Raw genomic sequence first — 55,436 nt, forward strand, 5'->3', positions numbered from 1 at the left:
ATGCGGTTCCATCTTTGCCCACTGGGCGTCGGTCAGTACGAAGCGTTCCATCCAAAGTGTGAATCACATCTCCCCAAAAATGTGAATCCTAAATCCCCACAACCCCTAGTCCCCCAGCTTCGCTCCATCGAGCAGCTTTTCGGCACGCGCCTTGTCGGCGCGGTCGCGCTCCTTTTCAGCCTTGGTGCGCCCGAACTTTGCGCGATTGGCCTCGGCAGCCGCGCGCTCGGCATCCATTGCCCTCGCTTTGCGCGCCTTGTTCAAATTTACCACGTCGCCCATGGCTCCAACCTGCCGACGCGCCGGAGGTGACGCAATCCCCCATATCGGTTAGGAGCGCGCCAGATGACTGACGACGCTCTCCGAGCCTGGATAGAATCCACCCTTGGGCACGCACCACGCGACGCCGCGCTGTTTCAGCGCGCGCTGACCCATGGCAGCCATGGCCCGGCGCATTACGAGCGGCTCGAATTTCTCGGTGACCGCGTGCTGGGGCTTATCGCCGCCGACTGGCTGTTCGAGCTGTTTCCCGACGAACCCGAGGGCAAGCTCTCGCGCCGCCTCAACGCGATCGTCAGCCGTGAAGCCTGTGCCGAGGTTGGACGCGAGATAGGAGTCGCGACTCATCTCAAGCTCGGCAAGCAGGCCCGCGACGATGGCGCGGTGGACAGCGACAATGTGCTGGGCGACGTGGTCGAGGCGCTGATCGGCGCAGTCTATCTCGAAGCCGGGCTGCTCGCCGCGCAGGCGTTCGTGCGGCGCGCCTGGGCCGAAAAGGTCACGGGCCAGGGCCAGGCGCCCAAGCATCCCAAGTCATCGCTTCAGGAATGGGCGGCCGCCCATCGCTGCAAGCCCCCGCTCTATACCACGGGGGCCCGCACCGGCCCCCATCACGCCCCACGCTTCACCGTCACCGTCGCGATCCCCGGCAAGGCCGAGGCGAGCGCCGAGGGCGCATCGAAGCAGGAAGCCGAAACCGCCGCGGCCAAGGCCCTGCTGGAGAAACTATCATGACCGAACGCTGCGGCTTCGTTGCCGTCGTCGGCGCCCCGAACGCCGGAAAATCCACCCTCGTCAACGCGCTGGTCGGCCAGAAGGTCGCGATCGTCAGCCCCAAGGCGCAGACCACCCGCACCCGGCTGATCGGCGTCGCAATCTCGGGCGAGAGCCAGATATTGCTGGTCGACACCCCGGGCATCTTCGCGCCGCAACGCCGGCTCGACCGGGCGATGGTGGCCGCCGCGTGGAGCGGCGCGCAGGACGCCGACCTGATCGCCTTCGTGATCGACGCGAAGACGGGGATCACCCACAAGATCGCCGACCTGCTCGACACGCTGGCGGCGCGGCGCGAGCCTAAGCTGCTGGTGCTCAACAAGGTCGATATCTGCGCCAAGGAAAAGCTGCTCGAACTCGCCGTCCGGCTGCAGGAGAAGCTCGAGCCAGAAGCGATCTTCATGATCTCGGCCAGCACCGGCGACGGCGTCGGCGATCTGCGCAAGGCTCTTGAGGTGCGGATGCCCGAGGGCCCCTGGCATTTCCCCGAGGAGCAGGTCTCCGACGCGACCGACCGGATGCTGGCCGCCGAAGTGACCCGCGAGCAAATCTTTCTCCAGCTCCACGCCGAGCTGCCCTATGCGTCGGCGGTCGAGACCGAGAAATATGACGAGCGCAAGGACGGGTCGGTCGCAATTCACCAGCAGATCCTCGTCGGCCGCGCCACCCAGAAGGCGATCGTGCTGGGCAAGGGCGGCGCGCGGCTGAAGGAGATCGGCTCGCAGGCCCGCGCGCAACTCGAACGGCTGCTCCAGCGCAAGGTCCACCTCTTCCTGCACGTCAAGGTCGCCGAGAAGTGGGAAGAAGATCGCGGCCTCTATCGCGAGATCGGCCTCGACTGGGTCGATTGAGCCGCCGGGGCTATTGCGCCGCCAGCACCTCGTCCACCCAGGCAGGCACCAGCGCGCTCGCCGGCCCCATCCGACTTTCGTGGAAGAAATAACTTCCTTCCGACGGGTCCAGGTTGAGTTCGAGCGTGTGCGCGCCATGATGCCGCGCGCTGCGCACGAAACCCGCCGCCGGATAGACAGCGCCTGACGTGCCGATCGACAGGAACAGATCGGCGCGGCTCAACACCTGGTCGATCAGCTCCATCTGATAGGGCATCTCGCCGAAGAAGACGATGTCGGGGCGCAGGACGTCCTTCGTTCCGCAGGCCCCGCATTCGGTGCCGTCGCGCATCGATCCGCCATAGCCGGCCCGCGCGCCGCATTGCTCGCACAGCGCTGACATCAGCTCGCCGTGCATATGCAGCAACCGCTTCGTCCCTGCCCGCTCATGCAGATCATCGACATTCTGGGTGACGATCAGCAATTCGCCCCGACATTCGCGATCGAGCCGGGCCAGCGCCTCATGCGCGGCATTCGGCTTCACCGTGCTGAGCGCCGCGCGTCGCTGGTCATAGAAGTCGAGCACCAGATCGCGGTTTCGCGCCAGCGCTTCAGGAGTGCATATGTCCTCGATCCGCTGCCCCTCCCACAGCCCGCCGGGGCCGCGGAAGGTGCCGAGCCCACTCTCCGCCGAGACGCCCGCGCCGGTGAGGACGACGATATTGTGGATGTCGCTCATGCCCGCGATGATAGTGCGGTCGCCCCGCCCGCGCTATCGTTCGATCGGGGGCATTTGGGTAATGCCGTGGTTCGTATCGCGGTCATAGGCGTTCTGGATCGCGTCGATGCGCGCCTGGGTTGCCTTCGCGACCTTGCTTATCGTCTTGCAGCCGGCGTTCACCGCCGCCCGGTTGAAATCATGGCGATGCTCCCAGGCGATACGGGCATGCCCGGCCTCGTGGATTTCCAGCCCGGCGATCGCCGCGCGCCAAAAGGCCAGCCCTTCCTCCGACACCTCGGACTGGTTGATGAGGCGCGGCAGGTGGATTGTGATCGACAGGCTCGCCAGCGGATCGCTGACCTCGCACTGCTTGCCGCGCCGCACCTCGCGCCAGCCGACCTTGATCTGCCAGGCCGTCTTGGCGATGCCGCCCACGTCGGTGACGCCATTCGGCGACCGCGCCCGCATCGATGCATAGATTTCGGCGGAGGTTCGTCCTTCAACGTCATAATATTCGAACTTCAGGCCGGGGATGCCGGCGAAGGGCGATGGCGCCTGTGCTGATGCCGGCGGCATCGGCGCGATTGCCAACGCCGGTGCGACAGCAAGCAGAGCAAGGCTTCGGAAGGATTCGATCACAACTACTTCTTCAGCATGATGAGCCGAGAGAGGCCAGCACCAATCACCATGCTTGCGTCGCCTTTCCAGCACGGCCATGAAGCGCCGCAGTTTCGACGAACGGGGCATGACCATGGTGAAGATCGGCATATTGGGCGCGAACGGACGGATGGGCCGCGCGATCGCCGATGTCGCCGCCGAACTGGGGGCCAGCATCACCGGGGGTGTGGATCTTCAGGGTGCGGTCCATGGGCCTCATGGTGATGCCGGTTCGCTTGCGGCAGCAAGCGACGTGCTGGTCGATTTCTCGGCCCCCGCGGCGCTGGCCGGCCATCTTGAAGCGGCGCTGGCCGCGAAGGTGCCGATCGTCATCGGCACCACCGGCCTGCAGCCCGAACATCACCGGCTGATCGACGATGCCGCCGCACGCGGCCTCACTGTGCTGCAGTCGGCCAACACCTCCATGGGTGTCAACCTGCTCAGCCACCTCGTTCGAGAGGCGGCCGCCCGGCTCGGCGACGACTGGGACATCGAGATCGTCGAGATGCATCATCGCCACAAGGTCGACGCACCGTCGGGCACCGCGCTGCTGCTGGGTGCAGCCGCCGCCGAAGGGCGCGGAGCGACGTTGCAGGAGCTGAGCCGCTACGACCGGATCGGCCATGGCAACGACAAGCCGCGCGAAACCGGCACGATCGGCTACGCCAGTTTGCGCGGCGGATCGGTGGCGGGCGACCATATGGTCGTACTGGCGGCAGAGGGCGAGCGGATCGAGATCGGCCATCGCGCCGAAACCCGCGCCATCTTCGCGCGCGGCGCGGTCAAGGCGTGCCTGTGGATACAGGGCAAGCCCGCCGGACGCTATGCGATGGGCGACGTACTCGGCCTGTGAAGAAAGCCGATGTCTTCGAGTTCTACCGCCGGCTCGCGGAGAATAATCCGGCGCCCGAAACCGAACTCAACTATGTGAACCCCTATACGCTGCTGGTGGCGGTCGCGCTGTCGGCGCAGGCCACCGATATCGGCGTCAACAAGGCGACCGGACCATTGTTCGCGAAGGTCACGACGCCGCAGCAGATGCTCGAGCTGGGCGAGGACGGGCTCAAGCAGCACATCAAGACAATCGGCCTGTTCAACATGAAGGCCAGGAACGTCATCGCCGCCGCGCACATCCTCGTCGAAAAATATGGCGGCGAGGTTCCGCAAAGTCGCGAAGCTCTGGAGGAATTGCCCGGGGTCGGCCGCAAGACCGCCAATGTGGTGATGAACACCGCCTTCGGCGCGGAGACGATTGCGGTAGACACGCATATCTTCCGCGTTTCCAACCGCACCGGCCTCGCCCCCGGCAAGAACGTCCTCCAGGTCGAACTGAAGCTGGAGAAGGTAACGCCCCAACTATTCCTGCAAGGCGCGCATCACTGGCTGATCCTGCACGGCCGCTATATCTGCAAGGCCCGCAAACCGGAATGCTGGCGCTGTCCCGTGATCGATCTATGCGCCTTCAAGCCCAAGACGCCGGCCCCGAAAGAGAAGATCATTTCGGCCTGACAGGAAATCGCTCTAGCCCATCGGGATTCGCTTTGCTAAGCGCAGCCGCGACGCACCCGTAGCTCAGCTGGATAGAGCGCTGCCCTCCGAAGGCAGAGGCCAGGGGTTCGAATCCCTTCGGGTGCGCCAGTTTCCCACATCAACCGGCGATGAAATTGCCGTCACGGCGCTCGGCAACCGCCGCAATGCCTTCCTCGGCGTCCCCGGTTTTACGGAGCCGGACCTGCTCCTCGCGCTCGCGTTGCATGATCTGCGTCGCGGCCTCGTACAGGCCGAGACGCAGCGTCTCGCGCACCGACATGACTGCCAGCGGCGCATTGACCGCGATCTCATTCGCAAAGGCGAACGCGGCGGCGCGAAGCTCCTGCTCGGGCACGAGCCGGTCGATCAGGCCGATCGCCATCGCTTCCTCGCCGCCGATGCGCTTGCCGGTCAGGAGCAGTTCGGCGGCCTTCTGCTGGCCGATCAGCCTGGGCAGAGTGATCGACAGGGCAAATCCCTGATGGATGCCGATCTTGACGAAATTGGCGGCGAAACGACTGGCGGGGCTGGCAATCCGGAAGTCGGCGGCCACGGCCAGACCGAAGCCACCGCCGATCGCGGCCCCTTGCACTGCCGCGACGATCGGCTTCCTCGTGCGCAGGATTTCCGCGCCGGCGGCATAGAGTGCCTCGAAACGAGCGCTGAGATCCTGACCGTCGAACGCGCCGTCATCCCCGAAATGGGCGCCTGCGCAAAAGGATTTTCCCTGCGCCGCCAGCACGACCGCGCGGACCTCCTTATCCGCGTCGAGCTCTTTAAGCGCCCCGGCGATGTCGCGGATTAGCGATACGTCGAAATAATTGTGCGGGGGCCGGCAAATCTCGACCAGTGCGACATGGCGGTGTCGCGAAACTTCGATGTCCTGGCTCATCTCGTCATCCTTTCTGGCGTTCGCAACGCTATCGACTGTCGCGATCGTTCGACAGGCCTCATGGATTGCCTGCTCCTGTTCTCCCGGTATGCGCGTTCGGCGCGCTCGCCAATGTCGGCGTCGCCGAGATCGCGATCCAGCGGGTCGACAACTGGTCGATCGCCGGGCTGTTCGGCGCAATCATCGGCGCGGCGTTCAACTTCTCGGCGGCGAGCAGCCCCCTCTGGCGGCGTCCGCGCAAACGCATCTTGGCCGCCGCAAAATGACCCGTGCCTGCTGTCCAACGTCGCACATCCTGACGAAAACGCCGCGATTTGCTCGAGCATTTCCGCGCGGATTGATCAGGCCTTAGCGCGCAACCGGTTGAGGGCCTCGATGATCTCGGCTCGGCCATAGGGCTTCGAGATCACATGATGATCGGCAAGCTCCCCGGAGAGCTGCGCCTGTTCGCCGTAACCGCTGGCAAAGACGAAGGAGACGCCTTTCGCCTCGAGTTCCTCCGCGACGGGGAGGCTCGATTCGGTACCCAGATTGATGTCGAGGATCGCGAAATCAATCTGCCTCGCCGCAATCGCCTCGCGCGCCTGCCGTATCGACGATGCGGTGGCCACATGCTTCGCACCGAGCGCCGTCAGCGCCTCTTCGACATCGAGCGCGATCAGCATGCTGTCCTCGACGAGCAGGATATTCGCGGGAAAACCGCCGCGTATTTCAGCGACTTCCTCGCTCTTACCCGGCCCGGCCACCACGCCGACACCCATGGTGATATATTTGGCCGGAATGGTGAACTCCGCCTCGAAGCCGCTAAGCTTGTAGCTGGCCCGCGCCCGGCCGCCGAGATCATAAGGAATCGAGCGCTCGATGATCGTCGTGCCAAAGCCCTTCCGTGACGGCGCGCGCACCGGTGGCCCGCCCGTTTCGCGCCATGTGATCAGCAGCGCTCCATCGACATCGACGCCCCAGCGCAGATCGACATGGCCGCTGTCGCTAAGCGCGCCATATTTCGCGCAGTTGGTGATGAGTTCGTGCAGCACCAGCGACAGCGTGTTGAACGCAGTCGGGTCTAGCGCGACATTCGGCCCCGAGAGGCGGACGCGATCGCCATTGTCGGCGAGATAGGCACTCGCTTCGGCGCGAACGAGCGGCTCGATCTCGGCGGGGCCCCAGCGCTTGACGGTAAGCTGGTCGTGCGCCCGGGCCAGCGCCTGGACACGGCCTTCGAGCGTCTCGGCGAACTCCTGGTGGCTCTGCGCGGTGGCGCCGGTGCGCGAGATCAGGCTGCGCACGAGGCTGAGGACATTGCGCACGCGATGATTGAGTTCGGCGATAAGCAGATCCTGCCGCTCGTGCGCGCGGGCTTGGTCGCTTTCGCGGCCCTCCGCCAGCAACAGAACCACCTCGAGCAGCGACGTCCGCACCGCTTCCGCAACACGCCGCTCGGCCGAGGTGAAAGATTCGCTCACCCCCTGGACCAGTTCGCGCCATGCTTCGAAGCTCTTGCGCGGCGACAGGCGGACACCGCTGGCATCCTCCTCCATCGCCTTGTCCGGATCACCCGCCCAGCGCACCGAGCGCACCTTCTCGCTCCGGAACAGGATCACATAATCGCGCGGGCTGCGAGAGATAGGGATCGCGATCATCCCCGCCGCGCGCTCGGCATAGGCGGCAGCCGGCGGATGCAGGCGCGAGAGGCGATCGGTGGTGACGATCTGCGACGCCGCCCCCCGGCTCAGATCAAGCACCAGCGCCCTGAACTGCGCCTCGTCGGGCGCCATACCCGACAGCGACAGCCGCCCGTCGAGATAGACGCCGACACCGTCGCTCGGGATCGCCGCGCCGATCGTCTCACCGATCCATTCGGGGTTGTGGAGCAGGTCAGCGTCCTGGGCGACGACCGCCATCAACCGATCGGTGATCGCGCGGGAGCGTTGCTCATAGGCTGCCGTCTCCTCGCGTTCGCGCGATTCGAGCATCATCGAGAACATGCGCCCGAACAGTTCGGCGGCGGTTCGCTGCTCGAGCGTGGGCCGCAACGGACTATAATGATGACAGGCGATCAGGCCCCATAGCCGTCCCTCGCATACCACGGAGATCGACAGCGAGGCGCGAACACCCATGTTCGACAGATATTCGATATGGACCGGCGAGACCGACCGTAGCACCGACATCGACAGGTCGATCGGCTGTCCGCCTAGATCGCGCTCGGGCAAAACCCGCGCTCCGGGGTCCTGGAGATCGGCTATCACCCGCAACACGTTGCGAACATAGAGCGCGCGCGCCTGCCTGGGGATATCGGTCGCCGGATATCGCAGACCCAGAAATGACTCACGTCGCGACACCACCGACTCGGCCACGACCTCGCCCGCGCCATCTTGGTCGAAGCGGTAGAGCATGACCCTGTCAAAACCGGTGATCGCGCGAATCTGGCGCACCGCGCTCAGCCGGAAATTCTGCATCGATGCAGTCTGGCTCTGCCGCATCAGCATCGACCTGACGGTGATTCCGATATCTTCATGTCCGACGGGCCCGCTCGGCTCGCCTTCGATGATGATCATGCTCTGACTGAAGTGGATCGCCACATCATATTCGGGGAGCTCGGGCTTGAGCCGGATACGCAGCAAGCGCTCGACCGAATCCTCGCCCTGAAGATAGGCGATGCGATTGCGGAGGTCGTGGACCGCCTGTTCGCTCACCAGACGGTCGAACGGCTGTCCGATCGCGTCGGCCCAGTCAGTGCCGAGATGCTCGACGAGATTTTCGGAAGCCCGGCTCACCAGCCAGTCCGCCGAAACGGCAATCAGGAAGCCGAAGCTCTGTATTGCGCCCAACAAATGGATCGGTTCGCGATCGCAGACCGTCAGGTCCGGCTGCTCGGTAGTGTCGTCGGTCAAGGTCAGCCTATTTTCGCCTGGGCGCTGTCGGTGGCCCGCCAGGCCTCCTCGAAAAGGCCAAACACGAACAGAGCGTCATCTATGATGGCTCCGTCGTTATCACAGCCGTCACGATCCTTCTGTAGACCAGTGGACAATTGCTTCCACGGCTCAATTCTCGCGGATTCGGTGAGATAGGCGCTTGCCCTGGCGGAAAGCTCGGGAGAGCTGGCGGCGAGTTCACGCAGCAGCACGGTCGAGCCCAGGCGCGAACCTTCAAGCACGTAACGGTGCCCCAGTGAAGCCTTTGCTGGGAGGGAGACATCCCGCAATGGCTCGGGTTCGGGCAGGTCGAGCGTTTCGAGATCGCGGCGTAGGGCGTCAGCGCGCGCCATCGAGTCGTCATCGAGCAACGGGCGCAACGTTTCCCAGGCTCTCGCCTGGGCCAGAAGGAACACGGTATAGCCCTGCTCGGTGGCGAAGTCGCAGGAACCGAACAGCGCATCCACCCGCGCATGGGCCTGCGCGGTGTCGCGCCGCAGCCATTCCCTCAACGATATGCTATTTCCGACAGACAAATATTTCTCCAAAGGTTCGACAAGAATCTCGTGAAAATCCAATGGCAACGAAACGAGCGGCCGCGCGTTAGGGTCCGTGGTAATAGTTACGGTGCCAGAATCAGGCTGGCGCTAGCTTACTGGGCGGGGAATGTCGGACAAAATCTTTAGGGCCGGATCCAATTGCTGGCAGGTCAAGCGGGGTTCGAGGATCGCGGTGATCGTCGACGCCGCCGATTATTTCCGGGTGGCGCGCGATGCGATGCTCCAGGCCCGAGAACAGATCATGCTGGTCGGGTGGGATGTCGACCCGCGCATCGAACTCGATCCCGAAAATGGAGACGACGACGCGCCCAATTGCCTCGCTGAGTTCATTCCCTGGCTCGCGAAGCGGCGGCCCGATCTGCGGATCAACCTGCTGATCTGGAATATGGGCTTTATCAAGATGCTTGCCCGCGGCCTGTCGGTCCTCACTCTCGCGCGCTGGAAGATGTCGCGCCACGTGCGTATCCACTTCGACAGCAGCCATCCGCTCGGCGCCACGCATCATCAGAAGATCCTCGTGATCGACGACAGCATTGCACTGTGCGGCGGCATCGACATGACGTCGGACCGCTGGGATACCTCCGAGCATCGCGACCCCGATCCGCGCCGCAAGCGGCCCAGCGGCATATCCTATATGCCCTGGCACGACACCGCCGGCATGATCGAAGGCGAAGCCGCCGTCGTGCTGGGGGAGCTTGCACGCGAACGCTGGCGCCGGGCTACGCGTTTCGAATTGCCCGTTCCCACGCCGCATGACGGATGCTGGCCCGATCACGTCGAACCGCAATTCACCAACCGCGACGTCGCCATCGCCCGCACCGTTCCCAAGGCCGAGGGCATCGATGAGGTCCGCGAGATCGAGCAGCTCTATGTCGACATGATCGCCGCCGCACGTCACTTCATCTATGCCGACAATCAATATTTCGCATCGCGGCGGATCGCCGAGGCCATCAGCCAGCGGCTCGCCGAGGAGGACGGCCCGGAGATCGTCATCGTGAACCCGATCAGCGCCGACGGCTGGCTTCAGGAAGCTGCGATGGGCAGCGCGCGCGCCGCCCTGTTCTTCCCGCTTTGCGACATCGACAAGCATGACCGTTTCCAGATTTACACCCCGGTGACGACCGCAGGGAACCCGATCTACGTTCATTCCAAACTGATGATCGTCGACGACCGGATCCTCAGGGTCGGCTCATCTAACATGAACAACCGCTCGATGGGTCTCGACAGCGAATGCGACATCGCGATCACGGTAGAGGGGGATACATCGTCCGACGACGCAATTCGTCAACTTCGTGAGCGGCTCATGGCCGAACATCTTGGCACGACGCCCGATATCGTCGCGCGTGCGTTCGAACAAACCGGATCGCTGATCGGAACGATCGAATGCCTGCGCGGGGAAGGCAAGACGCTGGTGCCATTCGAACCGGGAGGCTGGAGCGACGCGACGCTGGCAATCGGCGCAAGCGAACTGCTCGATCCCGAATCGGTCGATGAACGTTGGGAACCGCTGTCGAACCGCGGGTTGTTCCGTGGCTTCCTTCGACGAGGCACCCGCCAGATATTCGACAAGGTCCGCGCGCGTCGGGCGCGCAACCGGGGCCGCTGGAAAAAGAAGTTTCGCAAGTTCCTTGAGGAGCATCACCTCCACCGGCATCGAGATTGACGCACCCGGCGTCGCGCGTCACTCTCCGGCTTTCACTCCTGTCAGGAAGCCTCCCGATGCGCAGCGCCCCCCGCTCCCTTCTCGCCGCGATCTGCTGCGCCATCGCACTTGCTTCGCCCGCCACCGCAGCCAGGCTCAGCGCCGCGCAGCATGCCGAAACCCTCGCCATCTGGAAGAAGATGGTGTCGATTCCGACCGTTCAGGGCCGGGGCCAGATGCCGGTGATGGCGGATTATGTTGCCGATCTCTTGCGCAAGGGCGGCTTCGCGGTCGAGGACGTGATCGTCGAAGGCAGTGGCGACGCCACCACGGTCGCCGCCCGCTATCGCGGCACGGGAAAGACCGGCAAACCCATCCTGCTGTCGGGCCATATGGACGTCGTGGAAGCGCGCGCATCGGACTGGACCCGCGACCCATTCACGCCGGTCGAGGAAAATGGCTATCTCTACGGGCGTGGCGTGCTCGACATGAAGTTCGGCAACGCAGTGATGGTGTTCACCCTGCTCAAGCTCAAGCAGGAGGGTTTTCGCCCGTCACGCGATATCATCCTGCTGCTGTCGGGCGATGAAGAAACCGAAATGCTGACGACCCAGCGGCTCGCCAAACAATATGGCGTCGCCGAATTGCTGCTCAACGCCGACGGCGGCGGCGGGCTGCTAGACCCGCAGGGCAAGCCCGTCGCTTTCTATGTGCAGGGTGCGGAGAAGACCTATGCCGATTTCGAGGTCACCATCACCAATCCCGGCGGTCATTCGAGCCGGCCGCATGCCGACAATGCGATCTACGACCTCGCTTTGGCCATCGATCGCATCGCCGCCTATCAGTTTCCCGCTCAGACCAACGAACTGACGAAGGCCTATTGGTCGGCGACCGGAAAGCTGGTCGGCGGCAAGCTCGGCAACGCGATGCAGGCCTTTGCCGCCAATCCCGATGACAAGGCCGCGCTGGCGACGCTGCGTGCCGAACCCGAATATGTCGGAATCACCGGCACGACTTGCGTCGCGACGATGCTGTCGGGTGGGCACGCCTTGAACGCCCTGCCGCAAAAGGCGAGCGTTTCAGTCAACTGCCGCATCTTCCCCGGAGTATCGATCGAAAGCGTCAAGGCGAAGCTGACCGAGGTGATCGCCAACCCGAAGGCGACAATCACGACACTAGGCGCGCCAGTGGCGAGCGACGCGTCGCCGCTGCGCCCCGATCTGATGAAGGCGCTTCGCAAGGGCGTGGATCTGAGTTTTCCCGGGCTGCCGATCATTCCGCAAATGTCGGCAGGCGCTACCGACAGCCTTTATTTCCGGGCGCTAGGCATACCCAGCTATGGCGTCATAGGAATGTTCATCAAGCCCGAGGACGACTTCAGCCACGGCCTGAACGAGCGCGCGCCGATCGCCAGCATCGATCCCGCCTTGCTGCTGATGCGGAGCCTGCTGCTCGACCTGGCAAAATAGCCGCCCCTTCACCGGAAGGGGGAGCCGCAGGTCAGCCCAACTTGACGCCCAGGAAGCTGGGAACCGGACCGTTCCAGCCATCATCCGGACCGTCGTCACGCTCGTCGCGGCGCGGGCGGCGATTGTCGTTGCGGTCGTCGCGCGGCGGGCGCGCATCACGCTGCGTCTCGCGGGCCGGATCACGCTGCGGCTCGCGCGGCGCACGAGACTCACGCGGTGCGCGAGGTTCACGGGGTGCCCTTGGCGCGCGGCCGACAGGCGCCTCTTCGGCCTCAGGCGCGACGGGCGCCTCCACCTTGGGTTCCGCACGACGGCCACGGCCGCGCGCCGGCCGGGGCGCCTCATCGGCTTCCTCTTGCGGCACGGCTGCCTTCGATCCGCCGCTGCGGGCGATCTTGTGGCCGGTAAGCTTCTCGATTGCCTCGATTGCCTCGGCATCCTCAGGTGTCACCAGGGTGATCGCCTTACCGGTCGCCCCGCCCCGGCCAGTGCGGCCGATGCGGTGAACATAGTCGTCCGGATGCCAGGGGACATCGAAGTTGAAGACGTGGCTGACGCCCTTGACGTCGAGACCGCGTGCCGCGACGTCGGAGGCGACGAGTATATTGATCTCACCGGCCTTGAAACGCTCGAGCTCGCGTAGCCGCTCGGGCTGCTCCATGTCGCCATGGATTTGACCGGCCTTGAAACCATCGCGGCCCAAGCTCTGCGCCAGATCGCGTACCGTGGTTTTGCGATTGGAAAAAACCAACGCGCTGGTGACGTCCTCGACCCGAAGCAAGGTCCGCAACGTGTCACGCTTGTTGCGGCTCGACGTCTCGACCACGGCCTGCTCGATCGACAGATTGGCGCTCGCCGGGCGCGAGACCTCAATCTGCTTGGGATTGGTCAGGAACTTGTCGGCGAGCTTCTTGATCGGCGCGGGCATCGTTGCCGAGAAGAGCAGCGTCTGCCGCTGGGCGGGCAGCTTGGTGCAGATTTCCTCGATATCGGGAATGAACCCCATGTCGAGCATCCGGTCGGCCTCGTCGATGACCAGCAGGCTGCAACCCGTCAGCAATATCTTGCCGCGCTGGAAAAGATCCATCAGGCGGCCCGGGGTGGCGATGAGCACATCGACGCCCTTTTCGAGCGCCGCGATCTGCTCGCCCATGTTAACACCGCCTATCAGCAATGCCATGCTAAGCTTATGATATTTGCCGTATTTTTCGAAGTTTTCAGCAACTTGCGCAGCAAGCTCGCGAGTGGGTTCGAGGATCAGCGAACGCGGCATGCGCGCGCGGCTGCGGCCATGCGCCAGAATGTCGATCATCGGCAGCACGAAACTGGCCGTCTTGCCCGTACCCGTCTGCGCGATTCCGATAAGATCCTTCATCATCAGGACAGGCGGGATCGCCTGCGACTGGATCGGCGTCGGCTCGTTATAGCCGGACTCCGAAACGGCGCGGAGAAGTTCATCGGAAAGGCCGAGATCGGCAAACGACATAATATATCCGGAAATAGGGCGGCACGGTGCACCGCTCGAAGCGCCGCGATTGGGCGCGGAGCCACGATTTGTCAAGGTAAATGGGGTTTATGCGGTCAGTTTCAGCCGGTCCCAAACCGATGCCGGAACCCGATCGACTCAATCGTCGGCGACCAGCTTCCTGAATCGCCGAATTTCACACTGCCCGCCGGCCCTTGTCCGGATCATGTCGCGATCGGCACAAATTCGGCCATCATTGGTCGGCAGAATGTAGAAGCCCGAATAATAATCGAGCGCCGGACAATTCGAAGAGAAATGAGCGCGCAACCGCTGCCCCCCCTTCATGACAAGATCGATGGCGTCGTCGGCTACCACGGCCGCTCCGGCGATCGACGACATCGCCACGCATTTCGGGCCCTTCTTCGACTTCCATTTGAGCGGCCTGGCCGGAATGCGCCGCGGCACCCGCACGATCAGCGACTGTTCGATCGTCAATTGGGCAAACACCGGCGGACGCCGCGCATCGACGCCGGGCACCGCCGCGCCGACCGCTGCAAACATCGTCAACGGCGCACCGACACATAATAGTCGGGGCAAACGGCCCAGCTTCACGATCGAAGATCCACCCTTTCACAGGCCCCGGCTTTGTGCGCGATCACCCTAACCCTTTCATCCTTCGACGCAAACGCTTGAACAGCGGATTAACTGGCAAATCGCGCGGACCCTATATTATGTTCCCGGCATGACCGGTCTCAACTTCCCGGATAAGGCCCTGCTCGAAAAGCTTTCTGCCCTCCTCGGGCCGCAAGGCTTCATCACCGACCGCGACCTGATATCCCCCTGGCTTACCGATTGGCGCGAGCGCTATCACGGCGAGAGTGTTGCGCTGCTCGCTCCGGCCACCGCCGAGCAGGCCGCTGCGATCGTCCGGCTCGCCGCCGAAGCCCGGGTCGCGCTGGTGCCGCAAGGCGGCAATACCGGCACGGTCGCGGGGGCGACGCCCGCCGCCGACGGATCGGCCTTGCTGCTGTCGATGCGGCGGATGAACCGGATTCGCTCGATCTCGGCGGACGACAATGCGGTGATCGCTGATGCGGGGGTAATCCTGTCCGACCTGCACGACGCGGCCACCGCGATCGGGCGACGCTTCCCTCTGTCGCTCGCGGCCAAGGGATCGGCGACGATCGGCGGCCTTGTCTCGACCAATGCCGGAGGAACCCAGGTGCTGCGCTTCGGCCCGATGCGCGCCCTGGTGCTGGGCATCGAGGCCGTGCTGCCCGACGGATCGCTGTTCAACGGTCTCGCGACGCTGCGGAAGGACAATCGCGGCTATGACCTGCGCCAGCTGCTGACCGGGGCGGAGGGGACGCTCGGCGTCGTCACCGCGGCGGCATTGCGGCTGGTGCCCGCTATCGCCGCGCGGGCTGTCGCCTGGGCCGGGCTCGCCTCGCCGCGCGACGCGCTCACCCTGCTGCGCCGGCTCGAGGACCAAACCGGCGAGGCCGTCGAGACCTTCGAACTCGTGCCGGCCAATGCATTAGCGCTGGTACTTCGTAACATTCCCGGCGCGCGCGCGCCGCTCGACAATCCCTGCGCGTGGAACGTGCTGATCGAGGCCGTCGGCGGTCAGGGCGGCGCGGACCCGACCGACATGCTCCAACAGGGTCTCGCATCGGCAATCGACGACGGGCTCGTCCTCGACGCGACGATCGCTTCGAGCGAGACGCAGGCCAGGGCGCTGTGGGGGCTGCGCGAATCGATATCGGAAGCCGAGAAGATCGACGGCCAGTCGCTCAAGCACGACATATCGGTGCCGGTGCTCGACATGCCCGACTTTCTGGATCGGGAGCGCGACCGCGTCGAATCCCGCTTCCCGGGGTCGCGCATCATCGCCTTCGGCCATCTCGGCGATGGCAATATCCATTTCAACCTGTTGCCGCCGCCGGACACCGATCGGCTGACATGGATCGCGCAATATGGCCCCGATGCCAGTGCCTTGGTCCACGACCTGGTCGCGGCGGCAGGCGGCTCGCTGTCGGCCGAGCACGGCATCGGCCAGGCCAAGATCGCCGAGTTTGCCCGGCTGACCGATCCGGTCCGCCTCCACGCGCTCCGGGCGATCAAGCGGGCGCTCGATCCGCTGGGCATCATGAACCCCGGAAAGCTTGTTCCGCTTGCGTCCGGCGATGAGGGTCAATAGACGGCGGCTGCATCAATTGGGTCATGGCGGCCCGCGATATCCGACCGGCATTTTCAGGAGATTTCCCAATGGCGAGCGCCCCGGCCAACGCCCTGCCCCTTTTCTACAATGACCTGCAGCCGCTCTCGAGCCAGCTTCACGCCGGCTGGAAGGCCCGCACGCTCGAAGCCGCGCCGTTCTTCGGCACGGCCCATGCCGTGCCGCTGACCGTCGAGGAGTTCATCCTCGCGCAGCGTCATTACCCAATCGTCTTCTCCGCGGGCGAGAATCCGGTGCCTCTCGGCCTCTTCGGCCTCAACGAGGGCGTCAACGTCTTCACCGACGAGTCCGGCATCCCGAGCAACAACCTCTACATTCCGGCCTATGTCCGCCGCTATCCCTTCATGCTGGCCAAGCTGCGCCAGGATAGCGACGATCTGTCGCTGTGCTTCGACAGCACCTCGGGCGTGCTCGGCGAGTTCGAGGATGGGATGCCGCTGTTCGAGGGCACCGAGCCCACCGAATCGATCAAGAACACCCTCGCCTTCTGCGAACAGTTCGAACAGGCTGGCATGCGCACCGGCATGTTCATGCAGGAGCTGATCCAGAACAAACTGCTGATCGACGGTGAAGTGACGATCGAGCCCGAAGGCGCCGACCAGCCCTTCGTGTATCGCGGTTTCCAGATCATCTCCGAGGAAAAGCTCAAGGAACTGCGCGGCGACGTTCTGCGCAAGATGGTCCAGACCGGGCTGCTGCCGCTGATCCATGCGCATCTCTTCTCGCTGTCGCTGATTCGCGATGTCTTCGCCATGCAGCTGCAGCAGGGCAAAGCGCCGTCGATGACCCCGCCCGTCGCCGCCTGAGAGGCCGCGTTCGACCCGTAAATACCCGTCCGGATAAGGAATTTCCCCGATACGGACGAACTATCCTTGAAACCCTGAAGCAAGAGTCCTATCTTGCTTGTGTGCGGTGGTCGTGCCCCCCTTTCGCGGCCCCGTACGACGCATCCTCCGGGATGCGTTCCTCCCTGAACCTTGGCCACCTCGTGCGTAAGCACGGGGTGGTTCTTTTTTGGCGCAGGGCCTAGCCGCGGACAGATGGCGGAAACCATCCCGCATCTGGCAGAAATCTCTATAAAATCTAAAGGTTAGAAGTGGCTATTCTGCCGCGATCGGCAGGCCGGGGCTGAACAGGCCCCCAAGCTGGCTCGAAATCATCCCCAGCAGCCGGGCACAAGCCTCCAGATTGCCGGTAGGCGCCTCGAGGCTGGCGTCGAGGTAGAGCGACCGATCATATTCTATCTGGATCGCATGGACCTGCTTGCGCGGACGGCCATGCCGATCGAGCGTATAGCCGCCGGCATAGGGATGATTACGCGCGACCCGCAGGCCGGCGCCCTCGATCACCGCCATCGCGACATCGACCACCGCGGCCGAGGCCCCCGCCCCGAAGCGATCGCCGACCACCACGCGGACCGGGCCGCCGGCCTGCCGCACGGGCAGCGGCGGCATCGAATGGCAATCGATCAATATCGCCACCCCGAAGATCGCCTTGATCCTTTCCAGCCGTTCGGCAATCGCCGCATGATAGGGCGCATGCGCTACGGCGATCCGCCGCTCGGCCTCACCCATCGTTATCCGCCCGCGCCACAGCTCACCACATGCCGGCAGCCGGCGTGGGAACAGGCCCAGCCCCGCACGCACCTTGCCGCTCAGCAGCAGCCCCTCGGCGCTGATCCGCTCCTCGATCATCGCCGGATCGATCTCGCGCGGATCGCGGTTCAGGTCGATCGCGGCCCGCGCCATATGCGCGACGATCGCCGTCGCACCCTGGGCAACGGCAACTTCGACCAGCCGGTCGGCGTAGCGATCCTCCAGCGCGCGCAGCCGCTCGATCGGCACGCGCGCCGCTTCCAATAAAGCGGGAGGATAGACGCGCCCGGCATGTGGGACGGCAAGCAGCACCGGCGAGTGCGGCGTGGCGGGGCCCAGGACCGAAAAGGCGGGTTCGGCGGTCATCAGCCAAGTGCTACGGTCGCCGGGGCCGCCGCGCAACCGCGGCAGCGGGCGGTCTGGCGCGAATTGTGCGTTCCATGCTGGAATTTGTTAAGTGGTTGCCGCATAAACAACCATGCTTCACCGGCATGGCGCCGGGCGAGGGATGCGATCAAGGGCTATGATCCGGATATTACTGGCCGAAGATGACGATTCGATGCGCGAGTATCTTGCTCGCGCGCTGGAACGTAACGGCTATGCGGTGACCAGCGTCGACCGCGGCACCGCGGCCCTGCCCCTGCTCGAAACCGATAGCTTCGATCTCCTCCTGACCGATATCGTCATGCCCGAGATGGACGGCATCGAGCTGGCCCAGCGCGCGAATGTGATCGCGCCGAACATGCGCGTCATGTTCATAACCGGCTTTGCGGCGGTCACGCTCAAGTCCGGCGCGACGCCGCCGGATGCCAAGGTGCTGTCCAAGCCCTTCCATCTGCGCGACTTGGTTCTCGAGGTCGACCGCATGTTCCAGATCGGCAGCGCGACCGGCATCTGACAAAAAGATTTCGCGGGGTTGCGTGGCCGCAAAGGCTCCGCTAGTGAGCCCGGCGTTGGGCGTGTAGCTCAGTGGTAGAGCACTGTGTTGACATCGCAGGGGTCGCAAGTTCAATCCTTGCCACGCCCACCATTAAAAACCCCAGCAAGCCTCTCGGTTTGCTGGGGTTTTTCGTTTCTATCCACCTCGATAAGCAGCCCGGAAATCGTTCGCGAAGCTGGTCAGCCGTCCTTCGCCAATCGCCGCGCGCAGGTCCGCCATCAGCGCCTGGTAGAAGCTCAGATTATGCTCCGTCATCAGCATCGCGCCGAGGATCTCGCCGGCGCGGATCAGGTGATGGATATAGGCGCGGCTGAACTGGCCGCACACCGGGCAAGCGCACCGCTCGTCGAGGGGACGCTGGTGCTCCCCGAATTTGGCGTTGCGCAGGTTGATCGGACCCGCGCGGGTGAAGGCCTGGCCGTTGCGGCCCGAGCGGGTCGGCAGCACGCAGTCGAACATATCGATGCCGCGCTCGACCGCGCCGACTATGTCGTCGGGCTTGCCGACGCCCATCAGATAGCGCGGCTTCTCGGCGTCGAGCTGCCCCGGCGCGAAGTCGAGTGTAGCGAACATCGCCTCCTGCCCCTCGCCCACTGCGAGTCCGCCGACCGCATAGCCGTCAAAGCCGATGTCCAGCAGCGCGTCCGCCGATGCCTTGCGCAGCTTCTCGTCGAGCGCGCCCTGCTGGATACCGAACAGCGCGGCCCGCTCCGCATGTTCGCCGCCGCCGTCGAACGCGGCGCGTGAGCGCTTCGCCCAGCGCATCGATCGCTCCATCGCCTCGGTCTGCTGCTGGACGGTCGAGGTCGTCGGCACGAGTTCGTCAAACGCCATCACGATGTCCGAGCCGAGCAGCCGCTGGATTTCAATCGAGCGTTCGGGGCTCAACATATGCGCCGAGCCGTCGAGATGGCTCTTGAAGGCGACGCCCTCCTCGCTTCGCTTGGTCAGCGCCGACAGGCTCATCACCTGATAGCCACCACTGTCGGTCAGGATCGGGCGGTCCCAGCGCATGAACTGGTGGAGCCCGCCGAGCCGTGCGACTCGCTCGGCGCCGGGGCGCAGCATCAGATGATAGGTATTGCCGAGGATGATGTCGGCCCCCGTCGCGCGGACATCGGCGGGCTTCATCGCCTTGACCGTCGCGGCGGTGCCGACCGGCATGAAAGCCGGCGTGCGGATTTCGCCGCGCAGCATGCTGATCGTACCGGCGCGCGCCTTGCCGTCGGTCGCTGCGATCGAGAAGTGGAAACGGGGAGATGTCATGGCCGCAGGCCATAGAGGCGCGGCTCGGCACTGCCAAGACTTGCGCCCTTGGCGCGGGCAAGACTTGCGCCCGTGGCGCGGGCAAGACTTGCGCCCGCGGCGCGGGCAAGACTTGCACCATGCCGCGCGCTGTTGCACGGCGAACCATGGATTTCGGCCTCGACACCTATGCTATCCTGACGCTGATAGCGTTCATCGCCGGCTTCATCGATGCGATCGCGGGCGGCGGCGGGCTGCTGACGGTGCCGGCGATGCTCTCGGCCGGGATTCCGCCGATCGCGACCCTGGCCACCAACAAGCTGCAGTCGAGCTTTTCTTCAGGCACGGCAACCTGGAGCTTTTCGGCGCAGGGGATGATCGACTGGCGGACCTATTGGCCGCAAGTGGTGGTGATCCTGATCCTGTCCGCGATCGGCGCCTATATCGTCCAGTCGATCGAGACCGACGTTCTCAACCTGATCGTCCCCGTGCTGCTGATCGCGGTGGCTGCTTATGTGCTGCTCAGCCCGCGCATGTCCGATGAAGATGCGCATCACCGGCTGAGCCCAAGGGGCTATTTGCCGGTGGGCGGCGCAATCGGCTTCTATGACGGCTTTTTCGGACCGGGCACCGGCAGCTTTTTCGCGACGACGCTCGTTTCGCTGCGCGGCCTGGGGCTGATTCGGGCGACCGCGCACACCAAGGCGTTCAACTTCGCCAGCAATGTCGGCAGCCTGATCGTCTTCCTGATCGGTGGACATGCGCTGATCCTGCTCGGTCTCTGCATGGCGATCGGATCGGCATCGGGCGCCTATACCGGCTCGCACACGGCGATGCGCTTCGGCGCGAAGGTCATCCGCCCGGTGCTGGTGACGATCTGCCTCGCGCTTACCGCCAAGCTGCTCTGGCAGGCATTGAGCTAGATTGGGATTCCCTTGCCGCGCTGATTGATTATGATGGGGAACCGCACGGGTTGTTCGCCACGACGCCGGAACGGCTCAACGAGGACCCGCTTGCCTTTCCGAGCCGTCAGCGCTTCGATGGTCGCAGCATAACAGGAGAGTCACGCGTTGGACGACAGCAGCACGCCGAAAGCCGAAACGAGCACGAAGAAGCTCCCTTCGGCGCCCAAGATCAGCAAGAAGACGGCGGTCGTCGGCGCGGCGATCGGCATCGGATCGGCGGCGATTGTCGCCGCGCTGCTCTACACCAATCGCGGCAACAACAAGAGTTGACCGGAGGGATGCAATATCGGCATCCCTTCCCCATCTCTGGCCCATGCAGATCTTCACCATCGGCTATGAGGGCACGACCCAGGCTGAGCTTATCGCGCGGCTTAAACAGGCGAGGGTCGAATTGCTCGCGGATGTCCGCGCGGTGCCGCTGTCGCGGCGGCCGGGCTTTTCCAAGAACATCCTTGCAGCAGGGCTGCGTGAGGCCGGGATCGACTATGTCGGCCTCAAGGCGCTAGGCACCCCGCCGGAAGGCCGCGAGGCAGCGCGGAAGCATGACCTCGCCAGGCTCCGCAATATCTACACAGGCCAGCTGGAACTACCCGAGGCGATGGTACAGGCCGCTCAGTTGCTCGACATGGCCAGCGAGCGCCGCACCGCCCTGCTCTGCTTCGAACGTGAACCGGGCTGCTGTCACCGGTCATTGCTGGTCGAAGCGGTGATGCCCGATGCCGAGGTCATCGATCTCTTCATCTGATCCTGCACCAGCGGATGGAGCATAGGTCCGGGCACGGCGTTTTACCGTCATGCCCTCCACCGTCATCCGCAACTTCGACTATGATCCGGCCGAACGCCGTCTCGACATTCAGTTCGTGACCGGGCGGCGCTACAGCTATCATGATGTCCCCGCCCGGATCGTCGCGGCAATGCGCGCGGCGCGATCCAAGGGCCAGTTCTTCAACGCACGCATCCGCGACCATTTCGCGTTCACGCGCACCCATGACTGACCGTGTCTTCGTGGGCACGGCGGGATGGTCGATCGCTTCACATTATCGGGACGATTTTCCCGAGACGGGCTCTCACCTCCAACGTTATGCCGCGCGGTTCAACGCTGTCGAGATCAACAGCAGCTTCCATCGCCCGCACCGCCGCGCCACCTATGAACGCTGGGCATCGAGCGTGCCGGACGGTTTCCGCTTTTCAGTCAAGCTCCCCCGCAGCATCACCCACGAACGGCGGCTGATGGACTTCGCCGCCCCGCTAGCCGCTTTCATCGATCAGGTCGAAGGGCTTGGCGGGAAGCTCGGCGCGATCCTCGTCCAGCTGCCACCCAGCCTTATTTTTGCCGAGGCCGCGGCCGATGCCTTTCTGGCGGAGCTTGGTTCGGCGACCGGCGCGGCGCTGATCTGCGAACCGCGCCATCCGAGCTGGTTCTCGGCGTCCGCGGATGGCCTGCTGCGTGACCATGACGTCGCGCGTGTGGCGGCCGATCCCGCTCCGGTTCCCGATGCCGGAGAGCCGGGCGGTTCGGCGTCCACCTGTTATCTCCGCCTGCATGGCTCTCCGGTCATCTACCGTTCGTCGTACGACGAGGAACGGCAGCGCGGATATGCGGCGATGATAGTGCGCGCCAACGCCAGAGGAGCGGCCTGGTGCATCTTCGACAACACTGCGGGCATGGCGGCCATCGGGGACGCGCTCCGCTTCCGACGGCTCGTCGCTTAGGCCTTGTCCTATGCCGGAACGTCGCCCTCCTTCGATCGTTAGGCGGCAGTTCCGGAGGAGAGAGTTCATGAACAAGATCATTTTGATAGCATCGGCCAGCATCCTGTCGCTGGGTCTGGCAGGCTGTGGTCAGAAGGTGGAGAACACCGCCGACGCCGCAGCCAACAGCGCCATGGAAACCGCAGACGCGGCAGGCGCGATGGCGTCAAATGCGATGGTCGACGTCGAACAGGCCGTCACGCCCACGCCGACCGGTCAGGAATTCGTTGATAACGCCGCCAAGTCGGATGCCTTCGAAATCGCCGCGGCCAAGATCGCGCAAGCCAACGCCGCCTCGCAGGCGGTCAAGGATTTCGCTGCCGAGATGATCAAGGCGCACAGCGAATCGACCGCGAAGATCAAGGCCGCCGCAGCGGCCGCAAGCCCCGCCCTAACCCCCAATGCCACGCTGACCGAGGGCCAGAACGAGGATCTCGCCGAGCTTCGCGCCAAGAAGGGCGCCGAGTTTGACGAGGACTATATCGACGGTCAGGTCGATGCCCACCAGACCGCGCTGGCGATGATGCGCGACTATGCCGAAAAGGGCGACACCCCGTCGCTCAAGACGGCAGCGGGCGAGATCGCGCCGGTCGTCCAGAAGCATCTCGACCATGTGAAAACGCTCGACAAGTGATCGCGAGCCGATGACGCGTGGGCCGGGCCGAAAGGTCCGGCCCCTTCGATTCCGCTAGGTCGCCGCCGCGCCGACCAGCAGCACGATCTTGCCGACATGATCTTCATCGAGCCGCCGATGCGCGTCGGCGGCCTGGGCCAGCGGGAAGGTCGCGTCTATGACCGGCTTAAGCCGCCCTTCCTCGACATGCGGCCAGACCACCTGGGCGATCTCATCCGCCACCGCCGTCTTGAACCCGACACTGCGCGGCCGCAGCGTCGATCCGGTGATGGTCAACCGCTTCTGCATGATTTTCCAGATCGGAATTTCGGCCTTGGGCCCGCCGAGCACCGCAATCGAGACGTGCCGCCCGTCCTCGGCGAGGCAATCGATATTGCGGGGCAGATAATCGCCGCCGACCATGTCGAGCACGGCGTCGACGCCCTTGCCGCCGGTGATACGTCGCACTTCCTCGACATAATCCTGGGTTCGATAGTTGATCGCGTGCGCCGCGCCGAGCTTGAGCGCAGCCGCACATTTCTCGTCTGATCCGGCGGTGACGATCATCGTCACCTGGAATATCCGCGCGAGCAGGATCGCCATCGTTCCGATCCCGCTGGTGCCGCCATGGACCAGCACCGTATCGCCATCGGCGACATAGGCGCGCTCGAACAGATTGCTCCAGACGGTGAACAGCGTTTCGGGAATCGCCGCCGCCTCGACCATCGACAACGTATTCGGCACCGGCAGGCACAACCCGGCCTCGGCGACGACATATTCGGCGTAACCACCGCCGGCGACGAGCGCGCAGACCGGCTGGCCGAGCAGCTCGGGAAGCGTGCCCTCGCCGAGGGCGACGACCTCGCCCGAAACTTCGAGACCTGGAATCGACGGAGCGCCCGGCGGTGGCGGATAAGCACCAATCCGCTGCGACACGTCGGGCCGATTCACCCCCGCCGCCGCGACTCGGATCAGCAGCTGGTCGCGGCCGGGGCGGGGCACGGGGCGCTGCACCGGCTGCAAAACCTCCGGCCCACCCTTTGTTTCCGGGTCTATAGCCGTCATCCAGTCGGGAATTTCGCCCATATTACCCCCCAATTTCGCAAAGATACGCATGGCCCCCACGGCGTTTATTGACATGCGGCCCGCCCCGGTCAACGTTGTGGCTATGGAGCCCGACGATCTTTTCGCGAAGCGCCCCGACGATCCGGTGAAACAGCTCATCCGGCAGGATATCGATCATCTATCCGTCGACGAGCTGGAAGGGCGCATCTCCGCCCTCGAAGCCGAAATCGCGCGGTGTCGATCAAAAATAAAAAATGCCATTAACCATCGCGCAACCGCTGAAAGCCTATTCAAACGATGAAGGCGCGCTGTCGAGATCGGCGTTCGCTGTCTCGGCAGAGAGGTCGCTTCTTGATGAACGGCCTAAGGCACCCGACATATACGATACCGGCATGGTTCGGCCCATGTCGCGAGGAGTACTAGAAACATGCCTTCCTTCGCCCGCGAACTCGAACAGACGCTGCACAACGCGCTGAGCGCCGCCAGCAGCCGGCGCCACGAATATGCGACACTCGAGCATCTGCTGCTCGCGCTGATCGCTGACGAACATGCGTCCAAGGTCATGACCGCCTGCGGCGTCGAACTGACCGAACTGCGCAACGCCGTCACCAATTACCTCGATACCGAGCTCGATGCGCTCAAGGTCGAGGGCGAGACCGATCCGTCGCCTACCAGCGGCTTCCAGCGCGTCGTCCAGCGCGCGATCCTCCACGTCCAGTCGTCGGGCCGCGAGGAAGTGACCGGCGCCAACGTCCTCGTCGCCCTGTTCAGCGAGCGCGAGAGCTACGCCGTATTCTTCCTGCAACAGCAGGACATGAGCCGCCTCGATGCGGTCAGCTTCATCAGCCACGGTGTCGGCAAGGCCGGACAACCCACGGAGCAACGCGAAGTGAAGGGCGCCGAAGAGGAAAAGAGCCAGGCCAAGGCCGAGGGCAAGAAGGGCGAGAGCGCGCTCAAGCAGTTCTGCGTCGATCTGAATGCCAAAGCCAAGTCCGGCAAGGTCGATCCGCTGATCGGCCGTGGTCCCGAGGTCGACCGCACCGTTCAGATCCTCTGCCGCCGTTCAAAGAACAACCCGCTCTATGTGGGCGATCCCGGCGTCGGCAAGACGGCGATCGCCGAGGGCCTGGCGCGCAAGATTGTCGAGGGCGACGTACCCGAGGTGCTGCTGCCCGCCGTCATCTATTCGCTCGACATGGGCGCACTGCTCGCCGGAACTCGGTATCGCGGTGATTTCGAGGAGCGGCTCAAGCAGGTCGTGACCGAGCTTGAGAAGCTTCCCCACGCGGTGCTGTTCATCGACGAGATCCACACCGTAATCGGTGCGGGCGCGACCTCGGGCGGCGCGATGGACGCGTCCAACCTGTTGAAGCCGGCATTGTCGGGCGGCACGATCCGCTGCATCGGATCGACCACCTACAAGGAGTTCCGCAATCATTTCGAGAAGGACCGCGCATTGCTGCGGCGCTTCCAGAAGATCGACGTGAACGAGCCTACGATCGAGGACACGATCAAGATCATCACAGGTCTGCGGTCGGCCTTCGAAGAGCATCACAACGTCAAATATACGCCCGACGCGATCAAGGCGGCGGTCGAGCTGTCCTCGCGGTACATCAACGACCGCAAGCAGCCCGACAAGGCGATCGATGTGATCGACGAGGTCGGCGCGTCGCAAATGCTGGTGCCCCCGGCCAAGCGTAAGAAGGTGATCACGCCGAAGGAGATCGAGGCGGTGATCGCGACGATGGCGCGCGTGCCCGCCAAATCGGTTTCGACCGACGACAAGAAGGCGCTCGGCTCACTCGAGACCGATCTCAAGCGTGTCGTGTTTGGCCAGGACAAGGCGATCGAACTGCTCTCCTCGGCTATAAAGCTCAGCCGGGCCGGCCTGCGCGATCCCGACAAGCCGATCGGCAACTATCTCTTCTCGGGCCCCACCGGCGTGGGCAAGACCGAGGTCGCGCGTCAGCTCGCCTCGATCCTGGGCATCCCGCTCCAGCGTTTCGACATGTCCGAATATATGGAACGTCACTCGGTCAGCCGCCTGATCGGCGCGCCTCCGGGCTATGTCGGATATGATCAGGGCGGTCTGCTGACCGATGCGGTCGACCAACATCCGCATTGCGTGCTGCTGCTCGACGAGATCGAAAAGGCCCATCCGGACCTGTTCAACATCCTTCTGCAGGTGATGGACAACGGCAAGCTCACCGATCATCACGGCAAGACGGTCGATTTCCGCAATACCATCCTGATCATGACCACCAATGCCGGCGCGTCCGACATGGCGCGCGAGAGCCTGGGCTTCGGCAACCTCACCCGCGAGGGCGAGGATGAGGAAGCGGTCAAGAAGATGTTCACGCCGGAATTCCGCAACCGCCTCGATGCGATCGTCCCCTTCGGCTATCTGCCGACCGAGGTCGTCTCGCGTGTCGTCGAGAAGTTCATCCTCCAGCTCGAACTCCAGCTGGCCGATCGCGATGTCCACATCAGCCTCGACGACGAGGCCAAGACGTGGCTCACCGTCAAGGGCTATGACAAGCTCTATGGAGCGCGTCCGATGGGCCGCCTGATCCAGGAGAAGATCAAGCAGCCGCTCGCCGAGGAACTGCTGTTCGGCAAGCTGGTCCACGGCGGCGAGGTCAAGGTGAAGATGAAGGACGAGACCCTGTCCTTCGAGATCGTTCCCGCAGCGCCCAAGCGGCCCAAGAAGGGCGGCGCGAAGCCCAAGATCAAGGCCTGACACGCCCATCCTGGAACCCGGATCGTAAGGCCCGTCTCGAAAGAGGCGGGCCTTTTCCGTAAGGCGACCTGCGCGTTAACCATATCTCCAAACTTCAGGCGCAGAAGGGCACGTCGGGCTCGCGATAGCGGTTAATCCGGGGGGTATGATGCGCTACGAATTGATCGTGATAGGCAGTGGACCGGCAGGACGCCGCGCCGCTATTCAGGCCGCCAAGCTAGGCAAGTCGGTGCTCGTCGTCGAGAACCGCTACCGCGTCGGCGGCGTATCGGTGCACACCGGCACCATCCCCTCCAAGACCCTACGCGAAACCGTGCTCAACCTGACCGGCTGGCGCGAGCGCGGCTTTTATGGCCGCGCCTACCGGGTCAAGAAAGATATCGAGGGCAAGGACCTCAACGCCCGGCTCCAGATGACGCTCGATCATGAGATCGACGTCCTCGAGCACCAGTTCACCCGCAACGGCGTCCGCACCATCGAAGGATCCGCCCAGTTTCGCGGCCCACACGAGATCGCCGTCACCGACCCCAAGGGCGCGGTGCATATCTTCGACGCCGAGCGCGTGCTGATCGCCGTCGGCACCACCCCCTATCGCCCCTTGTCGATCCCGTTCAACGGCACGACGATCCTCGACAGCGACGATCTGATCGCCGAGCCGCGCGTGCCTCGCAGCCTGACTGTGATCGGTGCGGGCGTGATCGGCATAGAATATGCGACGATCTTCTCCGCGCTCGACGTCCCCGTCACGCTGATCGAGCCGCGCGACAGCTTCCTCGATTTCGTCGACCGCGAGATCATCGACGATTTCGTCCATCAGCTGCGCGATCGCGGAATGGCGATCCGGCTCGGCGCGAAGGTTGACCGGGTCGAAGTCGATGGCCAGGGCTGGGCCATCTCGGTACTCGACGATGGCCGCCGCATCCGTTCGGAAATGCTGCTCTATGCAGCGGGCCGCATCGGCGCGACCGCTCCGCTGGGCCTCGAGAATTGCGGGCTGGAGGCGGACAGCCGCGGCCGACTGACCGTCGATCCGGTGACGCTGCAGACCAGCGTTCCGCATATCTACGCCGCTGGCGACGTTATCGGCTTTCCCAGCCTCGCCTCCACCTCGATGGAACAGGGCCGCATCGCCGCCTGCCACGCTTTCGGCGCACCTATCCCCCCCGCCCCCGCCTATTTTCCCTATGGCATCTATGCGGTGCCCGAAATCTCCACCGTCGGCCTCTCCGAACAGGAAGTGCGCGAAAAGGGCATTCCCTACGAATGCGGCATCGCGCGCTTCCGGGAAACCTCGCGTGGCCACATCATGGGTATGCAGGCGGGCATGATGAAGCTGATCTTCGCGCTCGAGGACCGGCGCCTGCTCGGCGTCCACATCATCGGCGAAAGCGCGACCGAGCTGATCCACATCGGCCAGGCCGTGCTCAACCTCGGCGGTACGATCGACTATTTCGTCGAGAACACTTTCAATTATCCAACCCTCGCCGAAGCGTACAAGATCGCGGCGCTCGATGCCTGGAACCGCATGCCGCGCTGCGACGATCATTATCAGAGCGCGCTCGACCGCGCCCTGCCAGAATTGCAGCGTCTCAAGACCCAGGGCCCCAAGGCCAAGGCTGCCTAATGCATACGTCACCCCGGCGGAGGCCGGGGCCGCCATAGGGAGTCGGATTGCTCTGAGCAGAAGCCGCTGGCGGCCCCGGCCTCCGCCGGGGCGACGCTGCTTGATGCCTTTTTCATCGTGCCCATTGATAGTCGCACGCGCGATCCTCATGTTGCGTTACAGCAACGACAGAGGAACGCGCGCCCGGCATGACATCCGCTATTATCGACGCCGGCGCCGTCCGTCTCGCGCTTGGCAAGGGTTCGGCGCGGGTCGACATCCTGAAGGGCATCGATCTCAGCATCGGCACCGGCGAAACCGTAGCACTGCTCGGCCCATCGGGTTCGGGCAAGTCCTCGCTGATGGCGATCCTCTCCGGCCTCGAACGCGCCGACGAGGGACGCATCATGATCGCCGGCCTTGATTTCAGCCGGCTTGACGAAGATTCCCTGGCCGCTGCCCGGCGAGGCCGGATCGGCATCATCCTCCAGGCTTTTCACCTTCTGCCGACGATGACCGCGCTGGAGAATGTCGCGGTGCCGCTCGAACTGGCCGGCGACGTGAACGCCTTCGATCGCGCCAGCGCCGAACTCAAAGCGGTCGGCCTCGGCCATCGCCTCGACCATTATCCCGCACAGCTTTCGGGCGGCGAGCAGCAGCGCGTCGCCATCGCCCGCGCCACCGCGCCGCGCCCCGCGATCCTGTTCGCCGACGAACCCACCGGCAATCTCGACGCCGCGACCGGCGAGGGGATCATGGACCTGCTGTTCGATCGCCAGCGAGAAACCGGCGCGACCCTGTTGATCATCACGCATGACCCCGCGCTGGCGCGGCGCTGCGCACGGATCGTCGAGATGCGCGATGGACTGATCGTCTCGGACAAACCCGCGATATGAAGACCGCCTGGGCGCTGGCGTTGCGCGACCTGCGCGGGGGGCTTCGCGGCCTGCGCCTGTTGATCATATGCCTGTTCCTGGGCGTCGCGGGGCTCGCCGGAGTCGGCAGCCTGAGTCAGGCGATCACCGCCGAACTCGACTCGCGCGGACGTGAGATACTGGGTGGCGACATCGAGATGCGCGTCGCCCAGCGTTCGGCGGACGCCGGGGAGCGCGCGGCCTTCGCCCGCTACGGCGCTGTTTCCGAAACGATCAAGATGCGCGCGATGGTATCGCGGCTCGATGCCGAAGCATCGGTGCTGGCCGAACTCAAGGGCGTCGATGATGGCTGGCCGCTCTACGGCACATTCACCCTTGCCCCCGGTGCGCTTACCGCCCGGCCCGCCGGCCTCAACGCCGCGATCGCGCCTGCGTTGGCCGAACGCCTGTCGTTGCGCGTCGGCGACAGCGTGCGTGTCGGCGAGACAAAATTGCGTATCATTGGACTGATCGACGACGAACCCGATCGTGTTGGTGAAGGCTTCACCCTCGGCCCGTCGATCATCACCTCGCTCCAGGGGCTGGAGGCAACCCGCCTCGTCCAGCCCGGCAGCCTCTATGCCGCGCGCTATCGCATCCGCCTGAACGCCAATCCGGATGTTCAGGCGCTCGCCGACCAGCTGGCCGATCGCTATCGCGACGCCAATTGGGAGGTCAGCGACCGTAGCAATGCGGCACGGGGCCTGCGCCGTTTCGTTAATCAGCTCAGCCAGTTCCTTATTCTTGTCGGGCTGACCGCGCTGATCGTGGCGGGGATCGGCGTCGGCAATGGCGTGTCCTCCTGGCTCGATCAGCGCCGGCCCGGCATCGCGACGCTCAAGATACTGGGCGCATCGTCGCGGACGATCTTCCAGATCTATCTGATCCAGATCGCGCTGGTCGCGACAGGGGCGATCCTGGCGGGGCTGATGGTCGGCGCGGCGGTGCCTGCTCTCGTCGGGCAGATCGCAGGCGATGCCCTGCCCGTCCAACCGAAATTCGCCCTGTTCCCCCTCCCTCTGCTGGTGAGCGCCGCTTACGGCCTGCTCGCCACACTCCTGTTCAGCCTCGCCCCGCTGGCGCGCGCGGGCGAGATCAGCCCCGCGGCAATCTTCCGTGCGCGGATCGAGCCCTTCGGCCTGCCGCGCTGGCGCGTGCTGCTGGTGATGAGCGCCGCGGCGCTCGGCATCGCGGCGCTCGCGATCGGCACCGCGCGGCAACCTCTGCTCAGCGCGGGCTTTCTGGCCGGCATGGTCGCGATCTTCGCGTTGCTCGCGCTGGTCGGCCGGCTCGTCCGGCGCGGCGCACGCGCCCTGCCGCGCCCGCGCCGTCCGCTGCTGCGCCTTGCCATAGCCAATCTCCACCGGCCCGCGGCACAGACCGACCGGCTGATCGTGGCTCTCGGCCTCGGCCTGACACTGTTCGTGATGCTTGCGGTGCTCCAGACGAATCTCGCCAACCAGATCGAGCGCACCATCCCCGCCTCTGCGCCCAATTTCTTCGCCCTGGATATCAGTACGGGCGACATCGACCGCTTCCGCGCCGCCGTGCGCGGCCGCGCGCCGGAAGCGGTCATCGACAGCGTGCCCTCATTACGTGGCTCAGTGGTCGCGGTACGCGGCGTGCGCGTCAGCGATATCAAGCCGATTCCCAAGGGCGCGTGGATCCTCAATGGCGATCGGGGGCTGACCTATTCGGCAAAGCTCGCCGAGGGCAATGAGATCATCGCCGGCCAATGGTGGCCCGCCGATTATGCCGGCCCGCCGCTGATCTCGATCGAGGAACAGGCCGCCGAAGCGCTCAGCCTCAAACCTGGCGACATGATGACGCTATCGGTGCTGGGAGTAGAGATCGACGCCAGAATAGCCTCTACCCGCCGGATTAACTGGGAGACGATGGGCTTCAACTTCGGCATCGTTTTCGCGCCCGGCGCCCTCGAAGGCGCTCCGCACAGCTATATGGCGACGATCACCGTGCCCGACGCGCGCGAGACCGAGGTCAACCGGACCGTGATTGCCGGCTTCCCCTCGGTATCGCTGATCCGGGTCAAGGACGTCGTCGGCCAGGTTTCGACGATCTTCGGCCAGCTCGCCACCGCGATCCGCGCCGCGGCCTCGGTGACGCTCGCTGCCGGGATCGCGGTGCTGGTCGGCGCAATCGCGGCATCACGCCGCGCCCGGCTCTACGACGCGGTGCTGCTCAAGCTGCTTGGTGCGAGCCGCCGCCAGATACTGGCGGCGCAAGCAATCGAATATGCCTTGCTGGCGCTGATCATCTCCGGCCTCGCGCTCGCGGCCGGTAGTGCGGCCGGCTGGTACATCGTCACCTCGATCTTCGAGATGAAGTGGGCTCCGGACTGGGCGGTAGTGTTCGCGACGCTGCTGGTCGGGGCGATCGGCACGCTGGGCATCGGCCTGCTCGGCGCACTGCCGACATTGGCGGCAAGACCGGCGGCGGCGTTAAGGACGCTCTAGCCGGGCATTGGCCAGCGCCTTCGGGGTATCGATGTCTATGCCGATCCCCGGATCGGCGACCTCCACCAGCGTAGCTCGATAGTCTTGTAGCAGGGTTCGCCCACCCTGATCGCCGGTCAGATTCGCAAGTCTGGCGAAATGTGCCCGCCCCCACAGCAGGGGATTGCCGGGCCTTCCCTCGAAAACCGGCTGGAGGATCCCGCCTTCATCCGCGTCTCCCGCTAGCTGGATGAGCGTGTCTGGCTGAACGAAGGGCATATCGCCCAAGCAGATGATCGCCGCGGTCCAGTCCGATGGCGCCGCCCGCACCGCCGCGGCCAGTGAATGGCCCATGCCGAGCGCATGATCCGCCACCTCGACCGGTGTCGCCCGGCCTTCGATCAGCGGGATGACCGGGCTATTGGGCGCGACCGCGACGATCGGATTTGCCAGTCCAGCGGCGATAATGGCATCGAAAGCGTGGAGGATCAGCGCCTTGCCGTAAAGATCGGCGAGCAGCTTATCCTCTCCCATGCGGCGCGCGCTGCCTGCGGCGAGCAGGATCGCGCCGACGGTCATAACCGGCGTAGCGCCGCCGTCGCCCCGGCGATGATCGAAAGCGCGATCTCGGCCGGCGTCGCCGCACCGATCGCCAAGCCCGCGGGCCCATCGATCCGCGCCAGCTCCTCTGGCGTGAAGCCTTTTTCGGCAAGGCGTTCAAGCCTAGCGGCCTGGGTGCGCCGTGATCCCAGCGCACCGATATAAAAGGCTTCGCTGCGCATAGCGGCTTCCAGCGCGGGATCATCGATCTTCGAATCATGCGTCAGGGTGATGATCGCGGTGCCGCCATCGGGCTTCCATTCGGCGAAAGCCTCGTCAGGCCAGCGCGTATCGACCTCGATATCGGCGAAACGGCTTGCCGCGGCAAAGCTGTCGCGGGGGTCGACCACCAGCACGCGATAGCCAAGCTGGCGGGCAAGCGGCACAAGACTCTGGCTCACATGGACCGCGCCGACGATCATCATCCTCAGCGGCGGACTGTAAATGTTCAGAAAGCAATCTTCTCCGTCATCCTCGCCTATCACGCTCATGCCGGAGGCGAGATCGGTCGTAACCGCCACGCTATGCCCCCAACCCCGCCGTTCGATCACCGCATCGACGATCGCGGGGGCATAATGGGCATCGTCGATCGTCTGGATCAGCACCGATATCTCACCGCCGCAGGCCAGCCCGTGCGTCCAGGCATTCTCTTCCTGCACGCCATAGTCGCGGCGGACGAAACCCCCGCCATCATGCAGCAACGCCTGGGCCGAGACGATCACATCGCCCTCGACACATCCGCCGCTGACCGATCCCTCGAACAGTCCGTCATCGCGGATGATCGCGTGCGATCCACGCCGGCGCGGGGCCGAGCCCCAGGTACGGATTACCGTCGCAATGGCCACGCCATGCCCGCCCGCCTTCCAGCTACGGGCGGTGCGCAGAAGATCATCCAGTTCGTCGAGCATAGGGACCGTCTTGGGGTTGCCCGCACGCGATGTGCGCGGCATGGGATCCGTGGCTTTGCCACAAGATTTTCACGGGCGCACCGCCTTACCGCAAGGACATGGAAATATAATGACCGAAGCGACCCTCGATGTCGTTGGCATCGGCAATGCGATCATCGATCTTCTCGCCCATTCGGAGGATGCGTTCCTCGACCAGCACAAGCTCGCCAAGGGCGCGATGACCCTGATCGACGAGCCGACCGCCGAACGGCTTTATACCGCGATGGGGCCGGTCACGCGCGCATCGGGCGGATCCGCCGGCAACACGATCGCCGGGCTCGGATCGCTGGGTGCGGCATGCGGCTATATCGGCAAGCTGCGCGATGACGAGCTGGGCGACGCCTATCGTCACGATCTCCTCGCCGCGGGGGTCCGCTTCACCACCGCAATGGCGACCGAAGGTCCGGCCACCGCACGGTGCATCATCTTCGTCACTTCGGATGGCGAGCGGACGATGAACACCTATCTGGGCGCCTGCGTGAACCTGACCGCCGACGATATCGACGAGACGCTCGTCGCCTCGGCGAAGATCACCTATCTTGAGGGTTATCTCTACGACGATCCGCAAGCCAAGGCGGCGTTCCACCGCGCCGCCGACATAGCTCATGCCGCCGGGCGCAAGGTCGCCCTGTCGCTGTCGGACAGTTTCTGCGTCGAACGCCACCGCGACGATTTTCTCGATCTGGTCGCAAACCGGATCGACATCCTCTTCGCCAACGACAGCGAGGTCGCCTCGCTCTTTCCGGACACCGGGCTCGACGCTGCGCTCGACCGGCTGTCGGCGATGGTCGACCTCGCAGCCGTCACCCTGGGCTCGGAAGGGTCGATCGTGGTGCGCGGCGGCGAACGGATCAAGAGCCCGGCCGCGAAGGTCGAGCGGGTCGTCGACACTACCGGCGCGGGCGATCTCTACGCCGCCGGTTTCCTCTACGGGCTGACCAACGAGCTGCCCCTTGCCGAATGCGCGCGGATCGCCGGTCTGGCGGCGGCGGAAGTCATCTCGCATTTCGGCGCGCGGCCCGAAACTCCGCTGCGCGAATATGCCGCCCTCGCCTGACATGGATTTTCGTTCCGGCAGAGCCCGGCAAAGCGACAAAAAAAGGGCGGCCCCGAGAGGCCGCCCTTTCTGTTTCAGGCTGATGGAGCCGCCTTAGAAGGCGCCGCCATAAGCTTCATTACCGACGAAGCCCATCTTCTCGACCTGAGCGCGCTTGGTAACAGCGAGCACCTCGTCGACCACCACGTAGCGGGCCTGCGGGTCGGGCTGCAGATGCAGCTCGGGGATCGGGTTCATCGTCTGGGTGATGTCCAGATACTGGCGCAGCTGGATCTTCGTGATCGGAGCGCCATTCCAGAGAATCTCACCCGCCGGCGTGATCACCACCTTGTTCTTCACCGGCTCGATCGGCGGCGGCGCTGCGTTGGTCTGGTCCTGTGGAAGGTCCAGCTTAACGGCATGCGTCTGGATCGGAATGGTGATGATGAACATGATCAGGAGCACCAGCATCACGTCGATCAACGGCGTGGTGTTGATGTCCATCATCGGCTCGCCTTCGGCAGTACCTGCTGACATTGCCATGATTAAAACTCCTCGAAAGCGATATCAGAGACGCGCGGTGGCGTAGCCGGCGGGCGGTTCTGAGATGAAGCCGACGCGGGTGAACCCGGCGCGCTGCATGTTGAACACCGCTCCACCGATGCACCGATACGGCGTATTGACGTCGCCACGGATGTGGACCTCGGGAAGTTCGAGACCTGGCGCGCTCGGACCGCCCTGCTTGTCGATCTCCTTGCGGAGCTTGACGACCGCGCGGTCGATCAGTTCCTGTGCCGTGACCCTGGTCTGGCCCCAATAAACTTCGCAGGCGCCGTTTGAAGCCGCGCGCACCGACAGGGAGACGTTCTCCGGCTTGGTCGTAGTCGCTTCGAAGACCACGCTAGGAAGCTTAACAGGAACCGTCTGAATCGCGACGGGAACGGTGATGAGGAAGATGATCAGAAGCACCAGCATGACGTCGACGAGCGGCGTCGTGTTGATGTCCGACATCGGGGCGTCGTTTTCGGCGGGGCCCGCACTCATGGCCATCGGCACAAATCCTATCTGCTTGGGCGGCTCAACGGACAGCCGGCTTGACTACCGGCTCCGGGCCTTTCGTTCCTGGCGAACGGGGCAGGCACAACGCGCCTGCCCCTATTCGTCAGCCGCTTACTTCTTGATCGCAGCCGCCGGAGCAGCCTTGACCGCAACGGCAGGCTTCACCGCACCGGCCGACACCATGTAGCCATGCAGATCGGTCGAGAAGGCAGCAAGCTGCTCCGCAACGACCTTGTTGCGGCGGATCAGCCAGTTGTAGCCGAGCACGGCCGGAACGGCCACGGCGAGACCAAGCGCGGTCATGATCAGAGCTTCACCGACCGGGCCGGCGACCGCGTCGATCGAGGCCTGACCGGCAGCACCGATCTTGATGAGGGCGCGGTAGATACCGATAACGGTACCAAACAGACCGACGAACGGCGAGGTCGAGCCGACGGTAGCGAGAACCGCAAGGCCGTTGCCGAGCTTCGAGTTCACGGCAGCCTGGCTGCGAGCGAGCGAGCCGGTCAGCCACTCATGCTGGTCGACAGGGTCGGTCAGCTTGGTGTGCTGGTCCTGGGCGAGCAGGCCGTCGTCGACGATCTGGCGATAGGCCGAGTTCTTCTCGAGCTTGGCCTGTCCGTCGCGGAGGCTGGGGGCGGTCCAGAAGGTCGCACGCGCCTTCTTGCCCTGATTCAGGATCTTCTGCTGCTCGAGCAGCTTGGTGAACATGATGTACCAGGAAGCCGCCGACATGACGACGAGGATGATGAAAGTCGCCCATGCGATCGTGCCACCCTGCTCGAGGGCGGCCATCAGGCCATATGGGTTGGAACCGGCGGCTGCGGGACTAGCCATAACTGAATTTCCTTCTCTGAATCTTGTATAGAATAATGTCGTGAGACCGAGGCCGGCCGGAGCCAGCCCCGCCAGGATCAATCCTTCGGAATTCGCCAGGTGAAGCGGCCGTTATAGACACCCGTCACCGGATTGCCGGCTGCATCCTTGCCGATGTTGAATCGGGCACGGCGCTGCAACAGGCGGCAGGCGGTGGTGTCGAGCGCCGGGAACCCACTGCTGCCCGTGATCGTGCATGCAGTGACCTTGCCGTCGGTGCCGACGTCGAGCCTGTATCCGACCGTTCCCTCTTCGTTGTTACGAAGCGACGACGAAGGATAATCCTCGGTCGACATCAGGGATTGGAAATTGCCTCGCGGCGTCACACGCACAGCCTGACTGACCGGCGGTGCCGGCGGTGCCGTGGGCGTGATGACCGGCGGCGGAGCGACCGGTACCGACACGATCGTTGGAGCAACCGTCGGCGCAACCTGTACGATCGGCGGCGGCGCCACGACGGGCGGCGGCTCGACGACCTGTTCAGGCGGCGGCGGGGGCGGCTGGTCCGGCGGCGGAGGAGCCTCTTCTTCCACGTCGAACGTCTTCAGATCGCGGGCGACCTTCTTCACGACGTTGTACGCAAGCCCGGTGACGAAGGCATAGCCGATGATTGCATGAAGCAGAATCACCAGCCCGATCGACACCGCCTTGCGGGTGCTCATCGATTGATCAGCATAAGCCATTAAGGAACTACACTCCCTCCAATCCATAAGCCTGCAAAAGGCGCCGGGATGCACCGATGGCGTACCATCGTTGCCCGGCCCCACACCCGCCATATGTCTTTTAATATTTAGCGGAAGTGTGTCCTTATCGCGACAGTTCGATCGACGCAATAACCCAAACGCCAAGCATGTTACGGTTTTGAGGCATAGCTCCGCCCGCTCCGTCCCGCTATTGAGCATGAGCTTGTAGTGGCAATGAGGACTTCACCGATGCGTCGACTGGTTAGCGCCCGCGAGAAATCCACTTTTGGTATGCTTTTTGCTTTTGGCTCACTGTGTATCCCGGCTTGCGCTCTCATCGCGCCCCTCGCGCCGGCCACGGCCCAGGCGCAGACAAGCCCCGAAATCCGGGCGCTTTCCTACGCCGACATCGCTGATCTGGCACTTCCGGCGCAGCTTGTCGCGGGGGTCACCATAGCCAAGGCAGAGCGGCTCAAAGGCGATCTCGCGCCGGGTCTCGCGGCCGATAAGGCGCGTTTTTTGATCCAGGCAAACACCGCGATGCTGCTTCGCGGAGCTGACGGAATGCCGGGCGTGATCAGCTATATCGTCGATGTCCCGCTCGACGCGAAGGGCAAACCACCCAAGCTTAAGAAGAGTCGGTTCATCCTGTTCGCCGACCGGGTCGCCGGACGGCCGCAGGAGATCCGTCTCACCTCGCCCTACTCGCAGCTCGATTGGACACCTGCGAACGAATCGCGCCTGCGGGCGATTCTCACCGAGGCGAGCGCTGCATCGAGCCCGCCGCACGTCACCGGAATCGGCAATGCCTTTCACGTCCCCGGCGCGATTCCGGGCGAAAGCGAATCCCAGATTTTTCTGACGACGCGTGACAATCGCCCGATCTCGCTATCGGTGTTGCGCCGTCCGGGCGAGCAACCCGCATGGTCGGTAGCGCTTGGCGAGATGGTCGACGACAGCGCCACAACACCCGCGCGGGACTCGCTGCTTTGGTATCGGCTCGCCTGCTTTCTTCCGCCGAGACTTCCGGCCAAGAGCGTAGCCGCGCTATCCGAAGGCGATGCGGCGGCGGTGCGAATCGATTATCGCTATGTCCTGGAGCAATTGGGGGCATGCGAACGGACGATCGCGCGCTGAGCCTCTCTAGAAGGAAGTCAGCTCGACTCCGACCGCCGCGCAATCCGGATATACATCGGGCTTGCTGGTCGCGACGCGCAGTCCTTTGACTCCGGCCCGCGCGGCAATCAGCGTGTAAATTTCACGCGCGAGTGTTTCCTGGAGATTATAGCGCCGGCCCTCGACCAGACGGAGGATCTCCGTCCGCAGGAAATCATAATCCCAGGCCGCCGCCACCACATCTTCGGCTGCGAAGTTGGCATCATCGAGCCATATCTCGACCGTGATGAAGATGCGCTGCGGATTACCGACCTCGAATTCGTGGAAGCCGATATCGACCGGCACCGAGAGATCCCGGAGCAGGATGCGCCGCGTTCGGGGCAGCAGGCTATCAGGCACGAGCCCGTCGAGCGCAGCGGGATCCATCAGGACTCCATATATTGGACGTCGCGCGTCAGACCCAGGAAACGCTGACCGCCGTCGAGGGTGATCGTCTGCCCGGTGATCGTCGGCACGCTGATCAGGAAGCGGAGCGCCGCGATGATATCCCCGACGTCGACCCCCCGCCCGAGCGCATTGAGATTGTGCACCTTGTCGAAATTCTCTCGGCTCTGCGGCCCGGATACCATCGTCACCGACGGGGCGATCGCGTTCACCCTGATGCGATCCGACGCCAGGCTGCGGGCAAGCAGTTCGTGCACCCCGGCAAAGGCGATCTTGGAAATGGTATAGGTGAAGAAGTCCGCGTTGAGCGCCGACAGCTTCGCGTCGAGCATGTTGACGATCAGCCCCGCCGCCCCGTCGGGCACCGCCGCGGCGAAAGCGCGCGACAGTAGAGCCGGTCCGCGCGCATTGGCGGCCATATGTATGTCCCAGGCCTCGGTCGTGAAATCGTCGAGCCCGTCATAGACGAATGTCGAGGCGCTGTTAACCAGCAGCGCGGGCGGCGGCATGCCATCCAAGGCGGCGATGACCCGATGGGCGCCATCCGCCGCCGCGAGGTCCGCCTGGACCGTACGAGCGCGCGGCAGGCCGGCGGCGAGCGCGCGGGCCTCGTCCCCCGAATTGCGATAATGGATCAGCACATCCCAGCCATCGGCCGCCAATGCCCTGGCGATCTCGGCCCCGATCCGTTTGGCGGCGCCGGTGACGATCGCGGTTCTGGCCATGCCGAATTCAGCTGTCATTGCCGCCTGCGATAGGCGCTGCCCGAAAATCGGGCAAGCCGGTCGGGGCGCCATGATATGATGCGCGCGGAGGGCGCTATCCACAGCTTATCCACAGCCTGTCCACAATTGGTGGGGAAAAGCCTCATGCCGCCGCCGATGGCCGCGCCGACATCTCGGCATGCCAGCGGGCCAGAGCGGGGCGGCCCTCGCGCGGATCGGGCAGGCGCGTCCCCATGCCGAAATCGATCGAGACGAGCGCGGCAATGTCCGCCATCGAGAAGTTTGCCCCCGCCACGAAGCGCCGCTGTTCGAGTCGCGCGTCGAGCACATCGGCGAAAGCCGTCCACATCGTGCGGCCCCGCTCCACCATCGCCGGGATCTGTTCGATCGGCGGCCATTCCCCACTGACCGCGCGGCCGGCGAACACGCCCACCTTGTTCCGGAACGCGGCCGCCACCGCCTGAAAACAATCATGTTCGATGCGGCGAAGCCAGGACTCGATCAGGCCGATCTCCACCGGCGTCCTGCCGAACATTGGCGGGTCGGGCTGAAGGGCCTCGAAGTAACGGCAGATGCCGAGCGAATCGTCGATCAGCGTGCCATCGTCCAGCAACAGCACCGGTATCTGCCGCTGCGGGTTGATGCCGACAAAGTCGGGGTCGAGATGCTCGCCCGTCTTGATGTCGACCTGAATCCGCTCGACGGCTATGCCCTTTTCGGCCAGGAAAATACGCACCCGGCGCGGGCTCGGCGCCCAATCGGCATCGAAAAGCTTCATAAAAGCGCAACCTGATTTTGCTTGGCAATCATCTGCGAACCGCTAAACGCGCCCGTCCGCGCCGTCCAGACGGTTCGGCATATCATACAGGATAGATTCGCGAATTGATCACACTGGTTCCCATCGCATCGGTTGACCTTTTCGAGGTCGAAGAGCTTCTCGACGAGGCTTTTGGAACGGATCGCCACCAGCGGACCGCCTATCGCCTGCGCGAGGGGACCGACCCCGTTCCCGAACTGAGCCTCGCGGCGGTCGAGGATGGCGTGCTGGTGGGCTCGATCCAATGCTGGCCGGTCCAGCTCACCGATGCCGGAGGCAACATCGCTCCGCTGATCCTCGTCGGCCCGGTCGCGGTCCGCCCCGAAAGGCAGCGCGACGGCATTGGCCGCATGCTGGTGGCGGCGGCGCTCGACCGGTCGGACGTGCTGGACAGCGAGCCGATGATGCTCATCGGCGACGCGGACTATTATGATCGCTTCTTCGGCTTCTCCGCCCGGCACACTGGCGGATGGACCCTGCCCGGCCCCGTCGATCGCGATCGATTGCTGGTGCGGCTGCGCTCCGGCCAGCAGGTGCCGCCGCACGCGGCGCTCGGCCCGCGCGGCGCGGCGACGGGCCCTGATTCATCGCGGTCAGCCGAAGAACAAAGTGCATCCGCCCCGGCCGATCAGGCCCTTGTGCCCGGCGGCGATTGACGGCACAGCGCCGTCATGCCCGAGACGCGCCCTCCTCAGGATTTCGCCGGTCTGTCGCTCAGCGACATCGCCGCGCTGGGCGCGGAGAACAAGCTGCCGCCGGTCGAGAAATGGAATCCGGATCATTGCGGCGATAGCCATATGCGGATCGCCAGCGACGGAACCTGGTTCCACGAGGGTTCGCCGATCGGACGCCCCGCGATGGTGCGCCTGTTCTCCACCATCCTTCGTCGCGAAGCCGATGGCGGCTATGTGCTTGTCACGCCGGTCGAGAAACTGTCGATCGCGGTCGACGACGCGCCGTTCGTCGCCGTCGAACTCAAGAGCGAGGGTCGGGGCGAGCAGCGCCGCCTCGCCTTCCGGCTCAACACCGGCGATATCGTCATCGCCGATGGCGAGCATCCGCTCCGCGTTAGTGAAAAGGATGACGGACCACATCCTTATGTGACGGTCCGCAAGGGGCTCGACGCGCTGATCGCGCGATCGGTCTATTATGAGCTGGTAAACCTCGCACTCGACGAGGGGCATGAGCCTCCCGGCCTATGGAGCGAGGGCCAATTCTTCGCGCTCGACGCGCAATGAACCGCCTCGCCGAGCGCCTGCGGCGCAGCTTCGCGGATCATGACGAAACCGAAGCCGCGCCTCTGCTCGATCAGCCCGATCTGATTGCCGATGTAGGAAGGCTGATACACGCCGCGGTGCTGGTCCCGATCATCGATGCCCCGATACCCCGCGTCCTGCTTACCGTCCGCGACGCCGGGCTTCGCTCGCATGCCGGGCAAGTCGCCTTTCCCGGCGGCAGGCTCGATCCCGAGGATGACGGCCCGATCGGGGCGGCCTTGCGCGAGGCGTGGGAAGAGGTCGGCCTGCCCGCCGATCGGGTAGACATCATCGGCGCGACTCGCTCGCATGCGACCGGTTCGGGCTACCTGATCACGCCGGTGATCGGCGTCATTCCCGACGGACTGGAGCTGAAGCCGCACGAAGCCGAGGTTGCCGGGGTTTTCGAGGTACCGCTCGATCATCTGCTTGCCGAGGCAAATCATCTACGCAAATCCGCGATCTTCAACGGGATCGAAAGGCATTTCTATGAGATCGACTGGCCGGAAGAGCGCATCTGGGGGGTAACGGCAGGGCTGATCGTAAGCCTCGCCCCGCGTCTGCGCGGCGCCATCGGAACGCTGGCATGACCCGTCTGCCCGATGCCGCCTGGCGCAACAATGCCGGGCTTAACGCATTGATCGCCGCGCTGGGTGGGACTGAGGGCGATATCCGCTTCGTCGGCGGCGCGGTCCGCGACACGCTGCACGGCATGGCCGTCAAGGATATCGACTGTGCGACCCGGCTGCTCCCCGAAGAGAGCAGCCGCCGCATCGCCGCTGCCGGCTTCAAGGCGATTCCGACCGGGATCGCACATGGTACCGTGACCGCCCTGCTCCCATCCGGACCGGTCGAGGTGACGACGTTGCGCCGGGATGTCTCGACGGATGGCCGCCATGCCGTGGTCGCCTTCACCGACGAATGGCGAGAAGACGCAGCGCGGCGCGACTTCACGATCAATGCGCTTTCGGCCGATCCGTTGAGCGGTGAGGTCCATGACTATTTCGGCGGCATCGCCGATCTGGAAAAAGGCATTGTCCGCTTCATCGGCGACCCGCTGCAAAGGATCGCCGAGGATCACCTCCGCATCCTGCGACTGTTCCGCTTCCACGCCCGCTTCGGTCGCGGCGCGCCGGATGCTGCTGGGCTCGCCGCCTGCATCGCCCGTGCGAACGACCTGATGGCGCTATCGCGCGAGCGGATTGCCGACGAACTGCTCAAGCTGCTGACCTGCCCCGATCCGGGGCCCACCGTACGGCTGATGGCCGACAATGGGATATTCCGCCCGATCATTCCGGAGATCGACGCTGCCGGCGTCGAGCGGCTCGTCACGCTGATCGCGCGCGAGCGGGAGGCCGGGATCGCGGGCAATGCCCTGCGGCGACTCGGCGCGCTGCTCCCGATCGATGCCGGGACTGCGGTGTCGATCGCAAAGCGCCTCAAGCTTTCAAAAGCCGCCACGCGCCGGCTCGAACAGGCGCTGTCGGATGCGGATTCGGCGCGCGCGCTGGCCTATCGCTACGGACCTGAGGTCGCTGCGGATGTCCTGTTGCGCGGCGGCGATGACGTAGAAATGCTCGGACTGGAGCAGCTCACGAACTGGGAGCGTCCTCGCCTGCCGGTCGGCGGCGGCGACCTGATCGGGATGGGCCTGAAGGCGGGACCGACAGTCGCGGCGACGTTGCAGGCGATCGAGCGGCGCTGGATCGCCGAAGATTTTCCCGGCGGTGATCGCGTTACCGCGATCACCGCCGAAGAAGTCGATCAGGCCATTCGCTCGCGCAAATAGGCATAGGCCTGATCCGCGGGCAGCGGACGGGCGAAATAATAGCCCTGTGCGACGTCGCAACCCAGGCCGATCAGCGTTTCCACCAGCTCCTGCGTCTCGACGCCTTCGGCGGTGGTGGTCATGCCCAGCGCCGATGCGAGGCCGAGCACCGCGCGGACGATGGCGACCGAGTCGCGGTCCTCCAGCATCGGAGCTATGAAGCTGCGGTCGATCTTGAGCACGTCGATCGGCAGGCGTTGGAGATAGGCGAGGCTCGAATAGCCGGTGCCGAAATCGTCCATCGCGATCAGGACGTCGAGATCGTGGATCGCGCGCAACACATTGGCGATGCCATCGGGGTCGCTGACGATACAGCTTTCGGTGAGCTCGATCTTGAGCCGGTTACCCCCGATGCCGCTCTCCATCAGCGCGGCATTCACGGCGGCGACGACATCGTCGCGCTGGAACTGCACCGCCGAGACATTGACCGCCACGTGGACGGGCAACTGCATGCCGGCCTTGCGATCCCATTCGGCGAGCGTGCGGGTGGCGGCGCGCAGGGCCCAGCGTCCAAGCGGTACGATCAGTCCCGATTCCTCAGCGACCGGGATGAACTCGGCCGGCGAGATGGTGCCCTTCTCGGCATGCTCCCAACGGGCGAGCGCCTCGAAGCCCGAAACCCTCCCGGTGTTGAGGTCGATCAGCGGCTGGAAGGCGAGCTGAAGCTGGTCGCGCTCGATCGCGCGGCGCAATTCTGTTTCCAGGCTGAAGCGCTGGCGCGCGGCGGTGCTGTCGCACGCCTGATAGATTTCGGCATGCCCCGACTGCTTGGCGCGCTTCATCGCGAACTGGGCGTTGCGGATCAGGTCGTCGGCCGCGTCGATCGCAGAAGACATCATTGCGACGCCGACGGCGCAGTCGATCTTGATCTCCAGGTCGCCCAGGCGGATCGGGGTCGACAAACAGGCCTGCATACGCCGGGCCGCGCGCATCGCCTCCGAACTGTCGTCGGCGACGCTGAGCAGCACTGCGAATTCGTCGCCCGCGAGCCGGGCGAGCACATCACCCGCGCGCAACGCCGATATCAGCCGCCGGGCCACCGTAATGATCAGTTCGTCGCCGGCCAGGGATCCGACGCCTTCATTGACCCGGCTGAAGCGCGTGAGATCGACCAGCAGGACCGCGAACTGGCGGCCTTCGGTCTCGAAATTGAGCATCGCGCTTTCGACCTGCTCGGTGAAGGCGGCGCGGTTGGGCAGGCCGGTCAGGCTGTCGCGCAGCATCTGCGAACGCAGCGAACGCTCGCCTTCGACTTGCTGGGTGCGATCGATCAGCGAAACCATGCAACGCGGAGCCTGCGATTCGCTACCGCTCAGGCGCGCCAGCCGGATCGCGAAGTGGCGGCCACTGATGCCGTCGCCCTCCTCCATATCGAAGGATCTTTCCTGTTCGTCGGAAAGCAGGAATGCCTCGACCACCGGCAGCAGCGGGAGAGCTATGCCGGCGCAAAGATCGCTTCCGGCGTCCGCCTCGATGAAGCTGCCTCGGCGATCGGCGAGCTGCAAAAATGCCCGGTTTCTGGTCAAAATTATCGGCTTGCGATCGACCAGTGCGACGATGGCGATCGCGATCGGTAGCGTGTCGATGAACTCTTGCCGCTCGGCGCTGCGGGGCGTGTCGAGCAGTTCCTGAAAGGCGACGGGCAGGATATGCGTCGGCGACGCGGCAGGCTCGAGACCCTTACCGGCTGGTATAACTATCTGGGTTTTCGCCGCCCGCATCGTCCGACCGCATTAGCAGCCGAGGGTTAACGCTCTGTTTCGAAGCAGTTAGGGGTTCGGTTACCCGCGACGCTAGCCCCCGAAACGATTGTCGCGCGGGAAGCCGACCGGCGGCATCCGGCCCGCCGCGCCGCGCGCCGCGCGCCACGGAGTCAGATCGGTCTCGGTACGGGTACGGCCGCTGTCGCCGCCCATCGTCCAGCTTAGACCGTCGTCCAGCCGGAAGCTGATGACGTCCGACAGTCCGCCATCCTTGTAGCGCTGAATGGTGACACCCTGCCCGCGTGACATGCGCGGCAACTCGCTCAGCGGGAAGATCACCATCTTGCGGTTATCGCCGATGGCCGCGACATAATCGTCCGCAGTCGAAACCGGATGGATCACCTTGAGTCGTCCGCCCTCGCGCAGGTTCACCACCTGCTTGCCCTTGCGGGTCTCGGCGGTCACTTCGCCCATGTCGACGACGAAACCCTTGCCCTCGGCCGAGGCCAGCAGCAGCTCGTTACCGGCCTTCGCGACCAGCAGCGCGGCGACGCGCGCATCGGCATCGATGTCGGCGAACAGCCGCACCGGTTCGCCAAATCCGCGCCCGCCGGGCAGCTTATCGGCGGGCAGCGTGTAGAAGCGCCCCTGATCGGTCGCGAGCAGGATGCGATCGGTGGTCTGTGCGCGGATCGCATAGGACGGACCATCGCCCTCCTTGAACTTCACCGCGGCGATCGCGGCGTCGTCGACATGGCCCTTCATGGCGCGGATCCAACCCCGTTGCGACAGGATCACCGTCACCGGCTCGCGCTCGATCATGGCCTCCAGCGGGATCTCCCGCGCCGGTCCGGCTTCGGACAGCGTGGTTCGCCGCGCGCCAAGCTTCGTCTCTGGCCCATAGCGGTCGCGCAGCGCGGTGAGGTCACGCTTCATCCGGGTGCGCTGACGCGCCGGGCTCTCGATCAATGCTTCCAGGCCCTTGCCCTCGGCATCGAGCGTGTCCCGCTCCTTCTTGATCTCATACTCTTCGAGACGGCGCAGGCTGCGCAGGCGCATGTTGAGGATCGCCTCGGCCTGGCGGTCGGTCAGGCCGAATTCGGCGATCATCACCGGCTTGGGCTCATCCTCTTCGCGGATGATCTGGATCACCCGGTCGAGGTTGAGATAGGTGATCAGATAGCCATCGAGCAATTCGATGCGATCGGCGATCTTGGCGAGCCGATGCTGCGAGCGCCGGATCAGCACCTCGAACTGATGCTTCAGCCAGGCCGACAGCACGTCCTTGAGGCTCATCACGCCGGGGGTCCGGCTGGCGTCGAGGACGTTCATATTGAGCGGCACGCGAGTTTCGAGGTCGGTCAGCCGGTACAGGCTCTCGGTCAGCGTGTCGGGATCGACGGTGCGGCTGCGCGGCTCAAGGACGATCCGGATGTCTTCGTCGCTCTCGTCGCGAACGTCGGCAAGGATCGGCAACTTCTTGTCGTTGATGAGCTCCGCGATCTGCTCGATCAGCTTGGATTTCTGAACCTGGAAGGGGATGTGGCTGACGATGAGGTGCCACCCGCCCCCCTTCTCGTCGACCTTCTCGATCAGTGCGCGGACGCGAAAGGCGCCCCGCCCGGTCGCATAGGCCTCGGCGATCAGCGCCCGATTGTCGACGAGCACGCCACCGGTCGGGAAATCTGGCCCCTGCACGAACTGCATCAGCTCGGCGGTGTCGGCCTCGGGCTTGTCGATCAGCAGCACCGCCGCGTCGATCAGCTCGGCGACATTGTGCGGCGGGATCGATGTCGCCATGCCGACGGCGATGCCGCTAGCGCCATTGGCGAGCAGATTGGGGAACAGGCCGGGGAATATTTCCGGCTCTTCTTCCTCGCCATTATAGGTCGGACGAAAATCGACCGTGCCTTCATCGAGCCCGGCCATCAATTCACCGGCGGCGGCGGTTAGGCGGGCTTCGGTATAGCGCATCGCCGCGGCGTTATCGCCGTCGATATTGCCGAAATTGCCCTGCCCGTCGACGAGCGGATAGCGCAGCGAAAAAGTCTGCGCGAGGCGAACCATCGCGTCATAAACCGACTGATCGCCATGCGGATGATATTTGCCGATGACGTCGCCGACGACCCGCGCGCATTTCTTATAGCCCGACGCGGGATCGAGCCTCAGCAACCGCATCGCCCAAAGCAACCGGCGGTGAACGGGTTTCAGGCCGTCGCGGACATCGGGTAGCGAGCGCGCCGTGATCGTCGACAGCGCATAGACCAGATAACGGTCGGAAAGCGCGCTATCGAAAGGGGTGTTGCGGATGCTGTCGTCGGGCAGCTCGGCGATATCGGTCATGGCCCGACCCTAGCTGGGAACGCAGGCGCTTCCAAGTTCCTCGCTCGGGCTCACTCGTCCGCGGCAACCTCGGCCATCAGCCATTCGCGAAACGCCTTCACCTTGGCGCTATTGAAGCGATGTTCGGGGCAGACCAGCCAGAAGTCGCTGCCGCTGCCGACATGCGGGAAGAGCCGGACGAGACGGCCGGTCGCCAGTTCGAAGCGCCAGAAACGCGGGGTCAGCATCGCCAGTCCATCGCCGGCAATCGCCGCCATTCCCTCGATCACCTGCGAGTCGACGTGGAGCGAGTAGCGGGCGAAATCCTCCCGGACGGTCACGCCAACCTGATCGAACCATGCCCGCCACCAGACATCGTCGGAGTTCAGCCGAAGCACCTCAAGCAATTGGGAAGGCTCGTCGAAAGGCCCCACCCGTTCCAGATAGGCAGGGCTGCACATCGGCGTGAAATCGGCGGGAAACATCTTCACCGCGCGCAGCCCGGGCCAATCGCCCTGACCTATGCGGATCGCGACGTCGACGCCATCATGGCCGAAATCCGCCAGGTCTCCCGTCGCGAGCAGACGGATGGCGATATCGGGCCGCGTCATCTGGAACTTGGCCAGGCGCGGCCCCAGCCAGCTTGCCGCGATACCCGGCGCCGCGCTTATCGTCAGCACGCCGCTCTCAACCTCGCGCACCTTGCCGAACGCCTCGTCGAGCATGTCGAACGCCGTCGAGATCTGCGGCGCCAGCCGCTGCCCCGCCGGGCTCAGCGACACCCGCCGTCCCGATCGCACGAACAGGCTGGTGCCCAACCGATCCTCGATCATCCTGACCTGATAGCTGACCGCCGCCTGGGTCATCGCCAGCTCTTCCGCGGCGCGGGTGAAGTTCAGGTGGCGGGCCGCCGCCTCGAACACCCGGACCGCACTCAGCGGGGGAATCTGTCGCGCCATATCGATAAACTCACCTTATCTATGACAATCGATAACCGATTGGCGTGAAGGAAGGAATGTCCATATTTAAAAGGTCTTCGAGACCATGGAGATGACAATGCAACAGATAAAGACATATGATCATTCCGGCAACGCTCACAGCCGCTTTGAAGCTATCCGCCAGCGAGTCGCAACCGGTATCAAATGGTGGGCCGAGCATCAGGCATGGCCGGCGACCGACGAGATCCGGATCGAGCGCCACCGTTCGACCTGCGGCTAATGATGCCGGTGGCACGATCTCGAACAGGCGCTGCCGGAAATCTTCCGCTCGCGGCCTGCGCCGGTCTGGCCTTCGGCCTCGCCTGCCTGGCCGCGGCGCTTGGTCTCACGCACGGCGATTGCAGTCGGGGAGCGGCATCGCGCGACTGCCTCACCCGGCTCTGATCACGTCCGCAGGGGGGTGACGAACGCGGCATAAGGCGGCATGCTTTGTCCATAATCACAACGGACTAATCCGCCGATGCGTTATATTCCCCTGCTTGCCCTGGCCGCGCTGGCCAGCCCCTTCCCTGCCCTCGCGATCGACCATAGCCGCCCGCAGCCGCTGCCTGTCGAGCGACTGGTGCCTGCCGCGCGCGACATTCCCTATCCCGGGACGATCGGCCTCGCCGTCGATGCGACCGATGTCGCTCGCGGTATTTTCCGCGTGAAACAGCAGATACCGGTCGCGGCCGCCGGCAGTCTGTACCTGCTCTACCCGCAATGGCTCCCCGGCAGTCACGCGCCGCGCGGCCCGATCGACGACGTCGCGAACCTCGCTATTACGGCCAACGGACGGACACTCTCCTGGCGGCGCGATCCGGTCGATGTCTATGCGATCCATGTCGACGTGCCCGAAGGGATCCCCGCGATCGATCTGGCGTTCGACTATGTCTCACCAGTCTCCGCGTCGCAGGGCCGCGTGGTGATGACCCGTGAGATGCTCAGCCTGCAATGGAACCTGACCGCCTTCTATCCGGCCGGCTATTTCACCCGCAGGATCATGGTCGCCCCCAGCGTCACCCTGCCCACCGGCTGGGGCTATGGCACCGCACTCGATCCCTCGCCAGGCAAGGGGCCCGGCACGCTCACATTCCGCCCGGTGGACTTCGAGACGCTGGTCGACAGCCCGATGCTTGCCGGCCGCCATTTCCGGCAGTTCCAGTTGAGCCCCAAGGTGCGTCTCAACATCGCCGCCGACCGGCCCGAGGAACTGGCGGCGACCGATTCCCAGCTGCTCGCGCATCGCCGCCTCGTCGAACAGGGCGTAAAGCTGTTCGGCGGCGAACATTATGATCGTTACGAATTCCTGCTGTCGATCAGCGACCGGCTGGGCGGCATCGGCCTGGAACATCAGCGGTCGAGCGAAAATGGCGTCGCAAGCGGCTATTTCATCCATTGGGACGAGCAAACCGCGCGTCACAACCTGTTGCCGCACGAATATACCCATAGTTGGAACGGCAAATATCGGCGCGGAGCGGACCTCTATACCCCCGATTTCAGCGTACCGATGCGCAATTCGCTGCTGTGGGTCTATGAAGGACAGACCCAGTTTTGGGGCTATGTGCTGCAGGCACGCTCCGGCCTCGTTTCGACCGAGGATACGCTTGCCAATCTGGCGATGATCGCGGCGACGCTCGACACCCGCCCAGGACGGCAATGGCGGCCCCTGATCGACACCACCAACGATCCGATCATCGCCGCGCGCCGCCCCCAGCCGTGGACCAGCCTCCAGCGCTCGGAGGATTATTACAATGAAGGCCTGCTCATCTGGCTCGACACCGACATGAAGCTACGCGAACTGACGGGCCGAAAGCGCTCGCTCGATGACTTCGCAGGCGCCTTCTTCGGCGTACGCGACGGCGACTGGGGCATATTGACCTACAGCTTCGACGACGTCGTCCGCACGCTTCAGGGCATAGCGCCCTATGACTGGGCGACGTTCCTGCGCAACCGCGTCGATCGCCCCCGGCCCCGCGCGCCGCTCGACTGGCTCGCAAAGGGCGGCTACCGGCTCGTCTATACCAGTCAGCCGACCTCGTTCTGGCGCACCGAGGAGCGCCGCCGCAAGCAGGCCGATTTCAGCTTTTCGCTCGGCATCGTGATCGACAGCGGCGACCGCAGCATCGATCAGGTGATCTGGGACAGTCCGGCGTTCGAGGCGGCGCTGACCAACAACGACATCCTCGTCGCGATCGATGGCGAAACTTTCGAGCTCGGCAGGCTTGCCGAGCGGATCACGAGCGCGGTGACGACGCGCAAGCCCATCGAACTGCTCGTCCGCCGGGGCGATCAGTATCGCACGGTGATGATCCCCTATTATGGGGGCAACCGCTATCCACGGCTCGAACGGAGCACCGGCGCGCCGGGGTGGCTAGACCAGCTGCTGCGGCCGCGCTGAGCGGCCTCAGCCGACGAAGGCCTTCTCGATCACGAAGTCGGCGGGCTTGGCGTTCGAGCCCTCCTCGAAGCCGAGCCGCTCGAGAATCGCCGAGCAGTCGCGGATCATGTCCATGCTGCCGCACATCATCACCCGGTCGGTCGCCGGGTCGAGCTTCGGCTCGCCATCGACCCCGGCGAACAGCCCGCCACTCTCCATCATCGTGGTGATGCGATCGGCGCGCTCGAACGGTTCGCGGGTGACGGTCGGGATATAGCGGAACTTGGCGGCGGCTTCTTCCTCGACCAGCGGATCGCCGGCCAGCTTGCTTTCCAGCAGGTCGCGAAAGGCGAGGTCGCTCACCCGGCGGACACTGTGGACGATGACGACCTGCTCATAGCGTTCGTAGATGTCGGGATCGCGCATCACCGACAGGAAGGGCGCGAGGCCGGTGCCGGTGGACAGCAGGAACAGCCGCTTGCCAGGAGTCAGCGCGTCGGCAACCAGCGTGCCGGTGGTCTTGCGGGCGAGGTAGATCTCATCGCCGGGAATGATGTGGCGCAACCGCGAGGTCAGCGGGCCGTCCTGTACCGCGATCGACAGGAACTCGATCTCGTCCGAATAGGATGGGCTGGCGATCGAATAGGCGCGCAGCAAGGGCCGTGCATCGGTCGGCAGGCCGATCATCACGAACTCGCCCGAGCGGAAGCGCATCGAGGCGGGACGATCCACCGCGAAGCTGAACAGATGATCGTTCCAATGCTTCACCCAGAGAACCGTCTGGGTGTTGAAGGCATCGTTCGGCGCGATCTTTACCGCTTCCGTCCGGCTGCTCATTGTTCCGCTTCCTTCTCAAAAACCAGAGGCGCAAGGCCGATATCGGCGCTCCCATAAAGCGCCAGGACGGCCCACGCCACATCGGAATCTTTTGGAAGCGTGACAGCTAAGCTTCATCGGTTCCCGAAGAGGCAACCCCGCCCGCTCCCCGGAGATGGAACGGACGGGGCGCGAACCGCCCTACGGACGGAACAGGGAAGATGAGACGCCCGAGCGCGCGCTGACGGCGCCGAGCGCGAATTTGTCGATACCGGCGATCGCCGGTGCATGCCCGGGTTCGACAAGCTCGATGAAGCGATCGAGAAGCTCCTCGCCCTCCGGCCACCAGCCAAGGCCGTCGCGCGGGCCGAAATGTCCCCATTCGCCAAATCGGGCGAAGCCGGCGCCCCATTGCCGCGCGAGGCTGAACGCACGATCGGGCGACACCAGGGCGTCGTCGTCGCTGGCAACGACCAGCGCCGGAAAGGAAAAGATCGTCGCCGGCAGGGGTGCGAAGTCCTGAAGCCTCGCGTCGCCGCGCTCGGCGACGGGATCGCTCGGTCCGATCAGCAGCGCGCCGGCCACTGCGACCTCGCTCTCGCTGCTCATCAGCCCGGCCCAGGCGGCGATCGTCAGCGCGCCGAGGCCATGGCCGACGAGGATGAGCGGCGCATCAATCCCCCGCATCGCATGTTCCAGGCGGGAGACGCAGTTATTGCGATCGGGGGTGCGGACATGGCCGAGATCCACCGCCCGGCAGTCGATCCGGGTCGCAATCCAATGATCCTGCCAATAGCTCAGACCCTCGCAATCGAGGTCGGGCAGCAGCAGCGCCACCGGCGCCGCGGACGGGTGCTCGAAACGGGACGTCGCCATGCTTCGTTCCTCTCCGACTCGGGTGACGGTGCACCCTGCCTTCGGGATCGGAGACTATCTCTAGCGTAGTGGTTGTAAATACCGCTGCGGCAAAATGCGGCAAGATTGCGGCAAAGCGGAAGCGATTGAGACAGGCTCTCAACCGCGTCCGCCTAAGTCACTGCAATTACTTGCCGCGATTCTTGCGGTGGGTTTCCAGGTCGAGGATCATGTTGTCGCCGTCGGGCATCAGGCCGAGACGCCGGGCGATCTCCTGATAGGCTTCAACCTCGCCGCCCAGATCCTGGCGGAACCGGTCCTTGTCGAGCTTCTCGCCCGTGGTCATGTCCCACAGCCGGCAGCCGTCGGGGCTGATCTCGTCAGCGAGGATCACGCGGCTGAAATCATTGTCCCAAAACCGGCCGAATTCGAGCTTGAAATCGACCAGGCGGATGCCGATCCCGGCGAACAGACCGCACATGAAGTCGTTCACGCGGATCGCCATGTCGGAAATGTCGTGCATCTCCTCCTGGCTCGCCCAGCCGAAACAGGCGATATGCTCGTCGGCGATCATCGGATCGCCGAGCGCGTCGTCCTTGTAATAATATTCGATGATCGTGCGGGGGAGCTGCGTCCCCTCCTCGATCCCCAGCCGCTTGACGATCGAGCCCGCCGCGACGTTGCGCACCACGACCTCGATCGGGATGATCTCGACCTGACGGATCAGCTGCTCGCGCATGTTAAGACGGCGGATGAAGTGGGTGGGCACGCCTATGGTGCCGAGCAGCGTGAAGATATGCTCGGATATGCGATTGTTGAGAACGCCCTTGCCGTTGATCGTGCCCTTCTTCTGGGCATTGAAGGCGGTCGCGTCATCCTTGAAATACTGGATGAGCGTTCCAGGCTCGGGACCCTCATAGAGAATCTTGGCCTTGCCTTCATAGATTTGGCGACGGCGGGTCATATTGGTCGGGCCTCCGGGGGCTCGGGAAACAGAGAAGCCCCGGAGACAACGTCGATTCGGACGCGCCACCGGGGCAGTTCGAGATCGCCTTTACAGCGATTGATCTATCCACGCAAACAATGCCGCATCGCAACAACATTTCGCGTGCATTCTATTCGGGACAGGCCTAACCCGCCCGCCGATTCGCCGATGAGGACCTGCTAGATGCAGAGTGACGAGGCCGACGCCAAGCCGGGGCAACCGCAGACACGGCGGCGCAAGGACACGATGGCGGCGCTGACGCTGGGAGCGCTCGGCGTTGTCTTCGGCGATATCGGCACCAGCCCGATCTATGCCTTTCGCGAGGCGCTAGGCCAGGCGGCGGAAGACGGGATCGTCGCGGGCGAAATCCTGGGCGTTCTCAGCCTTGCCCTGTGGGCGCTGATCCTCGTCGTGACCTGCAAATATGTCCTCTTCCTGATGCGCGCCGACAATAATGGCGAAGGCGGCGTGCTCGCGCTGATGGCCCTCGCCCAGCGCTCGACTCGCAAACGCCGGACACTGGTGATGGCGCTCGGCGCGGCCGGCGCGGCACTGTTTTACGGGGACGGGATCATCACACCCGCCTTGTCGGTGCTCTCGGCGGTAGAAGGCCTCAAGACCATTCCCGGTCTCGAACACGCCATTTCACGCGGGGAGATCATCCTGGTCACCTCGGCAATCATCATCGGCCTGTTCCTGATGCAGGCACGCGGCACCGCCGTCGTGTCCCGGCTGTTCGGCCCGGTCTGCCTGCTGTGGTTCATCACCATCGCGGCGATCGGCTGCATTCACATCTTCGACGAACCAGCGATCCTGATGGCGTTCCTGCCGCACAATGGCGTGCTGTTCATGGCCAATCATGGCGTGGCGGGCATGTTCGTGATGGGTGCGGTGTTCCTGACGGTGACCGGGGCCGAAGCGCTGACCGCCGACATGGGCCATTTCGGCGTTAAGCCGATCCGGACCGGCTGGCTGGCGATCGTCTTTCCCGCGCTCGCGCTCAACTATCTGGGCCAGGGGGCTTTCGCGCTCCACGGCCTGGAGGTCGCAGCCGAGAACGGAACCGAGTTTACCAACCAGGACTGGTTCTTCATGATGGCGCCCGGCATCGCCCGCATACCGCTGGTCCTGCTCGCCACCTGCGCCACCGTGATCGCAAGCCAGGCGGTGATCACAGGCGCTTATTCGCTGACCCAGCAGGCGATCCAGCTCGGCCTCCTGCCCCGCCTTAAAATCCGCCAGACCAGCGAACACGCCGCCGGTCAGATTTATCTGCCGGCGATAACCGGACTGCTGTTCGTCGGGGTGATGATCCTCGTCCTCGGCTTCGGCTCTTCGTCGGCGATGGCGGCGGCCTATGGCATCGCCGTATCCGGCACCATGGTGGTGACGACCTGCCTCGGCTTCATGGTGGTGCGGCGGACATGGGGCTGGAGCCTGCCGCTCGCGCTGGGCGTGATCGCGCCGCTCCTTCTGCTCGACATCTTCTTCTTCGGGGCCAATATCCTGCGCGTCTACGAGGGCGGCTGGGCGCCGCTGATCGTCGCTGGCGGAGTCGCCATCTTGATCTTCACCTGGGTGCGAGGCCGCAAGCTGCTGCTCGCGATAGGCCAGAGCCAGGCGATTGCGCTTGACGAACTCGCCCGCATGCTTCGCGCGCGTCCTCCCGAGCGCGTACCCGGCATGGCGATCTTCCTGTCATCGGATCTGAATGCGGCGCCGAGCGCCCTGCTCCACAACCTCAAGCACAACAAGATCCTCCACGAGCGTAATCTGGCGCTCACGATCAACACGGTGAACACACCGGTGGTCGATTCCGGCAAGCGGCTGGAGCTCATCAACATCGACGAGAATTTCACCCGCGCGATCCTCAACTACGGCTTTATGGAAAGCCCCGACGTGCCGCGCGACCTCGCTTATGCCCTGCGCCTGAGCGACAACAAGCTCGAGCCCATGCAGACCAGCTACTTCATCGGCCGGTCGACGTTGCGCCCGTCGAAGCATAGCGGAATGCCATTCTGGCAGGACCTGTTGTTCATTTTCCTGTACCGCAACGCATCCGACCCGACCGACTTCTTCAAAATTCCACCGAACCGCGTGGTCGAGCTGGGATCTCAGACGACAATCTGAGGGTTGCACGGACGGGATAACGCCCT

56 protein-coding genes and 2 tRNA genes are annotated in these 55,436 nt (G+C 64.5%); 32 read left to right on the plus strand and 26 right to left on the minus strand.

All coding sequences use genetic code 11. From position 1 onward, the window contains the following. Window positions 1-105: 105 nt before the first annotated feature. Window positions 106-282, minus strand: coding sequence for a DUF4169 family protein (locus WP12_RS24040; RefSeq protein ID WP_084691049.1), 177 nt, complete (start codon window positions 280-282; stop codon window positions 106-108). Window positions 283-345: 63 nt separating this feature from the next. Between WP12_RS24040 and rnc the strand changes: the two genes are divergently transcribed. Continuing rightward, on the plus strand, window positions 346-1,014 hold the full coding sequence (gene rnc, locus WP12_RS08540) for a ribonuclease III (RefSeq protein ID WP_046193295.1): 669 nt from the start codon (window positions 346-348) through the stop codon (window positions 1,012-1,014). Further along, on the plus strand, window positions 1,011-1,904 hold the full coding sequence (gene era / locus WP12_RS08545; RefSeq protein WP_046193296.1) for a GTPase Era: 894 nt from the start codon (window positions 1,011-1,013) through the stop codon (window positions 1,902-1,904). The genes rnc and era overlap by 4 nt, the downstream gene beginning before the upstream one ends. 10 nt (window positions 1,905-1,914) lie before the next feature. On the opposite strand, the gene WP12_RS08550 is transcribed toward era, so the two are convergent. Both WP12_RS08550 and WP12_RS08555 read right to left on the minus strand, forming a co-directional pair. Continuing rightward, on the minus strand, window positions 1,915-2,622 hold the full coding sequence (locus tag WP12_RS08550) for an NAD-dependent deacylase (RefSeq protein ID WP_046193297.1): 708 nt from the start codon (window positions 2,620-2,622) through the stop codon (window positions 1,915-1,917). A 33-nt stretch (window positions 2,623-2,655) separates the two neighbouring features. Beyond that, on the minus strand, window positions 2,656-3,243 hold the full coding sequence (locus WP12_RS08555) for a DUF922 domain-containing protein (RefSeq protein WP_235399059.1): 588 nt from the start codon (window positions 3,241-3,243) through the stop codon (window positions 2,656-2,658). 112 nt (window positions 3,244-3,355) lie between these two features. Between WP12_RS08555 and dapB the strand changes: the two genes are divergently transcribed. The 3 genes from dapB to WP12_RS08570 all read left to right on the plus strand — a co-directional run bounded on the left by dapB (window position 3,356) and on the right by WP12_RS08570 (window position 4,899). Next, window positions 3,356-4,114: a 4-hydroxy-tetrahydrodipicolinate reductase gene (gene dapB / locus WP12_RS08560; protein ID WP_046193370.1), complete on the plus strand. Its 759-nt coding sequence runs from the start codon at window positions 3,356-3,358 to the stop codon at window positions 4,112-4,114. Beyond that, window positions 4,111-4,770, plus strand: coding sequence for an endonuclease III (gene nth / locus WP12_RS08565; protein ID WP_046193298.1), 660 nt, complete (start codon window positions 4,111-4,113; stop codon window positions 4,768-4,770). The genes dapB and nth overlap by 4 nt, the downstream gene beginning before the upstream one ends. A gap of 52 nt (window positions 4,771-4,822) precedes the next feature. Continuing rightward, a tRNA-Arg gene (locus WP12_RS08570) sits at window positions 4,823-4,899 on the plus strand. 10 nt (window positions 4,900-4,909) lie between these two features. Here WP12_RS08570 and WP12_RS08575 read toward each other — a convergent pair. Further along, window positions 4,910-5,683: an enoyl-CoA hydratase/isomerase family protein gene (locus WP12_RS08575; protein WP_046193299.1), complete on the minus strand. Its 774-nt coding sequence runs from the start codon at window positions 5,681-5,683 to the stop codon at window positions 4,910-4,912. 65 nt (window positions 5,684-5,748) lie between these two features. Here WP12_RS08575 and WP12_RS08580 point away from each other — a divergent pair, with 65 nt between their 5' ends. Continuing rightward, window positions 5,749-5,949, plus strand: a complete 201-nt coding sequence (locus WP12_RS08580; RefSeq protein ID WP_046193300.1) for a hypothetical protein — start codon at window positions 5,749-5,751, stop codon at window positions 5,947-5,949. Between the two features lie 75 nt (window positions 5,950-6,024). On the opposite strand, the gene WP12_RS08585 is transcribed toward WP12_RS08580, so the two are convergent. Next, window positions 6,025-8,574 (minus strand): HWE histidine kinase domain-containing protein, encoded by a 2,550-nt coding sequence (locus WP12_RS08585; RefSeq protein ID WP_046193301.1) that lies wholly within the window; start codon window positions 8,572-8,574, stop codon window positions 6,025-6,027. 2 nt (window positions 8,575-8,576) lie between these two features. Continuing rightward, on the minus strand, window positions 8,577-9,173 hold the full coding sequence (locus WP12_RS23410; protein WP_235399060.1) for a biliverdin-producing heme oxygenase: 597 nt from the start codon (window positions 9,171-9,173) through the stop codon (window positions 8,577-8,579). A gap of 88 nt (window positions 9,174-9,261) precedes the next feature. On the opposite strand from WP12_RS23410, the gene WP12_RS08595 reads away from it, so the two are divergent. After that, a complete protein-coding gene (locus tag WP12_RS08595; protein ID WP_046193302.1) occupies window positions 9,262-10,818 on the plus strand; it encodes a phospholipase D-like domain-containing protein in 1,557 nt (518 codons plus the stop codon). Window positions 10,819-10,874: 56 nt separating this feature from the next. Continuing rightward, window positions 10,875-12,266 (plus strand): M20/M25/M40 family metallo-hydrolase, encoded by a 1,392-nt coding sequence (locus tag WP12_RS08600; protein ID WP_046193303.1) that lies wholly within the window; start codon window positions 10,875-10,877, stop codon window positions 12,264-12,266. Window positions 12,267-12,297: 31 nt separating this feature from the next. On the opposite strand, the gene WP12_RS08605 is transcribed toward WP12_RS08600, so the two are convergent. Both WP12_RS08605 and WP12_RS08610 read right to left on the minus strand, forming a co-directional pair. Continuing rightward, entirely contained in the window at window positions 12,298-13,752 is a 1,455-nt protein-coding gene (locus WP12_RS08605) for a DEAD/DEAH box helicase (RefSeq protein WP_046193304.1), read from the minus strand. A gap of 138 nt (window positions 13,753-13,890) precedes the next feature. Then, window positions 13,891-14,343, minus strand: coding sequence for a hypothetical protein (locus WP12_RS08610; RefSeq protein WP_152663934.1), 453 nt, complete (start codon window positions 14,341-14,343; stop codon window positions 13,891-13,893). Between the two features lie 130 nt (window positions 14,344-14,473). Between WP12_RS08610 and WP12_RS08615 the strand changes: the two genes are divergently transcribed. Further along, window positions 14,474-15,931 (plus strand): FAD-binding oxidoreductase, encoded by a 1,458-nt coding sequence (locus WP12_RS08615; protein WP_046193306.1) that lies wholly within the window; start codon window positions 14,474-14,476, stop codon window positions 15,929-15,931. A gap of 68 nt (window positions 15,932-15,999) precedes the next feature. Next, the gene (locus tag WP12_RS08620) at window positions 16,000-16,776 is read left to right on the plus strand and encodes a SapC family protein (RefSeq protein ID WP_046193307.1); all 777 of its coding nucleotides are present in this window, start codon (window positions 16,000-16,002) and stop codon (window positions 16,774-16,776) included. Window positions 16,777-17,070: 294 nt separating this feature from the next. On the opposite strand, the gene WP12_RS08625 is transcribed toward WP12_RS08620, so the two are convergent. Continuing rightward, window positions 17,071-17,931, minus strand: coding sequence for an N-formylglutamate amidohydrolase (locus tag WP12_RS08625; RefSeq protein WP_046193372.1), 861 nt, complete (start codon window positions 17,929-17,931; stop codon window positions 17,071-17,073). A 157-nt stretch (window positions 17,932-18,088) separates the two neighbouring features. Between WP12_RS08625 and cpdR the strand changes: the two genes are divergently transcribed. Together cpdR and WP12_RS08635 are read left to right on the plus strand one after the other, a co-directional pair. Further along, window positions 18,089-18,463: a cell cycle two-component system response regulator CpdR gene (cpdR, locus tag WP12_RS08630; protein ID WP_046193308.1), complete on the plus strand. Its 375-nt coding sequence runs from the start codon at window positions 18,089-18,091 to the stop codon at window positions 18,461-18,463. 57 nt (window positions 18,464-18,520) lie between these two features. Continuing rightward, window positions 18,521-18,595: transfer RNA gene (locus WP12_RS08635), tRNA-Val, on the plus strand. 45 nt (window positions 18,596-18,640) lie between these two features. On the opposite strand, the gene tgt is transcribed toward WP12_RS08635, so the two are convergent. Further along, a complete protein-coding gene (tgt, locus tag WP12_RS08640) occupies window positions 18,641-19,771 on the minus strand; it encodes a tRNA guanosine(34) transglycosylase Tgt (RefSeq protein WP_046193309.1) in 1,131 nt (376 codons plus the stop codon). Here tgt and WP12_RS08645 point away from each other — a divergent pair. The 6 genes from WP12_RS08645 to WP12_RS08665 all read left to right on the plus strand — a co-directional run bounded on the left by WP12_RS08645 (window position 19,765) and on the right by WP12_RS08665 (window position 23,101). Then, window positions 19,765-20,673: a TSUP family transporter gene (locus WP12_RS08645; protein WP_235399064.1), complete on the plus strand. Its 909-nt coding sequence runs from the start codon at window positions 19,765-19,767 to the stop codon at window positions 20,671-20,673. The genes tgt and WP12_RS08645 overlap by 7 nt on opposite strands. Window positions 20,674-20,820: 147 nt before the next feature. Further along, window positions 20,821-20,985: a hypothetical protein gene (locus tag WP12_RS25500; protein ID WP_200894480.1), complete on the plus strand. Its 165-nt coding sequence runs from the start codon at window positions 20,821-20,823 to the stop codon at window positions 20,983-20,985. Between the two features lie 43 nt (window positions 20,986-21,028). Then, complete coding sequence (locus WP12_RS08650) at window positions 21,029-21,460, plus strand: DUF488 domain-containing protein (protein WP_046193311.1); 432 nt, start codon at window positions 21,029-21,031, stop codon at window positions 21,458-21,460. Window positions 21,461-21,509: 49 nt separating this feature from the next. Beyond that, the gene (locus WP12_RS08655) at window positions 21,510-21,710 is read left to right on the plus strand and encodes a KTSC domain-containing protein (RefSeq protein WP_046193312.1); all 201 of its coding nucleotides are present in this window, start codon (window positions 21,510-21,512) and stop codon (window positions 21,708-21,710) included. Further along, a complete protein-coding gene (locus WP12_RS08660; RefSeq protein ID WP_046193313.1) occupies window positions 21,703-22,428 on the plus strand; it encodes a DUF72 domain-containing protein in 726 nt (241 codons plus the stop codon). Before WP12_RS08655 ends, WP12_RS08660 begins: the two co-directional genes overlap by 8 nt. Before the next feature lie 67 nt (window positions 22,429-22,495). Beyond that, window positions 22,496-23,101: a DUF4142 domain-containing protein gene (locus WP12_RS08665; protein WP_046193314.1), complete on the plus strand. Its 606-nt coding sequence runs from the start codon at window positions 22,496-22,498 to the stop codon at window positions 23,099-23,101. A 54-nt stretch (window positions 23,102-23,155) separates the two neighbouring features. Here the strand turns inward: WP12_RS08665 and WP12_RS08670 are convergent, their stop codons facing one another. After that, on the minus strand, window positions 23,156-24,166 hold the full coding sequence (locus WP12_RS08670; protein WP_046193315.1) for an NAD(P)H-quinone oxidoreductase: 1,011 nt from the start codon (window positions 24,164-24,166) through the stop codon (window positions 23,156-23,158). Window positions 24,167-24,248: 82 nt separating this feature from the next. On the opposite strand from WP12_RS08670, the gene WP12_RS08675 reads away from it, so the two are divergent. The 5 genes from WP12_RS08675 (at window position 24,249) to WP12_RS08695 (ending at window position 31,876) form a co-directional block, all read left to right on the plus strand. Then, entirely contained in the window at window positions 24,249-24,446 is a 198-nt protein-coding gene (locus WP12_RS08675) for a DUF1192 domain-containing protein (protein ID WP_046193316.1), read from the plus strand. 126 nt (window positions 24,447-24,572) lie between these two features. Beyond that, complete coding sequence (clpA, locus tag WP12_RS08680) at window positions 24,573-26,885, plus strand: ATP-dependent Clp protease ATP-binding subunit ClpA (protein ID WP_046193317.1); 2,313 nt, start codon at window positions 24,573-24,575, stop codon at window positions 26,883-26,885. 148 nt (window positions 26,886-27,033) lie between these two features. After that, window positions 27,034-28,509, plus strand: a complete 1,476-nt coding sequence (sthA, locus tag WP12_RS08685; RefSeq protein ID WP_235399065.1) for a Si-specific NAD(P)(+) transhydrogenase — start codon at window positions 27,034-27,036, stop codon at window positions 28,507-28,509. Window positions 28,510-28,697: 188 nt separating this feature from the next. Beyond that, on the plus strand, window positions 28,698-29,384 hold the full coding sequence (locus WP12_RS08690; protein WP_046193318.1) for an ABC transporter ATP-binding protein: 687 nt from the start codon (window positions 28,698-28,700) through the stop codon (window positions 29,382-29,384). Then, window positions 29,381-31,876 carry an ABC transporter permease gene (locus WP12_RS08695; RefSeq protein ID WP_046193319.1) on the plus strand — a complete coding sequence of 832 codons (2,496 nt, stop codon included), beginning with the start codon at window positions 29,381-29,383 and terminating at the stop codon, window positions 31,874-31,876. Before WP12_RS08690 ends, WP12_RS08695 begins: the two co-directional genes overlap by 4 nt. On the opposite strand, the gene WP12_RS08700 is transcribed toward WP12_RS08695, so the two are convergent. Then, the gene (locus WP12_RS08700) at window positions 31,862-32,434 is read right to left on the minus strand and encodes a nucleotidyltransferase family protein (protein ID WP_046193320.1); all 573 of its coding nucleotides are present in this window, start codon (window positions 32,432-32,434) and stop codon (window positions 31,862-31,864) included. The two genes, WP12_RS08695 and WP12_RS08700, sit on opposite strands and share 15 nt — an antisense overlap. Then, window positions 32,431-33,405 (minus strand): XdhC family protein, encoded by a 975-nt coding sequence (locus WP12_RS08705; protein ID WP_235399066.1) that lies wholly within the window; start codon window positions 33,403-33,405, stop codon window positions 32,431-32,433. Before WP12_RS08705 ends, WP12_RS08700 begins: the two co-directional genes overlap by 4 nt. Window positions 33,406-33,472: 67 nt before the next feature. On the opposite strand from WP12_RS08705, the gene WP12_RS08710 reads away from it, so the two are divergent. After that, window positions 33,473-34,459, plus strand: coding sequence for an adenosine kinase (locus WP12_RS08710; RefSeq protein WP_046193321.1), 987 nt, complete (start codon window positions 33,473-33,475; stop codon window positions 34,457-34,459). Window positions 34,460-34,552: 93 nt separating this feature from the next. Here WP12_RS08710 and WP12_RS08715 read toward each other — a convergent pair whose 3' ends face one another. The 4 genes from WP12_RS08715 to WP12_RS08730 form a co-directional block, all read right to left on the minus strand. After that, a complete protein-coding gene (locus WP12_RS08715; RefSeq protein ID WP_046193322.1) occupies window positions 34,553-34,981 on the minus strand; it encodes an ExbD/TolR family protein in 429 nt (142 codons plus the stop codon). A gap of 24 nt (window positions 34,982-35,005) precedes the next feature. Beyond that, entirely contained in the window at window positions 35,006-35,488 is a 483-nt protein-coding gene (locus tag WP12_RS08720) for an ExbD/TolR family protein (RefSeq protein ID WP_046193323.1), read from the minus strand. A gap of 120 nt (window positions 35,489-35,608) precedes the next feature. Further along, complete coding sequence (locus tag WP12_RS08725) at window positions 35,609-36,334, minus strand: MotA/TolQ/ExbB proton channel family protein (RefSeq protein ID WP_046193324.1); 726 nt, start codon at window positions 36,332-36,334, stop codon at window positions 35,609-35,611. Between the two features lie 77 nt (window positions 36,335-36,411). Next, entirely contained in the window at window positions 36,412-37,056 is a 645-nt protein-coding gene (locus tag WP12_RS08730) for an energy transducer TonB (RefSeq protein WP_046193325.1), read from the minus strand. Between the two features lie 249 nt (window positions 37,057-37,305). Between WP12_RS08730 and WP12_RS08735 the strand changes: the two genes are divergently transcribed. After that, window positions 37,306-38,193: a hypothetical protein gene (locus WP12_RS08735; RefSeq protein WP_235399067.1), complete on the plus strand. Its 888-nt coding sequence runs from the start codon at window positions 37,306-37,308 to the stop codon at window positions 38,191-38,193. 6 nt (window positions 38,194-38,199) lie between these two features. On the opposite strand, the gene WP12_RS08740 is transcribed toward WP12_RS08735, so the two are convergent. The 3 genes from WP12_RS08740 to WP12_RS08750 form a co-directional block, all read right to left on the minus strand. Continuing rightward, on the minus strand, window positions 38,200-38,598 hold the full coding sequence (locus WP12_RS08740; protein WP_046193326.1) for a dihydroneopterin aldolase: 399 nt from the start codon (window positions 38,596-38,598) through the stop codon (window positions 38,200-38,202). Further along, window positions 38,598-39,359 (minus strand): SDR family oxidoreductase, encoded by a 762-nt coding sequence (locus WP12_RS08745; RefSeq protein ID WP_046193327.1) that lies wholly within the window; start codon window positions 39,357-39,359, stop codon window positions 38,598-38,600. Before WP12_RS08745 ends, WP12_RS08740 begins: the two co-directional genes overlap by 1 nt. A gap of 124 nt (window positions 39,360-39,483) precedes the next feature. Beyond that, complete coding sequence (locus tag WP12_RS08750) at window positions 39,484-40,119, minus strand: glutathione S-transferase family protein (RefSeq protein ID WP_046193328.1); 636 nt, start codon at window positions 40,117-40,119, stop codon at window positions 39,484-39,486. Between the two features lie 104 nt (window positions 40,120-40,223). On the opposite strand from WP12_RS08750, the gene WP12_RS08755 reads away from it, so the two are divergent. From WP12_RS08755 to WP12_RS08770, 4 genes are read left to right on the plus strand one after another with little or no spacing between them, the layout of a single operon-like run. Further along, window positions 40,224-40,814: a GNAT family N-acetyltransferase gene (locus WP12_RS08755; protein ID WP_084691051.1), complete on the plus strand. Its 591-nt coding sequence runs from the start codon at window positions 40,224-40,226 to the stop codon at window positions 40,812-40,814. Window positions 40,815-40,829: 15 nt separating this feature from the next. Beyond that, complete coding sequence (locus WP12_RS08760) at window positions 40,830-41,396, plus strand: DUF1285 domain-containing protein (protein WP_046193329.1); 567 nt, start codon at window positions 40,830-40,832, stop codon at window positions 41,394-41,396. Beyond that, on the plus strand, window positions 41,393-42,004 hold the full coding sequence (locus WP12_RS08765) for a CoA pyrophosphatase (protein WP_046193330.1): 612 nt from the start codon (window positions 41,393-41,395) through the stop codon (window positions 42,002-42,004). The genes WP12_RS08760 and WP12_RS08765 overlap by 4 nt, the downstream gene beginning before the upstream one ends. Beyond that, window positions 42,001-43,203, plus strand: a complete 1,203-nt coding sequence (locus WP12_RS08770; protein ID WP_046193331.1) for a CCA tRNA nucleotidyltransferase — start codon at window positions 42,001-42,003, stop codon at window positions 43,201-43,203. Before WP12_RS08765 ends, WP12_RS08770 begins: the two co-directional genes overlap by 4 nt. Here WP12_RS08770 and WP12_RS08775 read toward each other — a convergent pair. The 3 genes from WP12_RS08775 to gcvA all read right to left on the minus strand — a co-directional run bounded on the left by WP12_RS08775 (window position 43,179) and on the right by gcvA (window position 48,226). Beyond that, on the minus strand, window positions 43,179-44,963 hold the full coding sequence (locus WP12_RS08775) for a putative bifunctional diguanylate cyclase/phosphodiesterase (protein WP_046193332.1): 1,785 nt from the start codon (window positions 44,961-44,963) through the stop codon (window positions 43,179-43,181). The two genes, WP12_RS08770 and WP12_RS08775, sit on opposite strands and share 25 nt — an antisense overlap. Window positions 44,964-45,035: 72 nt before the next feature. Next, window positions 45,036-47,288 carry a DNA topoisomerase IV subunit A gene (parC, locus tag WP12_RS08780; RefSeq protein WP_046193333.1) on the minus strand — a complete coding sequence of 751 codons (2,253 nt, stop codon included), beginning with the start codon at window positions 47,286-47,288 and terminating at the stop codon, window positions 45,036-45,038. 50 nt (window positions 47,289-47,338) lie between these two features. After that, a complete protein-coding gene (gene gcvA, locus WP12_RS08785) occupies window positions 47,339-48,226 on the minus strand; it encodes a transcriptional regulator GcvA (protein ID WP_046193334.1) in 888 nt (295 codons plus the stop codon). 97 nt (window positions 48,227-48,323) lie between these two features. Between gcvA and WP12_RS25250 the strand changes: the two genes are divergently transcribed. Continuing rightward, window positions 48,324-48,485 (plus strand): hypothetical protein, encoded by a 162-nt coding sequence (locus tag WP12_RS25250; RefSeq protein WP_160299196.1) that lies wholly within the window; start codon window positions 48,324-48,326, stop codon window positions 48,483-48,485. A 240-nt stretch (window positions 48,486-48,725) separates the two neighbouring features. Next, window positions 48,726-50,645: a M61 family metallopeptidase gene (locus WP12_RS08790; RefSeq protein WP_046193335.1), complete on the plus strand. Its 1,920-nt coding sequence runs from the start codon at window positions 48,726-48,728 to the stop codon at window positions 50,643-50,645. A 6-nt stretch (window positions 50,646-50,651) separates the two neighbouring features. Here the strand turns inward: WP12_RS08790 and WP12_RS08795 are convergent, their stop codons facing one another. The 3 genes from WP12_RS08795 to purC all read right to left on the minus strand — a co-directional run bounded on the left by WP12_RS08795 (window position 50,652) and on the right by purC (window position 53,259). Beyond that, the gene (locus WP12_RS08795; RefSeq protein ID WP_046193336.1) at window positions 50,652-51,461 is read right to left on the minus strand and encodes a ferredoxin--NADP reductase; all 810 of its coding nucleotides are present in this window, start codon (window positions 51,459-51,461) and stop codon (window positions 50,652-50,654) included. Window positions 51,462-51,641: 180 nt separating this feature from the next. Then, window positions 51,642-52,316, minus strand: coding sequence for an RBBP9/YdeN family alpha/beta hydrolase (locus tag WP12_RS08800; RefSeq protein ID WP_046193337.1), 675 nt, complete (start codon window positions 52,314-52,316; stop codon window positions 51,642-51,644). A 166-nt stretch (window positions 52,317-52,482) separates the two neighbouring features. Further along, complete coding sequence (gene purC, locus WP12_RS08805) at window positions 52,483-53,259, minus strand: phosphoribosylaminoimidazolesuccinocarboxamide synthase (protein WP_046193338.1); 777 nt, start codon at window positions 53,257-53,259, stop codon at window positions 52,483-52,485. A 204-nt stretch (window positions 53,260-53,463) separates the two neighbouring features. Here purC and WP12_RS08810 point away from each other — a divergent pair, with 204 nt between their 5' ends. After that, a complete protein-coding gene (locus WP12_RS08810; protein WP_046193339.1) occupies window positions 53,464-55,410 on the plus strand; it encodes a potassium transporter Kup in 1,947 nt (648 codons plus the stop codon). Window positions 55,411-55,436: the final 26 nt, after the last annotated feature.

This window comes from Sphingomonas sp. SRS2 (assembly GCF_000971055.1).
GTDB lineage: Bacteria > Pseudomonadota > Alphaproteobacteria > Sphingomonadales > Sphingomonadaceae > Rhizorhabdus.

What these genes read in the sequence shown, in the direction of transcription:
- WP12_RS08670 (WP_046193315.1), bottom strand. Translation starts at nt 24,166, where the DNA reads ATGGGCGAAATTCCCGACTGGATGACGGCTATAGACCCGGAAACAAAG.
- WP12_RS08730 (WP_046193325.1), bottom strand. Translation starts at nt 37,056, where the DNA reads ATGGCTTATGCTGATCAATCGATGAGCACCCGCAAGGCGGTGTCGATC.
- WP12_RS08770 (WP_046193331.1), top strand. Translation starts at nt 42,001, where the DNA reads ATGACCCGTCTGCCCGATGCCGCCTGGCGCAACAATGCCGGGCTTAAC.
- WP12_RS08655 (WP_046193312.1), top strand. Translation starts at nt 21,510, where the DNA reads ATGCCCTCCACCGTCATCCGCAACTTCGACTATGATCCGGCCGAACGC.
- WP12_RS08720 (WP_046193323.1), bottom strand. Translation starts at nt 35,488, where the DNA reads ATGGCCATGAGTGCGGGCCCCGCCGAAAACGACGCCCCGATGTCGGAC.
- rnc (WP_046193295.1), top strand. Translation starts at nt 346, where the DNA reads ATGACTGACGACGCTCTCCGAGCCTGGATAGAATCCACCCTTGGGCAC.
- WP12_RS08750 (WP_046193328.1), bottom strand. Translation starts at nt 40,119, where the DNA reads ATGAAGCTTTTCGATGCCGATTGGGCGCCGAGCCCGCGCCGGGTGCGT.
- WP12_RS08795 (WP_046193336.1), bottom strand. Translation starts at nt 51,461, where the DNA reads ATGAGCAGCCGGACGGAAGCGGTAAAGATCGCGCCGAACGATGCCTTC.
- WP12_RS08800 (WP_046193337.1), bottom strand. Translation starts at nt 52,316, where the DNA reads ATGGCGACGTCCCGTTTCGAGCACCCGTCCGCGGCGCCGGTGGCGCTG.
- WP12_RS25250 (WP_160299196.1), top strand. Translation starts at nt 48,324, where the DNA reads ATGCAACAGATAAAGACATATGATCATTCCGGCAACGCTCACAGCCGC.
- WP12_RS08740 (WP_046193326.1), bottom strand. Translation starts at nt 38,598, where the DNA reads ATGGATCCCGCTGCGCTCGACGGGCTCGTGCCTGATAGCCTGCTGCCC.
- WP12_RS08810 (WP_046193339.1), top strand. Translation starts at nt 53,464, where the DNA reads ATGCAGAGTGACGAGGCCGACGCCAAGCCGGGGCAACCGCAGACACGG.
- WP12_RS08605 (WP_046193304.1), bottom strand. Translation starts at nt 13,752, where the DNA reads ATGTCGTTTGCCGATCTCGGCCTTTCCGATGAACTTCTCCGCGCCGTT.
- WP12_RS08705 (WP_235399066.1), bottom strand. Translation starts at nt 33,405, where the DNA reads ATGCCGCGCACATCGCGTGCGGGCAACCCCAAGACGGTCCCTATGCTC.
- purC (WP_046193338.1), bottom strand. Translation starts at nt 53,259, where the DNA reads ATGACCCGCCGTCGCCAAATCTATGAAGGCAAGGCCAAGATTCTCTAT.
- era (WP_046193296.1), top strand. Translation starts at nt 1,011, where the DNA reads ATGACCGAACGCTGCGGCTTCGTTGCCGTCGTCGGCGCCCCGAACGCC.
- WP12_RS08735 (WP_235399067.1), top strand. Translation starts at nt 37,306, where the DNA reads ATGCGTCGACTGGTTAGCGCCCGCGAGAAATCCACTTTTGGTATGCTT.
- parC (WP_046193333.1), bottom strand. Translation starts at nt 47,288, where the DNA reads ATGACCGATATCGCCGAGCTGCCCGACGACAGCATCCGCAACACCCCT.
- WP12_RS08725 (WP_046193324.1), bottom strand. Translation starts at nt 36,334, where the DNA reads ATGGCTAGTCCCGCAGCCGCCGGTTCCAACCCATATGGCCTGATGGCC.
- WP12_RS08710 (WP_046193321.1), top strand. Translation starts at nt 33,473, where the DNA reads ATGACCGAAGCGACCCTCGATGTCGTTGGCATCGGCAATGCGATCATC.
- cpdR (WP_046193308.1), top strand. Translation starts at nt 18,089, where the DNA reads ATGATCCGGATATTACTGGCCGAAGATGACGATTCGATGCGCGAGTAT.
- WP12_RS08595 (WP_046193302.1), top strand. Translation starts at nt 9,262, where the DNA reads ATGTCGGACAAAATCTTTAGGGCCGGATCCAATTGCTGGCAGGTCAAG.
- WP12_RS08715 (WP_046193322.1), bottom strand. Translation starts at nt 34,981, where the DNA reads ATGGCAATGTCAGCAGGTACTGCCGAAGGCGAGCCGATGATGGACATC.
- WP12_RS08615 (WP_046193306.1), top strand. Translation starts at nt 14,474, where the DNA reads ATGACCGGTCTCAACTTCCCGGATAAGGCCCTGCTCGAAAAGCTTTCT.
- WP12_RS08645 (WP_235399064.1), top strand. Translation starts at nt 19,765, where the DNA reads ATGTCATGGCCGCAGGCCATAGAGGCGCGGCTCGGCACTGCCAAGACT.
- WP12_RS08690 (WP_046193318.1), top strand. Translation starts at nt 28,698, where the DNA reads ATGACATCCGCTATTATCGACGCCGGCGCCGTCCGTCTCGCGCTTGGC.
- clpA (WP_046193317.1), top strand. Translation starts at nt 24,573, where the DNA reads ATGCCTTCCTTCGCCCGCGAACTCGAACAGACGCTGCACAACGCGCTG.
- WP12_RS08625 (WP_046193372.1), bottom strand. Translation starts at nt 17,931, where the DNA reads ATGACCGCCGAACCCGCCTTTTCGGTCCTGGGCCCCGCCACGCCGCAC.
- WP12_RS08745 (WP_046193327.1), bottom strand. Translation starts at nt 39,359, where the DNA reads ATGACAGCTGAATTCGGCATGGCCAGAACCGCGATCGTCACCGGCGCC.
- WP12_RS08650 (WP_046193311.1), top strand. Translation starts at nt 21,029, where the DNA reads ATGCAGATCTTCACCATCGGCTATGAGGGCACGACCCAGGCTGAGCTT.
- WP12_RS08790 (WP_046193335.1), top strand. Translation starts at nt 48,726, where the DNA reads ATGCGTTATATTCCCCTGCTTGCCCTGGCCGCGCTGGCCAGCCCCTTC.
- WP12_RS08550 (WP_046193297.1), bottom strand. Translation starts at nt 2,622, where the DNA reads ATGAGCGACATCCACAATATCGTCGTCCTCACCGGCGCGGGCGTCTCG.
- WP12_RS08700 (WP_046193320.1), bottom strand. Translation starts at nt 32,434, where the DNA reads ATGACCGTCGGCGCGATCCTGCTCGCCGCAGGCAGCGCGCGCCGCATG.
- WP12_RS08760 (WP_046193329.1), top strand. Translation starts at nt 40,830, where the DNA reads ATGCCCGAGACGCGCCCTCCTCAGGATTTCGCCGGTCTGTCGCTCAGC.
- WP12_RS08575 (WP_046193299.1), bottom strand. Translation starts at nt 5,683, where the DNA reads ATGAGCCAGGACATCGAAGTTTCGCGACACCGCCATGTCGCACTGGTC.
- WP12_RS08600 (WP_046193303.1), top strand. Translation starts at nt 10,875, where the DNA reads ATGCGCAGCGCCCCCCGCTCCCTTCTCGCCGCGATCTGCTGCGCCATC.
- WP12_RS24040 (WP_084691049.1), bottom strand. Translation starts at nt 282, where the DNA reads ATGGGCGACGTGGTAAATTTGAACAAGGCGCGCAAAGCGAGGGCAATG.
- WP12_RS08620 (WP_046193307.1), top strand. Translation starts at nt 16,000, where the DNA reads ATGGCGAGCGCCCCGGCCAACGCCCTGCCCCTTTTCTACAATGACCTG.
- WP12_RS08695 (WP_046193319.1), top strand. Translation starts at nt 29,381, where the DNA reads ATGAAGACCGCCTGGGCGCTGGCGTTGCGCGACCTGCGCGGGGGGCTT.
- WP12_RS08675 (WP_046193316.1), top strand. Translation starts at nt 24,249, where the DNA reads ATGGAGCCCGACGATCTTTTCGCGAAGCGCCCCGACGATCCGGTGAAA.
- sthA (WP_235399065.1), top strand. Translation starts at nt 27,034, where the DNA reads ATGCGCTACGAATTGATCGTGATAGGCAGTGGACCGGCAGGACGCCGC.
- tgt (WP_046193309.1), bottom strand. Translation starts at nt 19,771, where the DNA reads ATGACATCTCCCCGTTTCCACTTCTCGATCGCAGCGACCGACGGCAAG.
- WP12_RS08765 (WP_046193330.1), top strand. Translation starts at nt 41,393, where the DNA reads ATGAACCGCCTCGCCGAGCGCCTGCGGCGCAGCTTCGCGGATCATGAC.
- WP12_RS08665 (WP_046193314.1), top strand. Translation starts at nt 22,496, where the DNA reads ATGAACAAGATCATTTTGATAGCATCGGCCAGCATCCTGTCGCTGGGT.
- WP12_RS08660 (WP_046193313.1), top strand. Translation starts at nt 21,703, where the DNA reads ATGACTGACCGTGTCTTCGTGGGCACGGCGGGATGGTCGATCGCTTCA.
- gcvA (WP_046193334.1), bottom strand. Translation starts at nt 48,226, where the DNA reads ATGGCGCGACAGATTCCCCCGCTGAGTGCGGTCCGGGTGTTCGAGGCG.
- WP12_RS08775 (WP_046193332.1), bottom strand. Translation starts at nt 44,963, where the DNA reads ATGCGGGCGGCGAAAACCCAGATAGTTATACCAGCCGGTAAGGGTCTC.
- dapB (WP_046193370.1), top strand. Translation starts at nt 3,356, where the DNA reads ATGGTGAAGATCGGCATATTGGGCGCGAACGGACGGATGGGCCGCGCG.